Here is a 57,400-nt window from a genome sequence, read left to right as displayed (position 1 = left end):
CGCACCGTCCACGGCGTCGGCTACGCGCTCGAGGCCGGTGCCGCCGCCGACCACGTCGAGGCCCCCGAGGCGTCCGGCGAGGCGGGGTCGTGAACGCCGACCGGCCGCTCGACGGCATCCGCTCGATCAAGGCCAAGCTCGGTCTGCTCGTCGCGGCCAGCATCGTGGCCGCGTCGCTCGTCTCCGTCATCGGCGACCGGGCCGGGGTGCCCGGCTGGCTCACCCTCCCGGTGACCGTCGCGGCCGCTCTCGGGGTCACCCAGTGGCTGGCTCGCGGGATGACCTCACCGCTGCGCGAGATGACGACGGCGGCATCGCGGATGGCGACGGGGGACTACTCGCAGCGCGTCACGGCGACGTCCGCCGACGAGGTGGGAGTGCTCGCCGACGCCTTCAACACCATGGCGGCCGACCTCGCCGGCGCCGACCAGCAGCGACGCCAGCTCGTCGCCACCGTCTCCCACGAGCTGCGCACGCCGCTCGCCGCCCAGCAGGCCCTGCTCGAGAACCTCGTCGACGGTGTCGTGCGCCCCGACGACGCCGTCCTGCGCACCGCGCTGGCCCAGGCCGAGCGACTCGGCACGCTCGTCGGCGACCTGCTCGACCTCAGCCGCGTCGACGGCGGCCGCGCCCCGCTCGCGCTCGCGGACGTCGACGTCCGCGAGCTCGTCGAGGGCGCCGTGGCCGAGGCAGGCGTCTCCCGGCGCGGCACCGTCCACGTCGTCGACGTCCCCGCCGACCTGCGCGTCACCGGGGACGCGGCCCGCCTCGCCCAGCTGCTCGCCAACCTGCTCGACAACGCCGACCGGCACAGCCCGGCCGGTGGCCGTGTCACCGTGAGCGCGGGCCCCGACGGCCCGGACCGCTGGTGGCTCATGGTCGCCGACGAGGGGCCGGGCATCCCGCCCGAGCACGTGCACCGGATCTTCGACCGCTTCGGGTCGGGCGACGACTCCGGGGGAGGCACGGGCATCGGGCTCGCCATCGCGAGCTGGGTGTGCGAGCTGCACGGCGGCTCCATCTCGGCAGTCGCGCCTCCCGAGGGAGAGCGCGGCGCCCGCCTCCGGGCCGTCCTGCCCCGCACCCCCGCCCGCACCGCGCCGTATGCCACCGAGGGCCTCGAGGACGTGCCCTCCCGTCCCGCGAGCCCCACCGTCACCACCGACGCGACCGCGCCCGCCGCGGCGCCCGACACCGAGGAGCCCACCGTGCCCGCACCCGTCCCCGCTGCGGCGGGACCCACCCCGGCCGGAGGGCCCGGCGCCCCGGGCTCCGAGGCCCGCCCGGCGGCATACGCCCGCGTTCCGGTGGGGGAGCCCAAGCCCGTCGTCGACTCGCTCTTCGGCGACCTCTGGCCCGAGGCCGGCCTCGGGCCGCAGGTGCGCCTGCTGCTGCTCTGCCTCGGGGTCGGCGTCCTGTCCGCCGTCGTGCTGCCCTACCGCGACATCGGGGTGGCCCTCTTCGGGGTGCTCCTGCTCGGCGGCGTCGTGCTCTGGCGCACGACGCGCCACCGGGCCAGCCGCTGGACCACGGTCAGCAGCGTGCTCTGCGTCGGCCTCGCGTCCTTCTCGGTGCTGCGAGCCGCCGAGTGGCTCACGGTCCTCTCGATCATGCTCGGGGTCGTCGTGCTGACCACGGCCCTCACCGACGCCAGGGGAGTCCTCTCCGTCGTTGCCGGCCTCGCCTCCTGGCCCCTCGCCGCCGTGCGCGGACTGCCGCTCCTCGGGCGGACCGTCGCCGCGACGAGCCGCATCAACGTCGTCTGGCCGGTCGTGCGCACCGCCGCCATCTCGCTCGTCGCGCTCGTCGTCTTCGGCGGTCTCTTCGCCTCCGGCGACGCGGTCTTCGGGTCGTGGGCGCAGGCGATCGTGCCGAACTTCGCGTGGGACGGGCTGACCTTCCGCTTCTTCGTCGGCTTCGTCATGGGCGGCGCCCTGCTCGCCGCCGGCTACGTCGCCCTCAACCCACCGCGCGTCGACCGCGTCGTCCTGCCGGCGGGACGACCTGTGGCCCGGCTCTGGGAGTGGGTCGTGCCCGTCGGTCTCGTCGTCGCCCTCTTCGCCGCGTTCGTCGTCGCCCAGGCCGCGGCCCTGTTCGGCGGTCACGACTACGTCCAGCGCACGACCGGGCTGACGTACGCCGAGTACGTCCACCAGGGCTTCGGCCAGCTCACGGCCGCCACGGTGCTCACCCTCGCGACCGTGGCGCTCGCGGTCCGCAAGGCGCCCCGCTCCACGTCCCGCGAGCGTCTCGTGCTGCGGGTCTCGCTCGGAGCGCTGTGCGCCCTGACGCTCGTCGTCGTCGGCTCGGCCCTGCACCGGATGGACCTCTACCAGCAGGCCTACGGCTTCACGCTGCTCCGGGTGCTCGTCGACGGGTTCGAGCTCTGGCTCGGCCTCCTCGTCGTGCTGGTCCTCGTCGCAGGGATCCGTCTCTCGGGCTGGTGGCTGCCGCGGGCGGCGCTCGTCTCTGCCGTGGCCATCCTGCTCGTCGGGGGGCTGGCCAACCCCGAGGCGTGGGTCGCACAGCGCAACATCGACCGCTACCAGGCGACGGGCAAGCTCGATGCGGCCTACCTCCGGACGCTGGGGGCCGACGCCACCCCGGCGATCGTCGCCGGCCTCCCGCGCGACGTCTCGGCCTGCATCGTGCTCCCGTCGACGATCTCGGCGCGCGCCTCCCGCGAGGACGCCCTGTCGTGGAACCTCGGCCGCTCCCGGGAGGCCTCGGTCGACGTCGCGCCGATGACCCCCACCGAGGCGGCCCGGTGCCCGGGTCTGATGTCCGGCGGTCTCAACCCCTGAGGCAGGATGTCCGGGTGCGCCGCGACATCGCCGACCTGTTCGAGCTCGACCCGACCCTGACCCACCTCAACCACGGTGCGTTCGGGGCCGTGCCCCGGTCGGTCCGCGAGGCGCAGGACCGCGCCCGGGCCCGCATCGAGGGAGCGCCGATGCGGGCCTTCCGCGACGAGCTCCCGGCGACGCTCGCAGGTGCCCGCGAGGCCGCCGCGACCTTCGTCGGCGTTGCGGCGGGGTCGACCGCCCTCGTGCGCAACGTCACTGAGGCGGTCGGGGTCGTGCTCCAGGGTCTGCGCGTCGGCCCCGGTGACGACGTCGTCGTCGGCAACCACGGCTACCTCACGGCCGGTTGGTCCGCCGAGGCACGCGGTGCGACGTTGCGCACGGCGGTCTTCGACGTCGACAGCGACCCGGACGACGTCGTGGCCGCGTTCGCGGCCGCCGTGACCGACCGCACCCGCCTCGTCGTCATCGACCAGATCACGTCCCCGACGGCCCTCGTCCTCCCGGTCGCCGAGGTGGCAGCCGCCGTCGCACCCGTCCCGGTGCTCGTCGACGCCGCTCACGTGCCCGGTGCCCTGCCGGACCTCGACGTCGAGGCGCTCGGCGTGGCGTTCTGGGCGGGCAACCTGCACAAGTGGGCCTACACGCCGCGCGCCGCGGCCACGCTCTGGGTGGCTCCCGAGCACCGCGACGCGATGCGTCCGCTCGTCACCTCGTGGAGCCACGGGCTGCCCTTCCCCGAGCGGTTCGACCTCCAGGGCACCGTCGACCACTCGTCGTGGGTGGCCGTGCCCGACGGTCTGGCCGCCTGGGAGGCCCTCGGTGGCTGGCAGCAGGTCGACCGCAACGCCGACCTGCTCCTGCGTGGGTCCGAGCTCGTCCGGGACGCCCTGGGCACGGACGGCCCGCACGGCGGCATACCCTCCGCCCCGTGCCTGCGCCTCGTCGCGCTGCCCGTCGGGGTGGCGACGACGACCGAGGACGCGGAGGCCCTGTGGCAGCGGCTGTATGCCGCCGGGATCGTCGTGCCCCCCGTGGCCTTCGGCGGTCGTGGCTACGTGCGGCTCGCCGCCGCGCCGTACAACGACGAGGACGACTACGTCCGCCTCGCGGCCGTGCTCCCGGGCCTGCTGTCCGAGGTCCGTACCGCCTGAACCCGATGCGGCCGAAGTCCGCGGGATGTGGAAAGATCGACCGACCGCCGGAACGCTGCCCACGAGGAGGCCCTGCGCCATGACCGACGCCCAGACAACCCCCTTCCACCGGGTCCTTCTCAAGCTCTCCGGTGAGGTGTTCGGGGGCGGGAGCATCGGCCTCGACCCGGCCGTCGTCTCCGGGATCGCCAAGCAGATCGCCGACGCCGTGCGCGGGGGCGTCGAGGTCGCCGTCGTCATCGGCGGCGGCAACTTCTTCCGTGGCGCCGAGCTCCAGCAGCGCGGCATGGACCGCACGCGTGCCGACTACATGGGCATGCTCGGCACGGTCATGAACTGCCTCGCCCTGCAGGACTTCCTCGAGAAGGAGGGCATCGAGACGCGCGTGCAGTCCGCGATCGCCATGCAGCAGGTCGCCGAGCCGTACATCCCGCGTCGGGCCATCCGCCACCTCGAGAAGCACCGCGTCGTCATCTTCGGCGCCGGCGCCGGCATGCCGTTCTTCTCCACCGACACGGTCAGCGCCCAGCGCGCCCTCGAGATCAAGTGCGACGCCGTGCTCATCGCCAAGAACGGCGTCGACGGTGTCTACGACTCCGACCCGCGCACCAACCCCGACGCCAAGAAGCTCGAGACGGTCACGTTCCAGGACGCCATCGTCGAGGGGCTCAAGGTCGTCGACGCGGCGGCCTTCAGCCTCTGCATGGAGAACAAGCTGCCCATGGTCGTCTTCGGCATGGAGGGCGCGGGTAACATCACGCGCGCCCTGCTCGGTGAGAAGATCGGCACGCTGGTCACCAACGCCTGAGCGCCGCGGCTGCGGCCGCGCGCGAGCCCGACCGCCGCGAAGCACCCGAACCACCTGTCACCCCTGCACCACGCCGCAGCACCCCGCAGCACCCACGAACGAGGGACGAGGAAGCCAGAGCCATGATCGAAGAGACGATGTTCGAGGCCGAGGAGAAGATGGACAAGGCCGTCGAGGTCCTCAAGGAGGACTTCGCGGGCATCCGCACCGGTCGCGCCAACCCGGGCCTGTTCAACAAGCTCACGGTCGAGTACTACGGCGCGCCGACGCCGCTGCAGCAGCTCGCCTCGTTCCAGAACCCCGAGCCCCGCACGATCCTCGTCATCCCGTTCGACAAGGCGGCGATGCACGAGATCGAGCGCGCCATCCGTGACTCCGACCTCGGCGTCAACCCGAGCAGCGACGGCAACCAGATCCGCTGCGTCATGCCGGAGCTGACCGAGGAGCGCCGCCGCGAGTACATCAAGCTCGCCAACCACAAGGCCGAGGAGGCGCGCGTCTCGGTGCGCAACATCCGTCGCAAGGCCAAGACCGACCTCGACAAGCTCGTCAAGGACGGCGAGGTGGGGGAGGACGACGGGTCGCGTGCCGAGAAGGAGCTCGACGGCCTGACCAAGAAGCACACCGACCTCGTCGAGGGACTCGTCAAGGCCAAGGAGGCCGAGCTGCTCGAGGTGTGACCTCGATGCTCGACCGATGATGACGACTGACTCCCCGTCGGACCCCGTGGACCCCGCACCCGCGGCCCAGGCCGGCGACGGCGGGGCCGGGCCGCTCGAGCCCGTCCCCTACAACCCCGCTCTCGACGAGCTCGCCGGCCTCCCCGCCGAGGAGGTCATCGAGCACAAGCAGAGCCGGGCGGGACGCAACCTGCCCGCGGCCATCGGGGTGGGCGTCGGCCTCGGAGTGCTCATCGTCGCGACCCTGCTCATCCGCAAGGAGTCGTTCATCGTCCTCGTCGCGCTCGCCGTGGCCGTGGGCATCTGGGAGCTGCGTGCGGCCCTGCGGCACGCCGCCGTCCGGGCTCCGCTCGTGCCACCCGTCGTCGGCATGGTAGCGATCCTGTGGGCGGCGTTCGTCCACGGTCCTGCCGGTCTCGTCGTCGCCTGGGCGCTGACGTGCCTGGCCGTTGTGCTCTGGCGGGGCACCGGACGCCTCGACGGAGCCGGCCGCGACGTCCTCGGCGGCATCTTCATCGCCACCTACCCGACCTTCCTCGTCGGCTTCGCCATCCTGCTGCTCGCACCCGAGGACGGCGTCGGCCGCGTCTTCGTCTTCCTCATCACGACGGTGTGCAGTGACGTCGGCGGGTATGCCGCGGGCGTCCTCTTCGGCAAGCACCCGATGGCTCCCACCATCAGTCCCAAGAAGTCGTGGGAGGGCTTCGCGGGCTCGGTGCTGCTGTGCATCGTCGGTGGCTCGCTGACCGTCCACTTCCTGCTCGACCACTCGTGGGTCATCGGGATCGCCCTCGGTGTCGGGGTGGCAGTCGCTGCAACGGTCGGTGACCTCATGGAGTCGCTCATCAAGCGCGACCTCGGCATCAAGGACATGTCCAACATCCTCCCCGGGCACGGCGGGGTCATGGATCGGCTCGACTCGCTCGTCGTCGTGGCCCCCATCGTCTGGGCCGTGCTGACGCTCCTCGCCGCCAAGCCGGGCTGACCGGGTGGCCGCGGACCGGGCGTCCGGCTCCGAAGCCGCGCCCTTCGACCAGACCGGCCGGGTCGTGCTCGTGACCGGGGCCGGCAGCGCGAGCGGCATCGGCTTCGCCACCGCACGGATGCTCGGCCGGCTCGGTGCCGCCGTCGTCGTCGCGGCCACGACCGACCGGGTGCACGAACGCGTCACCGAGCTCCGGCGTGACGGCGTGACGGCCAGCGGCCACGTCGGCGACCTGACCCGCGAGCCCGAGGCCGGAGCGCTCGTGGCCGCCTGCATCGCTGAGCACGGTCGTCTCGACGTCGTCGTCAACAACGCCGGGATGACGAGCGCCGCCCACCCCGACCCGCTCGGCGGAGACCTGGGGTCCACCGACCCGTCGCGCTGGCGCGGCTCGCTCGCCCGCAACCTCGACACCGCCTATCTCGTGAGCCGGGCCGCCCTGCCGCACCTTCGGGCGTCCGGGGCAGGCAGGCTCGTGCTCGTCAGCAGCGTCACCGGCGGCGTCATGGCGATGCGTGGCGAGGTCGCCTATGCCACGGCCAAGGCTGCGCTCGTCGGGCTCGCACGGGCCCTCGCGGTCGACGAGGGTCCGCACGGCACCACGGTCAACGCCGTCGCGCCGGGGTGGGTCGCCACCGGCTCGCAGACCGACGAGGAGGCCGGAGAGGGGCGGGCCACTCCGCTCGGCCGCTCCGGCAGCGCCGACGAGGTGGCCGCGGCCATCGCCTTCCTCGCCAGCCGTGAGGCGTCCTACGTCACCGGCCAGGTCCTCGTCGTCGACGGCGGCAACGCGGTCAGCGAGCAGCGCGCGCAGGCGTGACCCTGACGCGGGCACCTGCTGCGGGAGGGCGGCATACGCCCTCGGTGGCGGCCACGGCGCCGGGGCGACCCGTTTTGACTCCACCTGAGAGACTGGACGGGAGATGACCGACACCCCAGCCCCCGCGTCCGAGTCCGCCCCCGAGCCCGCTTCCGTGCCGGCGCCCGTCGTGCTGCCCGAGCCGACGACCGCCCGCCCCGTGCCGGGGCAGCTGACCTTCCAGGCGCCCCGTCGCGGCAAGCCGCCGCGGCACCTCGCCGACTTCACGCCGGCCGAGCGCAAGGAGGCCGTCGAGTCGCTGGGGCACAAGGGTTTCCGCGCCAAGCAGCTCTCGACCCACTACTTCGAGCGGCTCGAGGTCGACCCCGAGCAGATGACCGACCTGCCGAAGGCCGTGCGGTCCGAGCTCGTCGCCGGCCTGCTCCCGACGCTGCTGACGCCGATCGTCCAGCGTGTCGCCGACGACGGCCAGACGATGAAGTACGCGTGGCGGCTGCACGACGGCGCGATCGTCGAGTCCGTGCTCATGCGCTACCCCAAGCGCGTCACGATCTGCATCTCGAGCCAGGCCGGGTGCGGCATGAACTGCCCGTTCTGCGCGACCGGCCAGGCCGGCCTGACCCGCAACATGTCGGCCGGCGAGATCGTCGAGCAGGTCGTCTGGGCGGCCCGGGCGCTGCGGCGCGGCGAGCTCGCCGGCGGCGGCGAGGAGGACCGTGAGACGCCGCTGCGCGTCAGCAACGTCGTCTTCATGGGCATGGGCGAGGCCCTCGCCAACTACAAGGCGTCCATCGGCGCGATCCGCCGGCTCACCGACCCGGCGCCCGACGGTCTCGGCATGTCGGCCCGCGGTATCACGATGTCGACGGTCGGCCTCGTCCCCGGCATCGACAAGCTGACGGCCGAGGGCATTCCGGTGACCCTCGCCCTCTCCCTGCACGCCCCCGACGACGAGCTGCGCAACGAGCTCGTGCCGATCAACACCCGGTGGTCCGTCGACGAGGCGCTCGACGCCGCCTACCGCTACTTCGAGGCGACCGGTCGTCGCGTGTCCATCGAGTACGCCCTCATCCGCGACATCAACGACCAGGGCTGGCGTGCCGACCTGCTCGGCGAGAAGCTCAATCGGCGTGGCCGCGGGTGGGTGCACGTCAACCCGATCCCGCTCAACCCGACGCCCGGCTCGAAGTGGACGGCGAGCCGACCCGGCGTCGAGCAGAACTTCGTCGAGCGCCTGCGCGCCCACGGCATACCGACGACGATCCGCGACACGCGGGGCCAGGACATCGACGGGGCCTGCGGCCAGCTCGCTGCCTCGACCGCCTGACACGCGTACGCTGGCGGGGTCGTGCCCTCGCTCGGGGACTGGTGACGAGTCGCCCGGTCGAGCGCGGGGCGACCCACCAGGAGGTCCTCGCATGGTCCAGCTCAGCCTCGGCGTCATGGCCCGGTCCCTCAAGGAGAACGAGCACCGGCTGCCGCTGCACCCCAAGCACGTCGACCGCATCCCCGAGGAGCTGCGCGGACGGATCTTCCTCGAGACCGGCTACGGCGAGCGCCACGGCGTCTCCGACGACCAGCTCGAGCGCTACGTCGGCGGCTTCCTCAGCCGCGAGGAGCTCGTCGCGCAGTGCGACGTCATCCTCGCGCCGAAGCCTCTCCTCAGCGACATCGCGGCCCTGCGGGTCGGCCAGGTGCTCTGGGGCTGGCCGCACTGCGTGCAGGACGCCGAGCTCACCCAGGTCGCCATCGACCGGGAGCTGACGCTCATCGCCTTCGAGGCGATGAACCACTGGAACAAGGACGGCTCGTTCAGCCTCCACGTCTTCCACAAGAACAACGAGCTCGCCGGCTACTGCTCGGTGCTCCACGCCCTCCAGATCGCCGGGATCACCGGTGACTACGGCCCCCAGCGCCGCGCGGTCGTCATCGGCTTCGGAGCCACCGCCCGCGGCGCCGTCACCGCACTCAACGCGCTGGGTATCGGCGACGTCGACGTGCTGACCCACCGCCAGAAGGCGGCCGTGGCCTCGCCCATCCACTCGGCCCGGATCGTGCACTTCGACACCGACGACACGACGGCGCGCGTCAGCCACGCCGTCACCGAGGACGGCCCGGTGGCCCTCGGGGAGTTCCTCGCCGAGCACGACATCGTCGTCAACTGCGTGCTCCAGGACACCGACGCCCCGATCACCTTCATGACGGACGACGACCTCAAGCGGATGACGCCGGGCAGCATCGTCATCGACGTGTCGTGCGACGAGGGCATGGGTTTCAGCTGGGCCAGGCCGACGACCTTCACCGAGCCGACCTTCGTCGTCGGCGACCACGTGCTCTACTACGCCGTCGACCACAGCCCGTCCTACCTCTGGGACGCTGCCACGTGGGAGATCAGCGAGGCGCTGCTGCCCTTCCTGCCGACCGTCATGGGTGGACCCGACGCGTGGGACGCGGACCCGACGGTCCGGCGGGCGATCGAGATCCGGGACGGCGAGATCCAGAACCCGGCGATCCTGTCGTTCCAGGGCCGCTCGCCGAAGCATCCGCACCTGCCGCTCGCCACGTGACGAGGGGCCGTATGCCGCGTGCTGCGGCCCGGTCGGGCCCGGCCGGCGTGGGCCCAGCCGGCGTGGGCCCTGCCGGCGTGGGCGTGGCCGAGGTCGCCGGCGCGGCTGGCGCGGTCGTTGCCGGGGCCTCCGGCCCGGCCGGCGCGGACGGTCAGGCGGGCTCTGCCCGGTAGGTGCGACGGTAGGCGAGGGGCGAGAGCCCCACGGCGGCCGCGAGGTGCTGGCGCAGCGAGGCGCTCGTGCCGAAGCCGGCCGCGGCGGCCACCCTGTCCACGGGCAGGTCGGTCGTCTCGAGCAGGTGCCGAGCGCGGTCGACGCGAGCCCTCGCGAGCCAGGTCCCCGCCGTCTCGCCCGTCTCCTCGCGGAAGCGCCGGGTGAAGGTGCGCACGCTCGTCCCGGCGTGCCGGGCCAGGTCGGTCAGGCCGATCGGCTCGTCGAGGTGCTCGAGGGCCCACGACCGCGTCGCCCCCGTGCCGCCGTCGGACGCGTCGGGGACGGGCCGCTCGATGAACTGGGCCTGCCCGCCCGCCCGCCACGGCGCGACGACGGCGCCACGGGCGACCCGGTTCGCCGCCTCGGTGCCGAGGTCGGCGCGCAGCACGTGCAACAGCAGGTCGATGCCGGCGGCGTTGCCGGCGGAGGTGAGGACGTCGCCGTGGTCGACGTAGAGCACGTCGGGGTCGAGGTGGACGTCGGGGAAGTGACGGCGGAAGAGGTCCTCGTAGACCCAGTGGGTCGTCGCCTCGCGCCCGTCGAGCTTGCCGAGGCCCGCGAGGACGAAGGCCCCCGTGCAGATCGAGAGCCACCGCGCGTCGGGGCGAGCCGTGCCGGCGAGCGCGACGAGGTCGGCGGGCAGCTCGCCCCGCGTGACGATGGCGGAGTTCGTGATGCCGGGAATGACGACTGTGTCAGCCTGCGCGACAACGGAGTTCGGGTGCGTCGGCAGCGCGGCATAGCCGGCCGACGTCATGACGGGTCCGTCGTCGAGCGTGCACATCGACACCTCGTAGAGCGGGGGAGCGCCGGTGAGTCGACCGGGCCAGCCGGGGTCGAGGGCGCTCGCGCTGAAGAAGCGGTGCGGCAGCCCGAGCTCGAAGGCCACGACGCCGTCGAGGGCGAGGACGGCGACGCGGTGCGGTCGCGCGAGCGCAGCGGTCATGGCCAGATCTTTGCACATCGTGTCCTTCCGGCCACTCGTCGTGGCGGGCTTCGACGCTGCACAGTGGGATCCGTGAGCCTGACCGACCGCCGCCCTGACGTCCCCGACGACGCCACGCCGGACCCCGCGAGCACCCCGAGCCGCTCCCGTCACCGGATCCACCCGGCCTGGTGGGTCGCCGTCGTCACCTTCCTGACGATCATCGGCGCGGCCGGCTTCCGTTCCACGCCCGGCGTGCTCATGACGCCGCTCCACGAGGAGTTCGGCTGGCCGATGGGGGTCATCGGCGGCGCCGTCTCGGTCAACCTCGTCCTCTTCGGGCTCGCTGCACCCTTCTCGGCGGCCCTCATGGAGCGCCTCGGGATCCAAAGGGTCGTCGCCGTCGCCCTCGTCCTCGTCAGCGTCGGCTCCCTGCTGCCCATCTGGATGACGGCCTCGTGGCAGCTCGTCCTGTGCTGGGGCATCGTCGTCGGCCTCGGCACCGGTGCCATGGCGATGAGCCTCGTCGCGACCGTCACGGGGCGGTGGTTCGTCGAGCGGCGCGGCCTCGTCACCGGCGTGCTCACGGCCGCGGGTGCCACGGGCCAGCTCGTCTTCCTGCCCGTCCTCGCGTGGCTCGCCGAGAACCACGGATGGCGCACCGCGGCGATCGCCACCTCGGCCGCTGCCCTGACCGTCGTCCCGCTCGTGCTGTGGAAGCTGCACGACCACCCGAGCGTCCTCGGCATCACGGCCTACGGGGCCCCGGCCGGCACCCCGGTCGGACGCCCGCCCCGCCCGACGGGCCATCCGGCGCACCTGGCCCTGGCGACGCTGCGGGACGCCGCCCGCACCAGGGTGTTCTGGCTGCTCGCCGGCAGCTTCGCCGTGTGCGGCGCCTCGACGAACGGCCTCGTCGGCACGCACTTCATCCCGGCGGCCCACGACCACGGCATGGCGACGACGACCGCCGCCGGGCTCCTGGCCCTCGTCGGCGTCTTCGACATCGTCGGCACCGTCTTCTCCGGCTGGCTCACCGACCGGGTCGACCCGCGGATCCTCCTCGCGGCCTACTACACGCTGCGCGGTGGCTCGCTCTTCCTGTTGCCGGCGCTCTTCAGCGACTCGATGCACGTCAACATGCTTGCGTTCGTGCTCTTCTACGGCCTCGACTGGGTCGCGACGGTGCCCCCGACCATCGCCCTGTGCCGCAGCGCGTACGGCGAGCGCGCGCCGATCGTCTTCGGCTGGGTCTTCGCCTCGCACCAGATCGGGGCCGCCGCCGCGGCCCTCGGCGCGGGGCTCGTCCGCGACCAGCTCGGCACCTACGACCTCGCCTGGTACGTCGCAGGCGCGCTGTGCCTCGTCGCCGCCGTGATGTGCGTCGCGATCACGACCGCTCGTCTGTCAGATGCGTCACCTCGGCGCACCGACTCTGGCGCGGAGGCTCCACCGGCGGCACAGTGAGCCCATGAGCGACGGCGCTTCGACGGCATACGAACGCATCCACGGCGAGAGCCTGCGCGACCCCGAGGGGTTCTGGCGCGCGGCCGCCGAGGGCATCGACTGGGTGACGCCGCCGACGCGCATCCTCGACAACTCGCGCCCGCCGTTCTACCGGTGGTATCCCGACGCCGAGCTCAACGTCTGCTTCAACGCCGTCGACCGCCACGTGGCCGCCGGTCGCGGTGAGCAGCCCGCGATCCACTACGACTCGCCGGTGACGGGCACGAAGAGCACGCTGACGTATGCCGTCCTGCTCGAGCGGGTGCGCGCGGTGGCCGGTGGGCTCCGTGGGCTCGGCGTCGGCAAGGGCGACCGGGTCGTCATCTACATGCCGATGGTCCCCGAGGCCGCCATCGCAATGCTCGCGTGCGCCCGCATCGGTGCCATCCACTCCGTCGTCTTCGGCGGCTTCGCCCCGCAGGAGCTCGCCGCGCGCATCGACGACGCCGCACCGAAGGTCGTGCTGTCGGCGTCGTGCGGCGTCGAGCCGACCCGTGTCGTGCCCTACAAGCCCTTCCTCGACGAGGCCATCCGGCGCTCAGCGCACCAGCCCGAGCACTGCGTCGTGCTCCAGCGCGAGCAGCTCGTCGCCGAGCTCGGAGAGCGGGACATCGACTGGACCGACTTCGAGTCCGGCGACGCGGCCCGCGAGGGGAGCGAGTGCGTCACGGTCGCGGCCACCGACCCGCTCTACATCCTCTACACGTCCGGGACGACCGGGAAGCCGAAGGGCATCTACCGCGACAGCGGTGGCTACGCCGTGGCGCTCCGGTGGTCGATGGCCAACATCTACGACGTCGCCCCGGGCGAGACGATGTTCACGGCGAGCGACGTGGGCTGGGTCGTCGGGCACTCCTACATCGTCTACGCGCCCCTGCTGACGGGCGCGACGACGGTGCTCTACGAGGGCAAGCCGGTCGGCACCCCGGACGCCGGTGCGTTCTGGCGGGTCATCGCCGAGTACGGCGCCGTCTGCATGTTCACCGCGCCGACCGCCTTCCGGGCCATCAAGAAGGACGACTCGACGGCGTCCAAGGTCGCCGAGCACGACCTCTCCCGCTTCCGCGCGCTCTTCCTCGCGGGCGAACGGCTCGACCCCGACACGTACGAGTGGGCGTCCGCCGCGCTCGGCAAACCGGTCATCGACAACTGGTGGCAGACCGAGACGGGGTGGCCGATCGCCAGCAACCCCGTGGGGATCGGGCTGCTGCCGACGAAGGCCGGCTCGCCGACCGTCGCCGTGCCGGGCTACGACGTGCGGGTGCTCGACGCCATGGGCGAGCAGGTCGAGCCGGGCACGGAGGGGGCGATCTGCATCAAGCTGCCGATGCCGCCCGGCACGCTGCCGACGCTGTGGGGCGACGACGACCGCTACGTCAGCTCCTACCTGTCGGCCTATCCCGGCTACTACCTCACCGGCGACGGGGGCTACCTCGACGAGGACGGCTACCTCTACGTCATGGGTCGCACCGACGACGTCCTCAACGTCGCCGGCCACCGCCTCTCGACGGGTTCGCTCGAGGCCGCCCTCGCGGGCCACGAGGCGGTCGCCGAGTGCGCGGTCATCGGGGTCCACGACGACCTCAAGGGGCAGGTGCCGCGCGCGCTCGTCGTCCTGAAGTCAGGAGTCGACGCCGAGGCCGACGGCGACCGGATCAAGCGCGAGCTCGTCGCCCGCGTGCGGGCCGAGGTCGGGGCCGTGGCAGCCCTGCACCAGGTCGACATCGTGGCCGGCCTGCCCAAGACGCGGTCGGGCAAGATCCTGCGCAAGACGATGCGTGAGCTCGCCGACGGCAAGGCGCCGGCCGTGCCCGCGACGATCGAGGACGCATCGGTCCTCGAGACCCTGACCCCGGTGCTTCGGGGCCCGTCCTCCTAGCGCCCCGCCGCACCGAACGCCGCGCTCGGTGTCGAACTCACGGTTCTGCCGGTGCTTTCGACGCCGAACGCGGTGTTCGGTCAGGGGATCGGGGGGAGCAGGGGGAGGACCTCGTCGATCGAGTCGACGAGGTGGACGGCCTCCTCCATCGGGCGACCGGCGGCGATGGCGCGCAGTGCCGGCCAGACCGGCACGCGCTCGGTCCAGTGCTCGCGTCCGACGAGGACGAGCGGTGGCAGCGGCGCCCCCTCGGGCGCGTAGTAGAGCGGCGTCACGGCCTGGAAGATCTCCTGCACCGTGCCGGCCGCACCGTCGAGCACGACGATGCCGCCGTTCGACCGGGCGAGCAGGCCCTCCTCGCGGATCGCGTTGGAGAAGTACTTCGCGATGACGTCGCAGAAGACGTTGGGCGGCTCGTGGCCGTAGAACCACGTCGGGATGCCGAGCGACCGGGCTGACGGGCCCAGCGTCTCGGACGGCGCCTGGGGCTCGTCCCCGACGACGACGTGCCGTGCGGCGAGGGCCGTCGTGGCCCAGGCCGTCACGTCGGGTCGGAAGCCGGGCACGTGCGCGATGCGACCGACGGTCTCCTCGACGGCGGCTGCGCTCCGGCACAGCGCGCCGAGGTTGGCCGCCTCCATCGCCCCCGGCCCGCCGCCGGTCGCGACGAGGTGTCCCTCCTCGGCGAGCGCGTGCCCCAATCCTGCCGCACCGGCGTACGCCGCCGAGTCCCGTTGCAGCGCATGGCCGCCCATGATCCCGACGACCGATCGGCCCTGGACGAACTCGTCGAGCTCGTCCGTCACCGAGTCGTCGTGGATCGCGCGGACGAGGGTGGCGTACGCGTCGGTGCGCAGCCGCGCGTCGACGAACCACGCGTAGGCCCTCGCGTCGGGCGTCGCCGCGTAGCCGTGCTCGAGACCGGCGTAGAGGTCGGCCGCGAAGTAGAGGCCGCGCCACGGGTCGACCGGGGCGTCGGCGACGCCCGGGAAGAGGATGGCGCCCCGGGTCAGCAGCACCTCGGCCACCGGGACCGGCACCGTGCCCCCGAGCACGACCAGGCCGGTCAGGTCGCCGTGGGCCGCGAGGCGGTCGCCGTAGCCGGTGAGGTCGAGGTCCTGGAGCCGCAGGCCGCGCAGCGGTCCGTCGGAGGCGAGGTGGTCGTCCAGCTCGTCGAGCGTCTCGATCTCCATGCGCCCCATCCTGCCCCGGCCGGGTGGCCGAGGAACGGACCCGGGCGACGTCGCGTGGTCCGTGGCTGACAGGATCGGCGGCATGGTCGGCGTGCTCGAGGGATTCGCGACGATCGCGATCATCGTCGCGGTCGGCTGGCTCCTGGCCGACCGCCGCGTGCTCGACGACTCCGCCCAGGTCAACCTCTCGCGCCTCGCCTTCCACGTCGCCTCGCCGGCGCTGCTCCTCACCGTCATGCAGCGCACCTCGCTCGACGCCGTCCTGTCGGCCAACCTCGTCACGTCGCTCATCAGCTTTGCGATCGTGGTCGGCCTCTACCTGCTCATCGCCCGGTTCCGTTGGGCGGGAGGCACGCTCGGGTCTCGGCTCATCGGCAGCCTCTCGGCGGCATACGTCAATGCGGGCAACCTCGGCATCCCGATCGCGCTCTACGTCCTCGGCGACGTCGCGTGGGTCGCGCCGACGCTGCTCATGCAGCTGCTCATCATCACGCCGGTCTACATGGCGCTTTTCGACAGCGACGCCCGTGGCGAGCCGCCGACGCTCGGCCGCAGCCTGCGCCGGATGTTCAGCAACCCGATCACCCTCGGGGCGGTGGCCGGCCTGCTCATCGCCGTCTTCGACATCCACCTCCCACGCGTCATCGCGGCGCCCATCGACCTGCTCGGCGCCATGGCCGTGCCGTCGATGCTCGTCGCGTTCGGCATCTCGCTGCGGCGCGGACCGCGCCCGGCGACGGACCGGACCGCCGAGCACGTGTGGACGATCGTCGTCCTCAAGACCCTGCTCATGCCGGCCATCGCGCTCGGCGTCGGCCTGGCGCTCGGGCTGCGGGGCGAGGCGCTCTTCGCCGTGGTCGTGACCGCGGCCCTGCCGACGGCGCAGAACATCTTCACGTATGCCGTCCGCTACCGGCGCGAGGTGAACCTCGCCCGCGACGTCATCTTCGTCAGCACCTTCGCGTCGGTCCCTGTGATCCTCGGGATCGCCGCCCTCTTCCACTGGCTCGTCGGCGTCTGACGCCCGGCGGCCCACTCGAGTGATCGCCCCGTCCCAGTCGAGTGAGCGCCCCGTCACACGCTGGCGGGTCTCGTGCTCCTTGATTGGGAGCACGCGCTCACTCGAGTGGGAGCACGCGCTCACTCGAGTGGGAGTACGCGCTCACTCGAGTGGGAGTACGCGCTCACTCGAGTGGGAGTACGCGCTCACTCGAGTGGGAGTACGCGCTCACTCGAGTGTGCTTGGGCGCTCACTCGAGTGTGGTTACGCGCTCACTCGAGTGGGTGGGGGTCAGGCCCAGTTGGCGGCTTGCGTGAGACAGAAGGGGTGACCGCTCGGGTCGAGCAGCACCCGCCACGTCTCGCCGGGCTGCTCGTCGGGCAGCGTCGCGCCGGCCGTCACGCACTCCGCGGCCGCCGCGTCGAGGTCGTCGACCGCGAGGTCGAGATGGAACTGCTTGGTGCCGCGATCGTTCGGCCACGCCGGCGGCTCGTGGTCCTCGACGAGGCCGAGGCCCAGGGCCAGGCCACCGGGGCCGGCGAGCATCGCGTACTCGTCCTGCGCGTGCGCGACCTCCCAGCCGAGCACGGCCGACCAGAACGCGGCGTCGCGGCGCGCGTCCGAGCTGTCGAGGGTGAGCATCTTGAGGGCGGCGATGGCCATCGTGGTCCCTTTCGTCGGTGACGGTGAGCGGCCAGCATCGCTCGTGCCGACCGCCCCCGTCTTGGACGAAACCGACACCGGCGGAGGGCCGGTGCGCAGCTGCTCGGGGCGACCGGTTCCGTGGCCACGAACGCGTCGTGGACCACGGGAACCGAATGCCGCGTGGCGATCCCGGCTACGGAGTGGTCAGAAACCCCCGAAGTCCCCACCGCCGCCGAAGTCGCCACCCCCGAAGTCGCCCCCGCCACCGAAGTCGCCGAAGTCCGAGCCCCCTGCGTCGCCACCGGCATCGCCCGTGTCGCCACCGTCGCCCGCATCGCCACCGGCATCGCCCGTGTCACCGGCGTCGGCGTTCGCGTCGCCGGCCTCCTGGGCCTCGGGTGAGGAGTCGTAGCCCCCGAGCATCATGTCGGCGAGCGCCGATCCGACGACGACGCCGGCGATCGTGCCGAGCATCGAGCCCGCGATCATGCCACCCATGCCCATGCCGCCGCCCATGCCGCCTCGACCCCCGCCGAAGGCGCCCTGGAGGTAGCCGGGACGGCTCATCTCGGCGCGGGTCGCACTGCGGGCGAGGTCAGCCGGCTGGTCGCTGCGCGGGCGCTCACCCTCGGGGAGGTCCTCGTTGAGGCGCTGGAGGACCATCTGGCGCTGCTCGGGGGAGAGCTTCGCGAAGGCCTCGGTGTGCACCTTCTCGATGTCCTCCGGCGGCGCGGTGCGCAGGAGGTACTTGTAGCGGGCGATGGCCCGCTCGTCCTCGGACGACGCGCCTCCGCGCGGCGGCGGGACGGCATACGGCGCCCCCGTGGGCGGCTGCTGGGCCCGCTGCTGCTGCTGGAGGGGCTCACGGCCCAGGAGCTTGTCGAGGAATCCCATGTCTTCTCCTTCGTCGGCGGTGCGTCGGCGTCGCACTCGTCGGATACCTACCCCAACGAACGGCACTGGCCAGCGTTCCGGCCCGTGGGAGCCCACCGACGCACGAAGCCACCCGCGAACGGGTGGCTTCGTGGCCGGCGACACCCCCACGGCATACGCACGGAGTGGTGAAGGCTGGGGTCAGAGGTGGTTCTCGGCCTCCGTCAGCACCGAGCGCAGCCGCGACTCGATGTCGTCGAACTGCTCCGGGCCCATGATGAGCGGCGGCGCGAGCTGGATGACGGGGTCGCCACGGTCGTCGGCACGGCAGTAGAGGCCGGCGTCGAAGAGCGCCTTGGAGAGGAAGCCGCGCAGCAGCCGCTCGGACTCGGCGTCGTTGAACGTCTCGCGGGTGGCCTTGTCCTTGACGAGCTCGATGCCGTAGAAGTAGCCGGCGCCGCGGACGTCACCGACGAGGGGCAGGTCGAGCAGCTTGTCGAGCGTCGCCTTGAAGATCGGGGCGTTCTGCTTGACCCGGTCGTTGAGGCCCTCGCGCTCGAAGATGTCGAGGTTGGCCATCGCCACCGCGGCCGAGACGGGGTGGCCACCGAAGGTGTAGCCGTGCGGGAAGTACGTCGTGCCGTGCTTGAACGGCTCGAAGAGGCGGTCGCTCGCGATCATCGCGCCGATGGGGGAGTAGCCGCTCGTCATGCCCTTGGCGCAGGTGATGATGTCGGGCACGTAGCCGAAGTCGTCGCACGCGAACATCGAGCCGATGCGGCCGAAAGAGCAGATGACCTCGTCGGACACGAGCAGCACGTCGTACTCGTCGCAGATCTCGCGGACCCGCTCGAAGTAGCCGGCGGGCGGCGGGAAGCAGCCACCGGAGTTCTGGACCGGCTCGAGGAAGACGGCGGCCACGGTGTCGGGACCCTCGAACTCGATGGCCTCGGCGATGCGGTCGGCGGCCCAGCGGCCGAAGGCCTTCTCGTCGTCGCGCAGGTGCTCGGGGGCGCGGTAGAGGTTGGTGTTCGGGACCTTGTGCGCACCGGGCACGAGCGGCTCGAACATCTCCTTGGCCGCCGGGATGCCGGTGATCGACAGGGCGCCCTGGGGTGTGCCGTGGTAGGCGACGGCGCGCGAGATGACCTTGTGCTTCGTCGGCTTGCCGGTCAGCTTGAAGTACTGCTTCGCGAGCTTCCACGCGGTCTCGACGGCCTCGCCACCACCCGTCGTGAAGAAGACCCGGTTGAGGTCGCCGGGTGCGTGGCTCGCGAGGCGCTCGGCGAGCTCGATGGCCTTGGGGTGCGCGTAGCTCCACAGCGGGAAGAACGCGAGCTCCTTGGCCTGCTTGGCGGCCGCCTCGGCGAGCTCCTCACGGCCGTGGCCGGCCTGGACGACGAAGAGGCCGGCGAGTCCGTCGATGTACTCGTTGCCGCGGTCGTCCCAGATCTTCCAGCCCTGGCCCTTGGTGATGATCGGCACGGTGTGGCCGAGACCGCCCTCGGTGCGGTCCTCGAACACCGAGTGGCGCGTGAAGTGCATCCACAGGTGGTCGCGGGCGGCCTCGGAGTGGAGGGTGCCCATGGGCGTGCGGTGGTCCGAGGTGGGTTCCCAGACCTCGTTCGGGTTGATGCTCATCGTGTACCCCAGTTGTAGAGCTGTTTGTTGAGTTTCAGGTAGACGAACGTCTCGGTGGCCGTGACGCCCGGGAGCGGGCGGATGCGGGTCGTGAGCAGCTCGAGCAGGTGGGTGTCGTTCTCGCAGACGACCTCGGCGAGGACGTCGAAGCTCCCCGCCGTCGTCACGACGTAGGAGACCTCTTCCATGTCGGTGAGCGCGTCGGCGACCGACGTCATGTCTCCCGACACCCGCAGGCCGACCATCGCCTGGCGCTGGAAGCCGACCTGCAGCGGGTCCGTCACGGCCACGATCTGCATGACGTCGGCGTCGAGGAGTCGCTGCACGCGTTGGCGCACCGCGGCCTCGGAGAGCCCGACCTCCTGGGCGATGGATGCGTAGGACTTGCGGCCGTCGTGCTGGAGGAGCTCGATGATGGTCTTGCTCACGTCGTCGAGATTGACCGAGGGTTTCTTGGCCCCGTTTCCCCCGGTGTTGGCCACACCTCGGATCGTCGTCATGGGGCGATACTGACCTGTGGAACACGCTGTTGGCAAGTCCCTGCACAACTGATTCCGAAGATTTATCTCGACAAGTCTTCACGATTGCGAAGGTATGTGTTTAGCATTCCGGCATGACTTCGCAGCCGCGCCAGCTCCGCAACTTCATCGGTGGCCAGTACGTCGACCCCGAGGGCGACGCGACGACCGACGTCGTCGACCCGTCCACCGCACAGGTGGTGGCCACGGCCCCCGTCAGCTCCCAGGCTGACGTCGACCGGGCGTATGCCGCCGCGGCCACCGCGTTCGAGACGTGGGGCGACACGACCCCCGCCGAGCGGCAGGCCGCCCTTCTGAAGTTCGCCGACGCCATCGAGGCCCGCGCCGACGACTTCATCCGCCTCGAGGGCGAGAACACCGGCAAGCCGCACGCGCTGACGCAGAGCGAGGAGATCCCTCCGATGCTCGACCAGCTGCGCTTCTTCGCCGGCGCCGCCCGGGTCCTCGAGGGCAAGTCGGCGGGGGAGTACATGAAGGGCCACACGTCCTTCGTCCGGCGCGAGCCGATCGGCGTCGTCGGCCAGGTGACGCCGTGGAACTACCCGATGATGATGGCGATGTGGAAGATCGCCCCGGCGCTCGCCGCGGGCAACACCATCGTCCTCAAGCCCTCCGACACGACCCCCGAGACGACCCTGCTCCTCGCCGAGCTCGCCTCGGAGTTCCTGCCCGAGGGCACCTTCAACGTCATCACCGGTGACCGCGAGACCGGCCGCATGCTCGTCGAGCACCGCACGCCCGCCCTCGTCGCCATCACCGGCTCGGTGCGCGCGGGCATGCAGGTCGCCGAGAGCGCGTCGCACGACCTCAAGCGCGTCCACCTCGAGCTCGGCGGCAAGGCGCCGGTCATCGTCTTCGACGACGCCGACATCCAGGCGGCCGTCGAGGGCATCGCCATCGGTGGCTACTTCAACGCCGGGCAGGACTGCACCGCCGCGACGCGTGTCCTCGCCGGCCCGCGCATCCACGACGACTTCGTCGCCGCACTCGCCGAGTACGCCAAGGGCTCGGCCAAGGTCGGCATGCCCGACGACCCCGACGCCCTCTTCGGCCCGGTCAACAACCCGAACCAGGTCGCGCACGTCGGCGGCATGATCGACCGCCTGCCCGACCACGCGCGCATCGAGGCCGGCGGTCGCCGTGCCGAGGGCCTCGGCGAGGGCTACTTCTTCGAGCCCACCGTGCTCGCCGGCCTGCGCCAGGACGACGAGCAGATCCAGAACGAGATCTTCGGACCCGTCATCACGGTGCAGCAGTTCAGCGACGAGGCCGAGGCGCTCGCGTGGGCCAACGGCGTGCAGTACGGCCTCGCGTCGTCGGTGTGGACGCGTGACTTCGGCAAGGCCATGCGCATGAGCAAGCGGCTCGACTTCGGGTGCGTCTGGATCAACACCCACATCCCGGTCGTCGCCGAGATGCCGCACGGGGGTTTCAAGCACAGCGGCTACGGCAAGGACCTGTCCATGTACGGGCTGGAGGACTACACCCGCATCAAGCACGTCATGGCCAACATCGACTCATGAGCACCCGCGCCGTCCGCACCAGACGGCGCGAACTCGTCTGTCGCACATGGCATCCAACAGCAGCACTGTCGCGGGTCAGCGTTGATCCCCTCCACCACCCGACCCCCACGAAACCCCTGGAGATGAACCCCATGAACGAGAGCTCCTTCGACAAGGACAACCCGATCCTGCGTGCCGCCCTCATGCGCGGTCTCGTCAGCCGGCGATCGGCCATGATGGGGGCGGCCGGCGTCAGCGCGGCGGCCTTCCTCGCAGCCTGCGGCTCGGCGGGGAAGAACCCGTCATCGGGTGCTGCCGGGACGGGCGCGGCGAAGAAGACCGCGGCGGCCGCGACCGACCTGTCCGACAGCGAGAAGATCATCAACTGGTCGAACTGGACCGAGTACATCGACGTCAACGACAAGACCAAGTCACGGCCGACCCTCGAGGCGTTCACGAAGCAGACCGGCATCAAGGTCAACTACTCCGAGGACTACCTCGACAACGACGAGTTCTACGCCAAGGTCCGTCCGCTCCTCGACGGCGGCAAGGACACCGGCCGCGACGTGTGGTGCAGCACCGACTGGATGGTCGCGCGTCTCATCCGCCAGGGCTACGTCCAGAAGCTCGACCTCGCCAACATCCCGAACGCCAAGAACCTCGATCCCTCCCTCCAGGAGGTCGAGTTCGACCCCGGTCGGCAGTACTCGCTGCCCTGGCAGAGCGGCTTCGCCGGGATCGGCTACAACCTCAAGGCGACCGGCGGCAAGAAGATCGAGACGATCACGCAGCTGCTCACCGACCCGGAGCTCAAGGGCAAGGTGACCCTGCTGACCGAGATGCGCGACACCGTCGGCCTCGTGATGATGGAGCAGGGCAAGGACATCTCGAAGTTCACCGATGCCGACTTCCAGGCCGCGATCGACGTGATCCAGCAGGCCAAGGACGCGGGTCAGATCAAGGGGTTCACCGGCAACGAGTACACCGACGGCCTCGCCAAGGGCGACATCGCGGCCTGCGTGGCCTGGACCGGCGACGTCGTCCAGCTCCAGTTCGCCGACCCCAACATCCAGTACACGCTGCCCCAGAAGGGCTTCACGCTCTGGTCCGACAACTTCGTCATCCCGGCGCTGGCCAAGCACAAGAAGAACGCCGAGAAGCTCATCGACTACTACTACGACCCGGCCGTCATGGCCCAGGTCGAGGCCTACGTCAACTACATCGCGCCGGTCGCGGGGACGAAGGAGGAGCTGGTGAAGATCGACAAGTCGCTCGCCTCCAACCCGCTCATCGTCCCGCCCGCCGACGTGCTGGCCCGGGCCCAGGTGTTCCGTGGCCTCAGCCCGGCCGAGGAGACGAAGTACTCCAAGATGTACGCGTCGATCACCGCCGGCTGATGGTGGACACGGGCAAGGGCGACCTCTCGCTGGTCGCGCTGACGAAGTCGTACGGGTCGTTCACGGCGGTGCAGCCGCTCGACCTCACCATCGAGGCCGGCTCGTTCTTCGCGCTGCTCGGGCCGTCGGGCTGCGGCAAGACGACGACGCTGCGGATGATCGCCGGTCTCGACGCCCCGACGAGCGGCCGGATCCGGATCGGCGAGAAGGACATCACCGACACCAAGGCCTACCAGCGCAACGTCAACACCGTCTTCCAGTCCTACGCGCTCTTCCCGCACATGACGGTCCTGGACAACGTCATGTTCGGCCTGAAGCGTCGGGGCGACAAGGACGCCAAGCGCAAGGCGCAGGAGACGCTCGAGCTGGTGCAGCTGGCCCAGGTCGGCGACAAGCGCCCGACGCAGCTCTCCGGTGGCATGCAGCAGCGCGTCGCGCTCGCCCGTGCCCTCGTCAACCGTCCGGACGTGCTCCTGCTCGACGAGCCGCTCGGAGCCCTCGATCTCAAGCTGCGACGCCAGATGCAGATCGAGCTCAAGCGGATCCAGCAGGAGGTCGGGCTGACGTTCATCCACGTCACGCACGACCAGGAGGAGGCCATGACGATGGCCGACCGGATCGCCGTGATGAACGCCGGGAGGCTCGAGCAGCTCGGCGACCCCGCGACGCTCTACGAGATGCCGCGGTCGACCTTCGTCGCGAACTTCCTCGGCCAGTCCAACCTGCTGAGGGCCCAGGTGCTCGGTGGGCCGTCCGACGACGGCGTGGTCCGCGTGCGCAGCCACGACACCGACCTCGAGGTGTCCCGTGAGCACCTGCCCGACGGCGTGACCGACGTGTGGCTCGGCGTGCGCCCGGAGAAGCTGCGTCTCGGCGAGGCCGGTGGTCCCAACCGGCTGCGCGGCATCGTGCGGGACGTCTCCTTCACCGGCGTGGCCACGCAGTACATCGTCGAGATGCCGTGGCGCCAGGAGCTGACGGTCGTCCAGCAGAACGACGGCACGGCGCGGGCCACGCTCGGGGAGACCGTCACCGTCTCGTGGGCCGCGACGCACGGGTTCGCCCTCGACGCGTCGCAGGACGCCGAGGCCGGTGCGGAGCTGGTGGACGAGCATGGCTGAGTCCGGGGTCCTTCCGGCCCCGCCCACGAGCGCGCCACCGGCGGCCAGACCCCTGGCCGAGCCGCGGAAGCGGCGCAACTGGGTGCCCTACGCCCTGCTCCTGCCCGGGATGCTGTGGCTCGTCGTGTTCTTCGTCCTGCCGATGATCACGCTCGGGTCGCAGTCCCTGCAGGAGGGGAACGTCGACGACGGCTACGTGTTCACGGGCAACGTCGGCATCTACGTCGACGCCTTCCAGCAGTACTGGCCGCAGATGGTCCGGTCGCTGCTCTACGCGGGGACCGCGACGGTCCTCGCGCTGCTGCTCGGCTACCCGTTGGCGTACTTCATCGCGCAGAAGGCCGGACGCTGGAAGAACGTCGTCCTCGTGCTCGTCGTCGCCCCGTTCTTCACGAGCTTCCTCATCCGCACGCTGGCCTGGCGCACCATCCTGTCCGACGACTGGTTCATCACCCAGTGGGCGCGCAAGCTGCACATCACCGACCTGCTGCAGGCCGTGGGCCTGACGAGCAACGACTCGCTGCTGTTCTCGCAGTTCGCGGTGATCATGGGACTGACGTACAACTTCCTGCCGTTCATGATCCTGCCGCTCTACACCTCGCTCGAGCGCCTCGACCCACGGCTGCTCGAGGCGGCCGGCGACCTCTACGCGTCGCCGTGGCAGACGTTCCGCAAGGTCACCTGGCCGCTGTCCCTTCCCGGCGTCGTCGCCGGCACGCTGCTGACCTTCATCCCGGCGGCCGGTGACTTCATCAACGCTCGCCTGCTCGGCAACACGCAGACGACGATGCTCGGGTCGGTCATCGACGCCCAGTTCCTCCGGGTGCTCGACTACCCGCTGGCCGCGGCCCTGTCGTTCATCATGCTCCTGACCATCGTGACGATGGTGACCATCTACGTCCGCAAGGCCGGAACGGAGGAACTGCTCTGATGGCCTGGATCAAGAGGCACCTCATCGCCTTCGCCGCGCTCGCGGTCCTCGTCTACATGCTCGTGCCCAACATCGTCGTGGCGGTCTTCTCCTTCAACGAGCCGAAGGGCAAGTTCAACTACAGCTTCAACGAGTTCTCGACCGCGGCGTGGACCAACCCGTGTGGCACGCAGGGCATCTGCGAGTCGCTCGGGCTGAGCCTGCAGATCGGGCTCATCGCGTCGATCACGGCGGCGATCCTCGGCTCCATGATCGCGTTCGCGCTCGGGCGCTACCGGTTCCGGGGCCGCTCGGCGACCAACCTGCTCATCTTCATGCCGATGGCCACGCCCGAGGTCGTCATGGGCTCGAGCCTGCTGACGCTCTTCCTCGCCCTGGGAGTGCCCTCCGGCGAGGGCGCGATCCTCATCGCGCACATCATGTTCTGCGTGTCGTTCGTCGTCGTGGCCGTCAAGGCCCGCGTCGCCACGCTCGACCCGAAGCTCGAGGAGGCGGCGGCCGACCTCGGTGCCAACCCGACCCAGACGTTCCTCCGCGTCACCCTGCCGCTCGCGGCCCCGGGCATCGCCGCAGGCACGCTGCTGGCGTTCTCGCTCAGCTTCGACGACTACATCATCACCAACTTCAACGCGAGCCCGAGCTCGATCACGTTCCCGATGTTCGTCTGGGGCGCGACGGCTCGCGGCGTCCCCGTGCAGGTGTACGTCATCGGCACCGTCATGTTCCTCCTCGCCCTGCTGTTCGTCGTGACCGGCCAGGTCATCGGCAAGCGGCGCAACCGTCAGGTGGCCTGAACGCCCATGCGTGTCCTCATGATCGGCTCCGGCGGGGTCGGTGACGCCGCCGCGCGCATCGCCGCCGAGCGTGGCTTCTTCGAGCGCTGGGTCGTCGCCGACTACGACGTGACGCGTGCCGAGCGCACCGTGGCGGCCGTGGCCGGGCAGCACCCGGGCGAGTCGCGCTTCGTCGCCGCCCAGGTCGACGCCTCGTCGGCCGAGGCCGTGACGGCGCTGGCCCGGGAGCACGCGGCGACGCACGTCTTCAACGCCGTCGACCCGAAGTTCAACATGCCGATCTTCCACGGCGCCAAGGCCGCCGGGGCCGACTACCTCGACATGGCGATGAGCCTGTCGCAGCGTCACCCCGAGCAGCCCTACGAGAAGGTCGGCGTCATGCTCGGCGACGAGCAGTTCGCCGTGGCGGGGGAGTGGGAGGCCGACGGCCGCCTCGCGCTCGTCGGGATCGGCGTCGAGCCAGGGCTCTCCGACGTCTTCGCGCGGTGTGCGGCCGACCACCTCTTCGACGAGATCGACGAGCTCGGCACGCGCGACGGTGCCAACCTCGTCGTGCACGACGACGACGGCCACGAGATCTTCGCACCGAGCTTCTCGATGTGGACGACGATCGAGGAGTGCCTCAACCCTCCCGTCGTGTGGGAGAAGGACCGCGGCTGGTTCACCACCGCGCCCTTCAGCGAACCCGAGGTCTTCGACTTCCCGGAGGGCATCGGGCCGGTCGAGTGCGTCAACGTCGAGCACGAGGAGGTGCTCCTCATGCCGCGCTGGGTCGACGCCAAGCGGGTCACCTTCAAGTACGGCCTCGGCGACGAGTTCATCGGCATCCTCAAGGTGCTCCACACGCTCGGCCTCGACCGGACCGAACCGATCACCGTCAAGGGCGTGCAGGTCTCGCCCCGTGACGTCGTCGCGGCGGCGCTGCCGGACCCCGCCACGATCGGACCCCGGATGACGGGCAAGACGTGTGCCGGCCTCTTTGTGACCGGCACCGGCAAGGACGGTCAGCCCAGGCGCACGTACCTCTACCACGTCGTCGACAACGCCGAGACGATGGCGGCCTACGGCGCGCAGTGCGTCGTCTGGCAGACGGCGGTCAACCCCGTCGTCGCCCTCGAGCTGCTGGCTCGGGGCACCTGGAAGGGGGCGGGCGTGCTCGGTCCCGAGGCGTTCGACGCCGTCCCGTTCCTCGACCTGCTCGCGGCACCCAAGCCCGAGGGCTACGGATCCCCGTGGGGTCTCGACGACCGCTGACGGCTGGACCCGGGGCGGGCGCCCGACACATGACGAATCACCAACGAGGACTAGGGTTCAGGCATGGCAGCGGTGACGCAGAAGTCAGTGATCGACGCGGTGCCCAAGGGCCTGCTCATCGGCGGGCAGTGGCGCGACGGCAGCGACGGCCAGACCATCGCGGTCGACGACCCGTCGAGCGGCCGGGTGCTGACCCACGTCGCGGCGGCCTCGGTCGCCGACGGCCGGGCCGCCCTCGACGCCGCCGTGGCGGCGCAGGCCGACTGGGCCCGCACGGCGCCGCGCGACCGCGGCGAGCTGCTGCGGGCGGCATACGAGAAAATCACCGAGCGCGCGGAGGAGTTCGCGATGCTCATGACCCTCGAGATGGGCAAGACGCTCGCCGAGAGCCGTGGTGAGGTCGCCTACGGCGCCGAGTTCTTCCGCTGGTTCTCCGAGGAGGCCGTGCGCATCTCGGGTCGCTGGTCGACGGCCCCCAACGGCGCGACCCGGCTCATGACGATGAAGCAGCCCGTCGGCCCGACCCTGATGATCACGCCGTGGAACTTCCCGCTGGCGATGGGCACCCGCAAGATCGGCCCGGCCATCGCGGCCGGCTGCACCATGGTCGTCAAGCCGGCCAGCCAGACACCGCTGACGATGCTCGCCCTGGCCGAGCTGCTCCGCGAGTGCGGGCTGCCCGACGGCGTCCTCAACGTCGTCATGACGACGCACGCGACGACGGGCGACGTCATGGAGCCGCTCATCCGCGACCCGCGCCTGCGCAAGCTGACCTTCACGGGCTCGACGCCCGTGGGGCGTTCGCTCATGGAGCAGGCGTCGCAAGGCATCCTGCGGGTCTCGATGGAGCTCGGCGGCAACGCCCCGTTCCTCGTCTTCGAGGACGCCGACCTCGACCGAGCCGTCGACGGCGCGATGCTCGCCAAGATGCGCAACATGGGCGAGGCGTGCACCGCGGCCAACCGCTTCTACGTCCACGAGTCGCTCGCCGACGAGTTCAGCGCCAGGCTGGCCCGCCGGATGGGCGCGCTGACGCTCGGCAAGGGCACGAAGAAGGGCGTCGACGTCGGCCCCCTCGTCGACGAGAAGGCCCGCGACAAGGTGTCGGCGCTCGTCGACGACGCCGTCGCCAAGGGCGCGAAGGTCCTCGTGGGCGGCTCGGCACCGAAGGGCGCCGGCTGGTTCTACAGCCCGACCGTCCTCGCCGACGTGCCGACCGACGCCGACATGGCCCGCGAGGAGATCTTCGGACCGGTCGCGCCGGTCACGACCTTCCGCACCGACGCCGAGGCCATCCGCCTCGCCAACGACACCGAGTACGGCCTCGTCGCCTACCTCTTCACCCAGGACCTCTCGCGAGCCATCACGATGAGCGAGGCGCTCGAGTACGGCATGGTCGGCGTCAACCAGGGCATCGTCTCCAACCCGGCGGCCCCCTTCGGCGGCGTCAAGGCGTCCGGCGTCGGGCGTGAGGGCGGCTTCGAGGGCATCGACGAGTACCTCGAGACGAAGTACGTCGGCATCGCCCTCTGACAGACCGCTCGGCCAGCGGCCCTCGCGCCCCGGGACATTCACCGAACCGGCCCGGCGCGCGGTCGCCCTGTGGTGCAATCTGCGCATGGTGACACCAGCCGGCCCCCGCGACGCGGGATCCCTGCGCCCGCTCGGCGCCCTGCTCAGCGAGACCGACGACGTCCTGCGACGCGGGTCGCCGGCCGGTGCGCGCGTCTGGGCCACCGGCTTCCCGGCGCTCGACGCCGTCCTGACCGGTGGCCTGCGCTCCGGTGAGCTCGTCCTGCTCGGGGGCCCGGCCGGCCACGGCAAGACGACGATCGGCCTCCAGCTGGCCCGCAACGTCGTCGCCGCCGGAGCCAGCGCTCTCGTCCTGTCCTACGAGCACGAGAGCCACACGCTGCTCGAACGGCTCATCTCGATGGAGGCCGCCGAGGGCGACCCGGGCGAGGTGGCCGGGGTCATCGACGTGCGGCGCGCGCTCGAGACGGCCGACCACGGCGGCTCGCTCGACACCGTCCTCGGCAGCCTGCCCGGCGGCCACCGGGCCCTCGCGGCGCTCGGCAGCTACGGTGACCGTCTCCAGATCCACGAGTCGTCCGGCGCGACGACGACGCTGGCCGCCGTCGGCGAGACGGTCGACCGCGTCACGGAGGCCACCGGCCAGGCGCCCTTCGTGCTGCTCGACTACATCCAGAAGGTGCCTGCCGACCGCGCCGACGAGGACGAGCGCATCACCGCGGTGGCCGAGGGGCTCAAGGACCTCGCCTTGTCCGCGAGGGTGCCGGTCGTCGCCATCTCGGCGGCCGACAAGGCGGCGCTCGCCTCCGGCCACCGGATGCGCACCCACGACCTGCGTGGGTCGTCGGCGCTGGCCTTCGAGGCCGACGTCGTCCTCATCGTCAACGACAAGGTCGACGTCGTCTCGCGCGAGCACCTCGTCTACAACCTCGGCAACATCCAGCGCTTCCGTGGCTGGTCGGTCGTCAGCGTCGAGAAGAACCGCCACGGCAAGGCCCACGTCGAGCTCGAGTTCGCCAAGGACTTCGAGCACGGCCGCTTCCACACGGAGGGCCAGGAGGTCACCGAGCGGCTCATCGACGACCGGGTCTTCGTCTCCTGAGCCGTCCCACACGATGGCGTATGCCGTCCCGTGGCGTCCGCGCGCCCGCGCCGTCGCGCGCGGGGTGGCGTGCCGGCATACGGGAGCCCGGCCGGCCCGTCGGCTAGCGGGTGATGACGGTGACGTGGAGGTCGTCGCGCTCGTCGGCGACCTGCTCGAGGATCTCGACGACGGTGTCGTAGGCCCCGCGGTCACGCTCGCGGAGGGTGGCCGCGTGGTCCCAGACGAGCTCGATCGGCACGCCGCGGACGCCGTCGAGGTCGCGCAGCGCGTCGAGGAGGGCGTCCCAGTTGTGCCCGAACCAGTCGGGCAGCTCGAGCCCCGACGCGAAGGCGTCGAGCACGCCGGCCCTGTCGTCCCCGCCCGAGACGACGCGCACGTCGTGCCCGAGCCAGACGAGCTGCGCGATGTGGTCGTCGGCCTCGCAGTGCCGACCCAGGAACGTCGTCACGTGCCCTCCCTGATCCGGCTGAACGACGCGTAGTGGTCGTCGGTCCAGTATCGCTCGCCACTGCTCCCGGTGATGATGCGCCGGGCCCCGCGGTCGGCGGATCCCGGTGTCATGACCGTGAATTCGCGGTAGTAGCCGCTCGCCCGCGGCGGCAGGATCCGCTCGCGGTTGGAGAAGGTCCTGTTGTCGCTGCGGGGGTAGGGGAAGGGGCCGCCGGCGCGGATCAGGGCGAGGATCTCGCGGGCCTGCTGGGGCAGGGCGGACTCGTCGACCCAGGGCAGCCCCGACACGGGGTCGGTGTCGCCGGCCGTCTCGCTGCCGCTCACCGAGGGCCCGCTCGCCGTCGTGTCCCTCGCCGAGGGTCCGGCGGGTGTGGCGGGCCCCTGTGCGGCGCGCACGACGACCCACGCCAGCACGACGAGGGCCACGGCGAGCACGCCGAGGAGGACCTGGCGCGAGCCGAGCGTCTTCACGTCGCCATCATGCCCGAGGAGGCAAAGGCACCAATCCTCTGACGGCGCCGCGCCGCTGCGGGAGACTGCCGCTCGTGAGCCTTCTGCGCGGCCTCTTCGGTGAGCGGGGCGGTCGCCGTGACGAGCCGCCACCGGCGGTGGTCGCGCGCGACGTCGGCCACCGGGTCTTCATCGAGCGCCCGCCCGAGCAGGTCTGGCCGCATCTCGTCGCACCCGGGCCGGGGGCCGAGCTCGGCGTCGACTGCGTGCGGGTCGTCGCCCTCCGCGCCCCGGGCCCGGCCGGGCTGCCCGAGTTCGCCGGGGTGTGGAGGCGGTCCAACGGCCGGCTCTGGGTCGGGCTCAGCACGGTCGTCGCCGTCGAGCACGGGGTCCAGGTCGTGTCCCGGTCGGCCGACGGCGCGACGGCGCTCACCCTGACGACGACGGTCGAGCCGCTCGACAGCGGCTGCGTCGTCGCCCAGCGGCTCGACGGGCTCGCGCCCACCGACCCCGTGGCGGAGTTCGCCCGGGCCTGGATGGCGCGGGCGCTGCTCGGGCTCAAGGCGGACGTCGACGGGACGCCGCGTGGCCGGACGGCGGACCCGACGTCCGACGGGCCGGTGGAGGAGGCGATGGCGAGCGGCTTCGTCGGACACGGCGTCGCCACGGCCGGCGGTCCGGGGGTCATGCCCGTGCACGAGACGGCCTCGATCGAGATCGCCGTCGCCCCGGACCGACTTCGCGAGCTGCTCGAGCAGCCGTCGTCCGAGCAGCTGCTCAAGCCCTCGCTCGAGCAGCTCGTTCGCCTCGAGCTCGCCGACGAGCCCGGACGCGAGCACGTGCTCGCGGTCCACCGCCACGACGACGGGCGTCGGGCCGGCTCGGTCTCGCTCGTCGTCGGTTCGTCGGAGCCCGGCCGGACCGTCGAGCGGGACCTCACCTCCTCCCACGAGGCCGATGTCGTCACGACGGTCGAGCCGTGCCAGCTCGGCGCCCGTCTCACCGAGACCTTCACGGGCTGGCTCCCCGCCGGGCCCGGTCGCGTCGTCGACGGCTCCGGGATCGCCGCGCTCATGGCCACCCGTCTCGCCGTCGTCAAGAACCTCGCCGAGGCCGGCGTCGTCCCGCAGCGTGACCCGAGCACCGGCTTCCTGCCGCCGGGACAGGCGCCGGACCTACCGCCTCCGTCGGGCGCGCCGACGGGGCACGCGCCGCCGCCCGTGAACCCCGGGGCGTCGGCACCGGGCGCCGTGGCGGGCGCCTCGCCCGCCGTGGCCGCCCGCACGTCGGTGCCGTCGAGCGTCCTGCTCCCGCCGCCCCACGTCGCGGCGCCCGCCGCCGGCTACGACGTCGGGCCGTGGCGGATGTGGACCGACGACGGCTTCTACGCCGCGAGCGAGGCCACGTGGTGGTGAGGTCGAGCTCCCGGACAGCAAGGACGGTCAGGTCCGTCGTCGGTGCTCGGCGCTAGCGTCGGAGGATGCTCGAGACACCTGAGGAGACAGCCGCGCTCCAGGGCCTGCTCGACGCCTCGCACGCCGGGGCGACGGGTCACCTGCGCAGCATCATCAACGACGACCGCACCCTCACCGCCGAGCAGCTCGTCGCGCTGCTGACCGGCATGAAGGTGCTCTCCGTGGCCACCGTCACGGCGGCGGGGGAGCCGCGCATCAGCGCCCTCGACGGCCATTTCCTCCACGGCACGTGGACCTTCAGCACCGCCGGCTCGTCGGCCAAGGCGAAACACCTCGAGACGCGCCCGGCGGTCAGCGTCGCCCATGTGGACGGGGAGGACCTCGCCCTCTTCAGCCACGGCTACGCCGACCTCATGGCCCCCGGACCGGAGCGCGACGAGGTCGAGGCCCACTGGACCTCGCACTACGGCAGCAGCCCGTGGTCGTGGGGCGACGACATCCGGATGTACCGCCTGCGCATGACGTGGGCCGTCGCCTACGCCTTCAAGCGCGACGAGCTGCTCCGGGCCAGGGGGGTGACCGACTGACGCGCCACACCGGGGCCTGCGCGAGAATGCCGGGGTGACTGACACGCCCTCGCGTCCCCGCCGCATCGTCCTGCTCGGCTCGACCGGCTCGATCGGCACGCAGGCCATCGACCTCGTCCGGCGCAACCGCGACCGCTTCGAGGTCGTCGGTCTCTCCGCGGGCTCCAACCTCGACCTGCTCGCCGAGCAGGCCGTTGGGCTCCGGGTGCCCGTCGTGGCCGTGGCGAGCGGGACGCAGGACGAGCTCGCCACAGCACTCGCGCGCGCGTGCGACGCGGCCGGCGTGACGGCATACGACCCCGAGCTGCTCGTCGGCCCTGAGGCGAGCACAGCCCTCGCCGCGCGCGAGGCCGACGTCGTCGTCAACGGCATCACCGGGGCCATCGGCCTCGAGCCCACCCTCGCCGCGTTGCGCGCCGGCACGACGCTCGCGCTCGCCAACAAGGAGTCGCTCATCATCGGCGGCCCCCTCGTCAAGGCGCTCGCGGCCCCGGGGCAGATCGTGCCCGTCGACAGCGAGCACTCGGCGATCGCCCAGTGCCTGCGCGGCGGCGGCGCCGACGAGGTGCGTCGGCTCGTCGTCACCGCCAGCGGTGGCCCGTTCCGCGGCCGCTCGCGCGCCGAGCTCGCGGACGTCACGCCGGAGCAGGCCCTCGCGCACCCGAACTTCTCGATGGGTCGCGTCATCACGACGAACTCCGCCACGCTCGTCAACAAGGGGCTCGAGGTCATCGAGGCCCACCTGCTCTTCGACATCCCCTTCGAGCGCATCGACGTCGTCGTCCACCCGCAGCAGATGATCCACTCGATGGTCGAGTTCGTCGACGGCTCGACGATCGCGCAGGCCGGTCCGCCGCGGATGCTCGTGCCGATCGCCCTCGGGATGTCCTGGCCCGAGCGCATCGCCGACGCCGACGTCCCCGTCGACTGGACGCAGGCACAGTCGTGGGAGTTCGAGCCGCTCGACGACGAGGCCTTCCCGGCCGTCGCCCTCGCCCGCCGCGTGGGGGAGGCCGGGGGCACGTGGCCGGCCGTCTACAACGCCGCCAACGAGATCGCCGTCGACGCCTTCCACGAGGGCCGCATCGGCTTCGTCGACATCGTCGACACCGTCGCGCACGTCGTGGACGAGTATGCCGCCGAGCCGGCCTCCGGGGTCACCGACCTCACGCTCGACGACGTCCTCGGCGCCGACACCTGGGCACGCGCCGCCGCCCGCCGCTCCATCACCGGGTAGGCCAAGGGTCCCGCGGTGTCCCGGTCACCGGTGACCGGTGAACCCGTCGACGCATGAATCACAGGGAGTCGATGTGACAATGGATGGGTGCTGTTCTTCCTAGGGGTCCTGGTCGTCGTCGTCGGCGTGGCGCTCAGCATCGCGCTGCACGAGATCGGCCACCTCGTGCCGGCCAAGAAGTTCGGGGTCAAGGTGACCCAGTACATGGTCGGTTTCGGCCCGACGGTCTGGTCACGCAAGCGCGGCGAGACCGAGTACGGCATCAAGGCCATCCCGCTCGGCGGCTACGTCCGGATGATCGGCATGCTCCCGCCCCGCCCCGGCGACAAGCCCGGTGAGCTGCGCACCCTCTCGACCGGCCGGTTCAGCCAGATGGTCGACCAGGCCCGGGCCGACTCGATGGAGGAGGTCAAGCCCGGCGACGAGGATCGCGTCTTCTACAAGCTGAGCCCCGGCAAGAAGATCGTCATCATGCTCGGCGGGCCGGTCATGAACCTCATCATCGCGTTCGTCCTCATCACCGGCGTCATCACGCTCTACGGCCTGCCGCAGGTGGCCCCCAAGGTCGGGCTGCTCTCGGCGTGCGTGCCGACCACGGCCCCGACGCTGCAGGTGCCGCAGCCGGCGTGCAAGCCGGGCGACCCCGTCGCGCCGGCCAAGGCCGCGGGCCTGCAGGAGCGCGACCGCATCCTCTCCGTCGACGGCAAGCAGGTCAGCACGTGGGACCAGGTCACCGCTGCCATCCGCGACAGCAAGGGCGCCACGATGGCGTGGGTCGTCGAGCGCGGCGGTCAGCAGGTCACGATCGCGATCACGCCCGCCGTCCTCGAGCGCGCCACCTACGACGACCAGGGCAACCCCGTCGCCAAGGACGGCAAGCCCGTCCTCGCCTCGATGGGCTTCGCGGGCATCACGCCCGGCCAGGAGCTCGTCCGCACCCCGATCGCCCAGGCGCCGGGCTTCGTCTGGGACCGCCTCGTCGACACCGCCTCGATCATCGTCAAGATCCCCGAGAAGATGACGGGTGTCGTCCAGGCCGCCTTCGGCACCCAGGAGCGCGATCCCAACGGACCCATCTCGGTCGTCGGCGTTGGGCGCATCGGCGGCGAGGTCGCGGCGCTCGACATCCCGGCCGACGAGGGCGGCAACTGGGTCAAGCTGGCCCAGCTGATCCTGCTCATCGCCTCGCTCAACCTCGCGCTCTTCGTCTTCAACCTCGTGCCGCTGCTGCCGCTTGACGGAGGTCACGTCGCCGGGGCCGTCTGGGAGGCGATCAAGCGGGGTTGGGCGCGACTGCGCCACCGTCCCGACCCCGGCTTCGTCGACGTCGCCAAGGGGCTGCCCATCGCCTACGGCATGAGCCTCGTGCTCATCACCATGTCGGTGCTGCTCATCTACGCCGACATCGTCAAGCCGATCAAGCTCTTCGGCTGAGCCGGCCGCGGATGCCGGGCCCGTGCGAGTGCGCCGGACGCCATACGGGACGGTCTGCTCGGGCCCCGCGCGCCCGGTCGCGTCACCTCCCCGGCTCCCGCCTCGGCGTGGCGCGACATAATGGCGCCATGAGCGTCTCCCTCGGTATGCCGCCCCTGCCCCCGCCGGTCCTCGCCCCGCGGCGACAGACCCGCCAGATCCAGGTCGGCAAGGTCGGTGTCGGGAGCGACTTCCCGGTCTCGGTGCAGTCGATGACGACGACGCCGACGACCGACATCAACGCGACCCTCCAGCAGATCGCCGAGCTCACCGCCTCGGGCTGCGACATCGTGCGGGTGGCCTGCCCGAGCCAGGACGACGCCGACGCACTGCCGGCCATCGCGCGCAAGAGCCAGATCCCGGTCATCGCCGACATCCACTTCCAGCCGAAGTACGTCTACGCAGCCATCGACGCCGGCTGTGCGGCCGTGCGCGTCAACCCCGGCAACATCCGCCAGTTCGACGACCAGGTCAAGGAGATCGCCAGGGCGGCCAAGGACGCCGGCGTCTCCATCCGCATCGGCGTCAACGCGGGCAGCCTCGACAAGCGGATCATGGAGAAGTACGGCAAGGCGACGCCCGAGGCGCTCGTCGAGTCGGCGGTCTGGGAGGCGAGCCTGTTCGAGGAGCACGACTTCCACGACTTCAAGATCTCGGTCAAGCACAACGACCCGGTCATCATGGTGCGCGCCTACGAGCTGCTCGCCGAGCGCGGCGACTGGCCCCTCCACCTCGGCGTCACCGAGGCCGGCCCCGCGTTCCAGGGCACGATCAAGTCGGCGACGGCCTTCGGCGCCCTCCTCTCGCGGGGCATCGGCGACACGATCCGCGTCTCGCTCTCGGCCCCGCCGGTCGAGGAGGTCAAGGTCGGCATCCAGATCCTCCAGAGCCTCAACCTGCGCCCGCGCAAGCTCGAGATCGTCTCGTGCCCGTCGTGCGGCCGCGCCCAGGTCGACGTCTACACGCTCGCCGACCAGGTCACCGCCGGCCTCGAGGGCATGACGGTCCCGTTGCGCGTCGCCGTCATGGGCTGCGTCGTCAACGGCCCGGGGGAGGCCCGCGAGGCCGACCTCGGGGTCGCCTCCGGCAACGGCAAGGGCCAGATCTTCGTCAAGGGCGAGGTCATCAAGACCGTCCCCGAGGCGCAGATCGTCGAGACGCTCATCGAGGAGGCCATGCGCCTCGCCGAGGAGATGGGCGAGCCGGTCGACGAGGAGTCGGCCGGGGCCCCGAGCGTCACCGTCAGCTGAGGTGCGCGGGCCCGTCCGCTCGACCGAGCGGTATGCCGTCCTGCGCGACCTCGCCGAGCGTGTCGTCGCGCTGCGCCCCGGTGAGCGCGTCGCCGTGGCGGTCGACGGTTTCGACGGTGCCGGCAAGACGGTCCTCGCCGACCAGCTCGCTGAGGTGATCGGCGGACTCGACGCCGCGCGCGACGTGCTGCGCGTCTCCATCGACGGATTCCACCGCCCCCGGGCCGAGCGCATCGCGCGGGGTCGCGGGCCGGAGACCTTCTACGAGGACTCATACGACTACGACGCGTTCCGGCGCGCCGTCGTCGAGCCCTTCCGTGGCGGCGAACCGGTGACCCCGGCCGTCAACGACGTCGAGGCCGACGAGCCGGTGCGGCCCGCCCCCGTCGCAGTCAGGCCCGCCACGGTGCTGCTCGTCGACGGGATCTTCCTCCAGCGGCCGGAGCTCGCCGACGTCTGGGACGCCGCGGTGTGGGTCGAGGTGCCCTTCGCCGTCTCGGTGCCCCGCGGCAACGCCCGCTTCGGGGACGGACACGACCCCGACCCGGAGGCGGCGTCGAACCGCCGCTACGTCGAGGGCCAGCGCCTCTACCTCGCGGCTGCCGACCCCCGGGCCCGTGCGACGTGGGTGCTGGACAACACCGACCTCGAGCGGCCCGTCCTCGTCTCGCCACGCTGAGACCTCGCCCTGAGCGGCTGAGGGGCTGCCGGGAGCCGCCCGTCACGGTGGTCGTGACGCGTTCGTGAGGCGCGCCGGGGTGACACCCGGGCCGCAGACGGGCACTCTTGGGTGGTGCTCCGCCAACGCCTCCCTGTGCGACCGCTGTCGGTGGCCGACCACGACGCCGCGCTCGAGGTGTGCGCGCGTGACCGGGTGGCCAACGCCTTCGTCGCCGCCCGCATCGTCGAGGGATCGCTGCGCACGTCCCCGGGCGCGCTCCTCGGGCACTGGGGTGACGGTGAGCTGCGCGGCCTCGCCTGGGTCAGCGCCAACGTCGTGCCGGTGGAGCTCGACGACGACGGCGTCGCGGCCGTCGCGTCGCGGATCAGCAGGATGCGTCGTCAGTGCGCCTCGATCTTCGGCCCGAGCGGGCAGGTCGTCGGCCTGTGGGACCGGCTCGGCCCCACGTGGGGACCCGTTCGCGCGATCCGCACCCACCAGCCGTTGCTGACGACGCGCACGCGTCCCTCGACGCTCGGCCTGAGCCTCGATCCGGGAGTGCGCCCGGCCCGGATGGACGAGGTCGACCTCGTCCTGCCCGCCGCGGCGCACATGTTCACCGAGGAGATCGGCTACCCGCCCTACTTCGGCTCCGACCGCGGCTACCGGGCGAGCATCGCCGCGTTGGTCCGCGCCGGCCACACCTTCGTCAAGATCGAGGACGGCGAGGTCGTCTTCAAGGCCGACGTCGGTTCGCTCGCCCTCGGCTGCGCCCAGGTCCAGGGGGTCTGGCTCCACCCTCGACTGCGCGGACAGGGTCTCTCGGTGCCCGCCATGGCGAGCGTCGTCGAGCAGGTGCTGTCGGGCCTGGCCGACGAGGTGTCGCTCTACGTCAACGACTTCAACGTCGCGGCCCGAGCGACGTACGAACGCTGCGGTTTCCGCGAGGTCGGGTCGTTCACGACGGTGCTGCTCTAGCGTCCTCGAGAGCCCGGCCTAGGGTGGGGCTCATGAAGACCGCGACGAACGCCCCGCTCGGCAAGGACGCCATCGCCCTCGCCGGTCTCTTCCTCACCTCGGGCACGATGCACTTCGTCAAGCCCGAGCCCTTCGAGGCGATGGTGCCGAGGCAGCTTCCGTCACGCCGCGCACTCGTGTATGCCTCGGGCGCGCTCGAGATCGCTTGTGCCGTGGGGCTGTTCATCCCTCGCACGCGTCGCGCGGCCGGTCTCGCGTCAGCGGCCCTTCTCGTCGCGGTCTTCCCGGCGAACGTCACGATGACGGGCCAGGCCAAGCGTCGCCTCGACCGGAAGCCGGACGACGCGAAGCGGCAGGGCTACCTCGCCGCGACCGTCGCGCGGCTTCCGCTCCAGTGGCCGATGATCCGCACGGCGCTGCGCGCCGGGGGAGTGATGCGCTGAGGCGTCAGACCCGCGCGCCGAACGCGATGCTGATGCTGTCACCGACGCGGCGATACCCCATCGCCGTGTAGATGGCGTTCGACGTCGGGTTGGCGAGGTCGGTGTAGAGCATGCAGCTCTCGCCCGCGTCGAGGCGATCGGCGCTGAGCGCCGCGACGACTCCACTCGCGTAGCCGCGCCCGCGCAGGTCCGGCGGGGTCCACACCCCCGAGATCCGGGTGACTCCGCCGTTGGCCGTGGAGGCGTACGCCATCGACACCGCGCGCCCGGCGTCCTCCCAGAGCCCGACCCGTCCGGAGGCGACGTGCCGGTCGAGCGACGGGACGACCCGTGCCACGCCGTCGATCGCCTCGACGAACCGCTGGTGCCAGTCGTCGACGAGGGCGGTGTCGGCCTCCGTCGCGAGCCGGAAGGAGCCGCTCACCTGGAAGGGCACGTGCGGCCGGGTCGGCAGGTCGAAGCGGCCCACCTCCATGGCGACCCGCGACGTCGCTCCCGTGCGCGCGACCCACTCCGTGGCGAAGGCCTCGGCCGGGCCACGCTGGCCGCCGACGCCGGGCAGCACGTCGCGCTGGGCCACGAGCAGGGCTGCGAGGTCGCGGGCCTCGTCGGCGCTGGCGAGCGCGATGTGCAGCGGATGGGGAGGCGTGTGCATGAACGCTCCGACGACCTCACCCGACCCGTCGGTGGTCGCCCACCAGCGGGGCCCGCGGTAGCGGTTCCGGTCGACGACGAGACCCTCCGTCACACTCGCGACGACGCTGAGCGCCTCGGGCTCGCGCGACACGAGGTCGGCGAACCACGCCTGTGCCTCGGCGGGGTCGGTGACGAGCGTGAACGTCCTGGTGGGGCGCGGCATACGGCAACTCTCGCGCAGGAGACGGCCCGTCGCGAGCCCGTTTCCGTGCCGCGTGCGGGGCCGTCAGACGTGGGCGATGACCTCGGCGTGGGTCATCGCGAACCACGCGTCGGGGTGGGTCGACCAGGCCTGCCAGGCGGCGCTGATCCTCGCGAGCTCGTCGTCCGTCGTGAGCCCGCGCCCCAGCGCCTGGGTCGCGAACGTCGACTCGAGGGTGCGACGCGCCCACGTGCCGCCCCACCACGCGCACTGCTCCGGCGTCGCGTACGTCCACAGCGACGCCGACGGGGTGAGCCGGGTGAGGCCGGCGGCGTGCGCCCAGGCGACGAGGTGGCGGCCGGCGTCCGGCTCGGCGTGGTTGAGTCGTGCGAGGTGGCGGTAGAGGTCGAGCCAGCGGGTCATTCCCGGCGATGCCGGGTGCCACACCATCGAGGCGTAGTCGACGTCGCGCACCGCGACGATGCCCCCGGGGCGTGCGACCCGAGCCATCTCGCGCAGCGCTCCCACGGGATCGGTGAGGTGCTGGAGCACCTGGTGCGCGTGGACGACGTCGAAGGACGCGGCGGCATACGGAAGGGCCATGACGTCGGCGCGCTCGAAGCGGGTGCGCTCGTCGCCACGCGCTGCCGCGTGGCGGCGGGCCTGCTCGAGGGGACCGTCGACGTTCTCGATCCCGACGACCACGCCCGACGGGCCGACGGCCCCGGCGAGGTCGAGGGTGATCGTGCCGGGCCCGCAGCCGACGTCGAGGACCTGCAGGCCGTCGTGCAGGTGGGGGAGCAGGTAGGCCGCCGAGTCGGCGGCGGTGCGCGCGCCGTGCGACGCGAGGACGCTCGCGTGGTGACCGTGGAGGTAGACGTCCGCCATGGCGCGACGCTACGCCTCGTCCCCGGCGCGAGGTGGGGTCGTCCACGCACGACGAAGGCCCGCCCCTGGAAAGGGGCGGGCCTCCACCGAGTGCGGTGACCGGGTGGTCTCAGCTCACTTGGTGAGCGGGGCCAGCGTCGGGTCGTTCGCGTAGGCCTCGGCTGCGTTCTCCTTGGTCACGATGACCGGGGGGAGCAGGTTGGCCGGGACGACCTTGACACCGTTGTTGTAGGACTTGGTGTCGTTGACCGTCGGGGCCTGGCCCTTCTGGAGGGCGGAGACCATGGCGATGGTCTCCTTGACGAGGTTGCGGGTGTCCTTGTTGATCGTGGAGTACTGCTCACCCGCCATGATCGACTTGACCGACTCGACCTCGGAGTCCTGGCCGGTCACGATCGGCACGGGCTTGCCGGCCGCCTTGACCGACGTGATGATCGCGCGGGCCAGCGTGTCGTTGGGCGACAGGACGCCGTCGAGCGCAGCGCTCGTGTAGTTGGCCGCGAGGAGCGTGTCCATGCGCTTCTGGGCGTTCTCGGCCTTCCAGCCCTGGGTGACGACCTGGTTGAAGTCCTTCTGGCCGGACGTGACCTTGAGCGTGCCGTCGTCGATCTTCGGCTTGAGCACCTTCATGGCGCCGTCGAAGAAGACCTGGGCGTTCGCGTCGTCGGGCGATCCGGCGAAGAGCTCGATGTTGTACGGGCCGTTCGGCTTCTTCTTGGCCATGCCGTCGAGCAGGGCCTGGCCCTGCAGCTCGCCGACCTTGAAGTTGTCGTAGGCCACGTAGTAGTCGACCGCGGGCGTGTTCTTCACGAGACGGTCGTACGCGATGACCATGGCGCCGGCGTCCTTGGCGGCCTTGAGCTGGGTGCCCAGCTGCGAGCCGTCGATGGCGCCGACGACGATGACCTTGGCGCCCTTGGTGACCATGGCCGAGATCTGGTTCTGCTGCTCCGACACGCCGCCGTTGGCGAACTGGACGTCGCCCTGGAAGCCGGCGGCGGACAGGCCGTCCTTGAACAGCTGCTCGGCGAGCACCCAGTTCTCGGAGGTCTTCTGCGGCAGGGCGACGCCGATGACGGCGTTGGCGGGGAAGCCCGCCGCAGCGGATCCGCCGTTCGATGCGCCCGGCGTCGTGCCGGTGTCGCTGCTCCGACCGCAACCGGTCAGAACAAGGGCGGCCACAGCCGTGACGCCCAGCACCTTGGTGAAGGTACGCATGTGCTCTCTTTCCTCTCATCGCGTCCGGGCGGAGCGCGGATCCCTCTCGGTCGCGGGCGGGCGCCCTGACCGGGTCTTTGGTGTTGCTTGGGTGGGTCTTGGGGTGTTCGTCGGGCCGAGCCGGGGCTCAGCTGGACTGGCGGATGGTCTCGGAGACGGGAGTCGTCTCGGTGGCCGCGGAGGGCGGCGGCGGCGCCGCGGAGTCGTCGTCGGTGCCGCCCCGCCGGAAGCCACGGGTCAGCATGCCGAGGAGTGAGACCCGGCCCTGCGACTTGTTGTAGACGTCGAAGGCGACGGCGACGAGCAGGACGAGGCCCTTGATCATCTGGGTCGCGTCGGCGCCGATGCCCTGCAGCTGCAGGCCGTTGTTGAGCACGGCCATGACGAGGCCTCCGACGATGGAGCCGACGACGGTGCCGACTCCGCCGGTGACGGCGGCGCCACCGATGAAGACGGCCGCGATCGCGTCGAGCTCCCAGCCGACACCGTCGGACGGGCCGGAGGCGGTCGAGCGCGCCACGAAGATCATGCCGGCGAGGGCCGCCAGGATCGACATGTTCATCATGACGAGGAAGTTGACCTTCTTGCTCTTCACACCGGAGAGCTCGGCTGCGTGCCGGTTGCCGCCGACGGCGTAGATGTGGCGGCCGATGACCGTGCGGTTGGAGATGAAGCCGTAGACCAGGACGAGGACGGCGAGGATGATGCCGGCGATCGGGAACGACGTGCCGGGCCGGCCGGAGCCGAAGAGCAGGGTCGCCCCGATGATGGCGGCGCAGATGAGGCCGAGGCGCACCCACATGACCCACGCCTCCTCGACCTCGGCGCCGAGCTTGACGAGGGCGCGGCGGCTGCGGAGGCTGCCGACGACGATCCCGATGGCCAGCAGCAGGCCGATGAGGACGGTGAGGTTGTTGTAGCCGGTGTTGGGACCGACCTCGGGGAGGTATCCGCCGCCGATGACCTGGAAGTCCTCGGAGACGGGCACCGAGTTGGACTTGCCGACGTACTGGTTCGCGCCGCGGAAGAGGAGCATGCCCGAGAGTGTCACGATGAACGCCGGGATGCCGACGTAGGCGGTCCACATCCCGTGCCACGCGCCGACGAGGGCGCCGATCGCGAGGCCGAGGAGGATGCCCATCCACCAGCTGAGGTTCCAGTCACGCATCGCGATGGCCACGCAGATGCCGACGAACGCCGCGACGGAGCCGACGGAGAGGTCGATGTGGCCGGCGATGATGACGAGCACCATGCCGATGGCGAGCACGAGGATGTAGGAGTTCTGCTGGAAGATGTTGATGACGTTGTCCGGTGTGAGCGTCAGCCCGCCGGTCCAGATCTGGAAGAAGATGATCAACGCCACGAGGGCGAAGATCATGCCGAGCTGACGGGTGTCGCCACCGAAGATCTTCTTGACCTTGTCCATGGGTGCAGTCCTGGCTGTGTCGGGTGTGGATGGGGGAGGTGTCGGGTCCGGCGTCTCGGCGCCGGTCAGGCGCTCTCGCGCGTGGTCGCCTGGGAGCCCCCGTGGGTGCGCCGGGTCATGAGTCGCATCAGGGACTCCTGGTCGGCCTCCTCACGGGACAGCACGCCGGTGACCGCGCCCTCGGCGATCGTGTAGATGCGGTCGGACAGGCCGATCAGCTCGGGGAGCTCGGACGAGACGAGGATGACGCCCTTGCCCTCGGAGGCCATCCTCTGGATGATCCCGTAGATCTCGAACTTGGCGCCGACGTCGATGCCGCGCGTGGGCTCGTCGAGGATGAGCAGGTCCGGCTCGGTGAAGAGCCACTTCGCGAGGACGACCTTCTGCTGGTTGCCGCCCGAGAGCTTCGCGACCCCTTCGTCCACGTTGGGAGCCTTGGTGCGCAAGGACTTGCGGTAGGACTCGGCGTAGTTGTACTCCTCGCGCTCGTCGACGACGAAGCCGTGGGTGATGCGCGAGAGCCGTGCCGAGACCGTGGTGCGCTTGATGTCGTCGAGGAGGTTGAGACCGAGCGTCTTGCGGTCCTCCGTGACGTAGGCGAGGCCGGCGTCGATGGCGTCGGAGACCGACCGCAGCCGCACCTCCTTGCCGTCCTTGAGGATGGTGCCGTCGACGTACGTGCCGTAGGAGCGACCGAAGAGGCTGCGCATGAGCTCGGTGCGTCCGGCGCCCATGAGGCCGGCGAAACCGACGATCTCGCCGCGGCGGACGAAGAAGTCGCTGTGCTTGGCGACGAGGCGGTCGGCGACGCTCGGGTGGCGCACCGTCCAGTTCCGGACCTCGAAGAAGACCTCGCCGATGTCGGGGGTGTGGTCGGGGAAGCGCGACTCGAGGTCGCGGCCGACCATGCCGCGGATGATGCGGTTCTCGTCGACGCCGTCCTCCTTGACGCGGAGGGTCTCGATCGACTTGCCGTCGCGGATGATGGTGATGGAGTCGGCGATCTGCTCGATCTCGTTGAGCTTGTGGCTGATCATGATGCAGGTGACGCCCTTGGAGCGCAGGCCCGCGATGAGGTCGAGCAGGTGCTGCGAGTCGCCCTCGTTGAGGGCGGCGGTCGGCTCGTCGAGGATGAGCAGCTTGACGTCCTTGGACAGCGCCTTGGCGATCTCGACGAGCTGCTGCTTGCCGACGCCGATGTCGCGGATCTTGGTGTCGGGCTCCTCCTCGAGGCCGACGCGGGCGAGCAGCTCGCGCGCCTTGACGCGGGTCGAGAGCCAGTTGATGACGCCGCTCTTGGCCGTCTCGTTGCCGAGGAAGATGTTCTCGGCGATCGACATCTCCGGGATGAGCGCGAGCTCCTGGTGGATGATGACGATGCCGGCGTGCTCGCTGTCGCGGATGTTGTTGAACTCGCAGAGCTGACCCTCGAAGTGGATCTCGCCGTCGTAGGTGCCGGCGGGGTGCACCCCGGAGAGCACCTTCATGAGGGTCGACTTGCCGGCGCCGTTCTCCCCGCAGATCGCGTGGACCTCTCCGCGGCGGACGGCCATGGAGACGTTCGAGAGCGCCTTGACGCCGGGGAACTCCTTGGTGATGTCCCGCATCTCGAGGATGACGCTGCCGGGCGGGTTCGCGGCGGTGGTGGCCGCGGCGCCGGTGCGGTCCGCACCCGATGATCCAGGAGCCGGGATGGAGGGGTCGCTCATCTGGTCGTCAACACTCCTTTGTGGTGTTTCGTGAGGCGCGAACGCCCTCCCCGATTGTTGCTCACCGTTCACCCGTGCGTGGCCGAACACCCCGTCGTGTTGTCACAAGGACGTCACGATGTCTGGACGAGTTCGACCGCACCTGCCGATCCGGCAGGCTCACTGAACACGCGGGGCTACTCGCCGGTCAAGCCCGTGACCGGTTCCTGTCCGGTCAGGACGGGAAGTGGACAAGACACGGGCCAACGGGACATCACGGGCGGCCGATATCCTGCCGGGGTTCCGCACCCCGCGCGCCGGTCCCGCCGCGCCGTGCACCCTGCACCACTCGAGGAGTCCCGGTGGCCCTGCACATGTCGTCCCTGTTCCTGCGAACCCTTCGTGAGGACCCGGCGGACGCAGAGGTCCCGAGCCACCGGCTGCTCGTCCGCGCCGGCTACGTGCGCCGGGTCAGCCCCGGCGTCTACACGTGGCTGCCCCTCGGCCTGCGCGTGCTCCGCAACGTCGAGAAGATCGTCCGCGAGGAGATGGACGCCATCGGCGCCCAGGAGCTGCTCTTCCCGGCCCTGCTGCCCAAGGAGCCCTTCGAGGCCACCGGTCGCTGGACCGAGTACGGCGACAACATCTTCCGCCTCCAGGACCGCAAGGGCGCCGACCACCTCCTCGGCCCGACCCACGAGGAGATGTTCACCCTCACGGTCAAGGACCTCTACAGCTCCTACAAGGACCTGCCGCTCTCGATCTACCAGATCCAGACGAAGTACCGCGACGAGGCCCGTCCGCGCGCCGGCGTCCTGCGGGGCCGCGAGTTCGTCATGAAGGACAGCTACTCCTTCGACGTCGACGCCGCAGGTCTCGAGAAGAGCTACCAGCTGCACCGTGAGGCCTACGTCCGCATCTTCGACCGCCTCGGCTTCCACTACGTCATCGTCGAGGCGATGGCGGGCGCCATGGGTGGCAGCAAGAGTGAGGAGTTCCTCGCGACGGCCGAGGTCGGCGAGGACACCTACGTGCGGTGCACGAGCTGCGGCTACGCCGCCAACGTCGAGGCCGTACGCGTGCCCACCCCCGACCCGGTCGGCTGGGACGGCGTGCCCGCCGCGCACGCCGAGGACACCCCCGACACCCCGACCATCGACACGCTCGTCGCGCACCTCAACGAGCGCTTCCCGCGCGAGGACCGCCCGTGGGCCGCGGGCGACACGTTGAAGAACGTCGTCGTGACGCTCGTCCAGCCCGACGGGACCCGCGAGCCGCTCGCCATCGGCGTCCCCGGTGACCGCGAGGTCGACGAGAAGCGCCTCGGCGCGCAGGTCGAGCCGGCGGAGGTGGAGGCCTTCACCGAGGCCGACTTCGCCGCCAACCCGGCGCTCGTCAAGGGCTACATCGGCCCGGGTGCGCTCGGGCTCGAGGGCACGACCGGCATCCGCTACCTCCTCGACCCCCGGATCGCCGAGGGCAGCCGCTGGGTCACTGGTGCCAACGTCGCCGGCCAGCACGTCATCGACCTCGTCGCCGGCCGCGACTTCACGGCCGACGGCATCATCGAGGCCGCCGAGGTCCGCGCCGGTGACGCCTGCCCGAACTGCGACCACACGCTGTCGACGGCCCGCGGCATCGAGATGGGCCACGTCTTCCAGCTCGGCACGAAGTACGCCGAGGCGCTCGACCTCAAGGTGCTCGACCAGAACGGCAAGCTCGTCACGGTCGTCATGGGCTCCTACGGGGTCGGCGTCTCACGGGCCGTCGCCTGCGTCGTCGAGGGCAACCACGACGAGTCCGGCATCATCTGGCCGCGCGAGCTCGCGCCCGCCGACGTCCACATCGTCGTCGCCGGCAAGGACGAGGTTCTCTTCGTCAAGGCCGAGGAGCTCGCCCGCGAGCTCGAGATCCAGGGCCTCACGGTCCTCGTCGACGACCGCAAGGGCGTCAGCCCCGGCGTGAAGTTCAAGGACTCCGAGCTCGTCGGCATCCCGACGATCCTCGTCATCGGTCGCGGCCTCGCCGACGGCACGGTCGAGATCAAGGACCGGCGCACGGGCGAGCGCCGGGAGGTCGCCGTCGACGACGCCGTCGCCGCCCTGACCGCCGAGGTCACCGCGGAGGTCGAGCGCTCGTGACGGCCGTCCCGCCCGTGCGGGCCGTCCTCTTCGACTGGGGCGGCACCATCACGCCCTGGCACGAGGTGGACTTCCACGCCACGTGGGGGGCGTATGCCGCCGGGCTCGGTCACACGGGCGACGCGCACGCCGCGTTCGTCGCGGCCATCTGCGCCGCCGAGGACGCCGCGTGGCGCCGCGGGCGCGGCGGGTGTGGCAGCGCACGTCTGCACGAGCTGCTCGAGTCGGTCGGCGTCACGGACGACCACCCGGGCGCCGAGGAGGCGCTCACGGCATACCGCGCCCTGTGGGAGCCACACACCATCACGGCACCGGAGATCCGCCCTCTGTGGGAAGGCTTGCGCGAGAAGGGGATCCGTGTCGGCGTGCTGTCCAACACGCTGTGGGACCGCGACTACCACCGGTCGATCTTCGAGCGGGACGGCGTGCTCGACCTCGTCGACGTCGACGTCTATTCCAGCGAGACCCCGTGGGTGAAGCCGCAGCCCGAGATCTTCGCCCACGCCGCCCGTGCGGCCGGTGTCGAGCCCGCTGAGTGCGCCTACGTCGGCGACCGGTCCTACGAGGACGTGCACGGTCCCCAGCAGGTCGGCATGCGCGCCATCTGGGTGCCGCACTCGAGCATCCCGCTCGACCAGCAGGTCTCGCACGACGCGACGCCCGACGCCGTGGCGCACGAGCTCGGCGACGTGCTCACCATCGTCGAGTCGTGGAACGCCCGCGTCCACGGTGCGGACGCGTGAGCGACCCGACCCTCACGACCCTCGCCTTCCTCGGGGCCGCGGCGTTCGTCGCGGGCTGGATCGACGCCGTCGTGGGCGGGGGTGGCCTCGTGCAGCTGCCGGCACTGCTCATCGGCCTCCCCGGCGCGTCCCCGGCGCAGCTGCTCGCGACGAACAAGTTCGGCTCGATCTTCGGCACGGCGACGAGCTCGGTCACCTTCTACCGGCGCGTGCGCCCCGACCTGCGCACGGCGCTGCCGATGGCGGCCGTCGCCTACGTCGGGTCGATCGGCGGAGCGCTCATCGGGCTGCACATCCCCAAGTCGGCCTTCAACCCGATCATCCTCGTGCTCCTGGTCCTCGTCGGCGCCTACACGCTCTTCAAGCCGGACCTCGGCACGCAGTCGATCCGCCGCTTCCACGGCGCCAAGCACACCGTGCTCGCGATGCTGACCGGCTTCAGCATCGGGGTCTACGACGGAGCGCTGGGTCCGGGCACGGGCAGCTTCCTCGTCTTCGCCCTCGTGGGCCTGCTCGGCTACAACTTCCTCGAGGCGAGCGCCAAGGCCAAGATCGCGAACTTCGCGACGAACCTCGGGGCGCTGACGGTTTTCCTGCCGATGGGTCTCGTGATCTTCAAGGTCGGGTTCGTCATCGCCGGGGCCAACCTGCTCGGCGGCTACGTCGGGGCCCGCACGGCGGTGGCCAAGGGGAGCGGCTTCGTGCGCGTCGTCTTCGTCCTCGTCGTCAGCGCCTTCATCGTCAAGATCGGCGGGAGCCTGCTCGGCTGGTGGCCCTGACGCGTCGGGCCGGTCGGGTCGGGTCTCAGGCCCGGGCCACGACGAGGCGGCGGTAGGTCGGGATGAGCACCCGGCGAGCGGGCTCACGGTCGACGACGGTCCACGGGCCCGCGTCGACGAGCGCGGTGAGCACGGCCCGCAGCTCGGCACGCGCCACCGGAGCGCCGAGGCAGAGGTGTCGTCCCGCCCCGAACCACAGGTGCCGGTTGTCGGGCAGGTAGGGCCGGTCGAGGTCGAAGGCCCCGAGGGCGGTGTTGGCGACGTAGGTCAGGGCCAGGACGCGGTCTCCGGCCCGGAGCCGTCGACCGCCCACGGTGACGTCCTTCGCCACGTGCCGCCCGATCACCGGGGCCGGTGTCGTGACCCGCAGTCCTTCGCGGACGGCGACGTCGACGAGGGCGTGCCGCTCGGTGCCCGTCGCCGCACACATCCGTGCCGCCTGCCGCGTGTCGGCGAGCAGGGCCGTGGTGCGGGCGATCGCGCTCGCCGCCGTCTCCGTCCCGGCGACGAGCAGCAGCGAGGCCAGGCCCGTCGCCTCCTGCTCGGTGACGCCGAGCTCGCGGCAGCGACCGAGGACCGTCGTGCCGGGGGAGGAGCGGTATGCCGCGGCGACCCCCGCCGTGAGCCCGCCGAGGAGGTGCGTGGCGCGGCGCACGGTGTCGGCGGACAGCGTCGTGTCGGACTGCGTGCCGAGGGCCAGCGCGGCGAGCTCCTCCCCGCGGGCGAAGACGAGGCGGTAGGGGCCCCAGCCGTCGTCGTCGAGGCCGGAGGCGGCAGACTCGACGGCGAAGGTCGCGACGTCGATGCCGAGCATGGCCACGACGAGCCGGCCGACGAGGACCCGCGCGAGGTCGGTGACGTCGACGGCTCCTCCCTCGCGCAGGCGTCGCCCGAGCAGCTCGGTCACGGGGCCGGCAGCCTCCGCGACGAGGTCGTGGGCCGCCGCCTCGGTGAAGAGGTCGCGGGCCCGTGTGCGCAGGGAGTGGTGGCCGCGGCCGTCGAAGAGGTCCTCGACCCAGTCGCCGAGCACCTGCGACCAGAGGTGGCCGACGCCGCCCTCGCCGAGCAGCGACATCGACCGGTGGTCGACGAGCAGCTCCCTGATGAGGACGGGGTCGCGTACCAGCCAGCCGAGTCGCGGCACCCGGAGGATCGGGGGCCCGAGCCGCGCTGCGGTGACGAGCAGTCCCAGACGCGGGTCGGCCGACCAGATGACGCGTCGCTCGTGGCCGGCGGCCGCCCGCTCGACCGCCCGCGCGAGCGCGCGCTCGACCGCCCGCTCGGTGCCGACGCCGCGGGCCTGAGTACGTCGGCTCAGCGCGGGTGGCATGGGCTCACCGTAAACTGCCCGCACGGCTCCGGAGGGGCCACGACGCCGAGTCAGGGAGGGCCGCGTTCGCATGTCCAGTCGCCCGTCCAGCCGGATCACCGGGGTCAGCGCGCACGTCGCCGAGCACGTCCTCACCGTCGAGGAGGTCGAGGCCCGCGTCGTCGGCGCGAGTGACGGGTTCGTGCCTCCGACCGGGGTCCTCGGACGCCTCACCGGGGTGCGGCGCATCCACCACGCCGGTCACGACACGCAGGCGTCCGACCTGGCCGCACAGGCGGCGTCCGCGTCGCTGGCGTTGCTCGGCCTCGACGTCGCCGACGTCGACCTCCTCGTCTTCGCCTCGGCGTCGCAGGACCTCGTCGAGCCCGCCACCTCGCACATCGTGGCCGACCTGCTCGGTGCGCGGTGCCCCGTCATGGACGTCAAGAACGCGTGCAACTCCTGGCTCAACGGCGTCCAAGTCGCCGAGGCCCTCGTCGCCATGGGTCAGTACGAACGCGTGCTCGTCGTCACCGGTGAGATGCCGTCGCGTGCCGCGCGCTGGAGCGTGCGGGACGCCCGCCAGTTCGTCGAGTCGGTGCCCGGCTACACGATGAGTGATGCCGGGGCCGCAGCGCTCGTCGAGCGAGCCGCTCCGGGCGCACGCGGCGAGATCCTGCACCGTTGGTTCACCGCGGAGTCGCGGCACTGGTCCGTCGGCCAGCTCCCCGCCGGCGGCACCCGCCATCCCCGCGACGTCGACAAGGGCTACTTCGTCATGGACGGCGCGCGCCTGCGCCGGGCCTTCGACAGCGTCGACGTCGAGGAGATCCACCGAGCCCTCAAGGCCGACGGGCTCGGGTTCGAGGACTTCGCGGCCGTCGCCGTCCACCAGGTCGCCATGCCCTACCTCGACGTCTTCGCCGCACGCCTCGGCCTCCGTCGCGACCTCGTCGTCGAGACGCTGCCCGACCACGGCAACTGCGCCTCGGCCACGCTGCCCCTCCAGTGGCAGCAGATCGAGCGGCTCGACCTGGCCCGACCGGGCCAGCCCGTCCTGCTCGTGGGCCTGGCCGGTGGCATCAGCGTGGGCACGATGGCGGTGCGCTGGTGACCTCTCCCGCGGCCTCGGGCGCCGGGGGAGTCCGCCTCTGGGTCGTCGTGCCGGCCTTCAACGAACAGGCGGGCATCGGGCGGACCGTCGCAGCGATCGCAGCCCAGCGTGACCGAGACTTCCGGCTCGTCGTCGTCGACAACGCCAGCACGGACGGGACCGCGGACGAGGTCGAAAGAGCCTGTGCGGCATACGATCTCGACGTCACGGTCGTCGCCGAGCCGCGCAAGGGGACCGGCGCGGCCTCCGACACGGGTGTGCGCCACGCCATCGCGCACGGAGCGACGCACGTGCTGCGCACGGACGCCGACACGCTGCCGGTCCGCGAGTGGACCGCCGTCGGTCGGCGTGCCTTCGCCGGTGGCGCCGACCTCGTGACCGGGCCGATGCGCGCCCGCACCGACGAGGTGCGCCTGCAGCCGTGGGAGCGGGTCGTGCTTCCCGGGGTCATCGGGCTGTGCCAGACGTTCGGCCGCTTCCGTCCGAGCAACCGGTCTCCCGAGCTGCACGGGCCCTACCGGATGAGCCCCGGCTGCAACATCGGCGTCAGCGCCGCGGCCTACGAGGCGAGCGGTGGCTTCCCCCGCACCGCCATCGAGGAGCTCCACGAGGACCGCGAGCTCGTCAACCGGGTGCGGCGGGTCAGCTCCCGCATCGAGTACCACCGTGGCCTCGTCGTGCACGCGTCGGTGCGACGCCTCCGGGCCTACGGCCTGCGCAACACCCTGCGGTGGTACCTCGACCACGGCCACCGCCCCGACGTCGTCGACGTCCGGGGCGTCGCGTGAGGGCGCTCGCACCGACCGACCCCGGGAGCCGCTGGGAGTCCCGGCTGATCCGCTCGGCACACCCCGTCGTCGCCCGCGTCGTCGACGCGGCGGTGTCGCGGCGCGGTGTCGTACGCGTCCCCGGCGTCGGCGTGCTCGTCGCCGATCCGCGGTCGGCTCGGGCGGTGCTCACCGACACGGAGACGTTCGCCAAGAACGGCCCGGGGTCGTCCGGGGCGCTCTGGACCTCGGTGCTCGGCGACCGGGTGCTGCTCAACATGGAGGGCGACGACCACCGCCGCCTGCGGCACTCCCTCGCCGACCTCTTCTCGCCCCGTGTCGTGCGCGAGGTCTGTGACTCTGCGGCCCGTCCCATCGTCGCGGAAACCGGAGCGCGGCTGCGGCAGGGGGAGGAGGTCGACGTCGTGCGGCTCGCACGTGAGGTGTCCGCCGCCGTGATCGGGGCAGTCGTCGGGCTCGACCCCGAGACGCCGCCGGCGGTGCTCCTCGAGGCGAGCGACGCCATCGAGTCGATGGTCACGTGGCGCACGCGCAGCTTCGACGCGGGTGCGACCCACCGGGCGCGCGCGGCCCTCACCGTCGTGCAGGACGCCGCCGAGTCCGCCCATGCTGCAGCCTCGTCCGACACGGTCATGGGTCGGCTGGCGCAGCAGGGCGCCCCGATCGACGACGCCCGGTCCCTGGCCGCCGCGCTCTTCCTCACCGGCACGGGCACGGTCAGCAGCGCCGTGCCGCGGATCGTGGGCCAGCTGGCCGACGCGGGCCTCCTCGAGCCGCGCGCGGCGCAGGTGTGCCGACTCGACGACGTCGTCGCCGAGGGCCTGCGCATGACGACGCCGAGTCTCGCGACCCTGCGTCGGGTCGTTCGCCCGACCGAGATCGACGGGGTCCGGTTGCGTGCCGACGAGCGCGTCGTCGTGCTGCTGTGGTGGGCGACCCGACGCGACGGGGGCTTCGACCCGGGACGACCCGCCGCGGGCGACCTGCGCCACCTGTGGTTCGGGGCCGGCCCGCACTTCTGCTTCGGTGCGCCACTCGCTCTGGCCGAGCTGCGGGCCATGACCGGCATGCTCCTGGAGGTCGCAGCAGATCAGGGCCTCGTCGTGACGGGCCGACGTGCCGCCCGACGCGTTCTCGTGCCGAGATACGCCGAGCTGACGGTCCGCAGCCCGGACACCCACCGTGCGAAGGCGAAGGCGAAGGTGACTGCGAGCGCGGGGGCGGGCGCGGCGGCGCGCGCGAGCGCCAGCGGCGCCGGGAGCGCGGGCCGCACCGCATGACCGGCGGGGCTGACCTCGTCACGGCGCTCCTGACCCGGGCGGCGGGCGAGCCGGACCGGGTGGCGATCCGGGACCACCGGTCCCGGGCGGTCACCTACGGCGAGCTCGGCCGCGACGTCCGTGCCGTGGCGGCCCACCTCACCGCCCACGGCATCGGCCCGGGGGACGGGGTGCTGCTCGCGGTCCGGCCCTCGCCGCGGGCCGTCGCAGCCGCGCTCGGTGTCGTCCTGGCCGGGGGCGTGGTCGTCGTGGCCGACCCCGGGGCGGGGCAGGCGCTGCTCGACGTCCGGCGTCGCGTCGTGCCCGTGCGCGCGGCGGTCGCGGACACCCTCGTCCACGCCGCCGGTCGCCGACCTCTGTCGTCACTGCTCGCGCGGCTGCCTGCCACGTCGGGCCTGCAGCTGCCCGACCTGTCGACGGCGGGGCTCGTCCACGTCGTCACCGGCCCACGACTTCCCGGGGTGCCGCGCTCTGCGACCCGGTGGGAGCACCTGGCAGCGGTGCAGTCGGCGCCCGTCGTGGATGATCCCGGGTGCGACGCGCTCGTCGTCTTCACGTCGGGCTCGACCGCAGCGCCGCGTGCGGTCGTGCACACCCTCGCGTCGCTCTCGGCAGGGGTCCGCGCCGCCGTCTCGGGACTCGACCTCGACACCGACGTCATCATGCACACGGACCAGCTGATGATCGGCCTGCCGACCCTCGTGGCCGGGGCCGTCTGGTCGCTCCCGCCGGTCACGGCGTCACCGGAGGCGTGGCTGCGCCAGGCGGCTCGCGAGGCAGCGACCCACGTGTATGCCGTGCCGGCCAAGGTGCTCGCGGCGGCCACCCGGGGGCTGCCACCGACCGTGCGGCACGTCGCCATGGGCGGGGCGCCCGTGCTGCCGGCCATGGTGGGACGTCTCGAGTCCCTCGCCCCGGGTTTGGACGTGCGCGCGGTCTACGGGCTCACCGAAGCGCTGCCGGTCTCCGTCGCCACCGGGGCCGACGTCCTGGCGTCACCCTCCGGGCGCACGAGCCTCGGACGGCCGCTTCCCGGTGTCTCGGTGCGCGTCGACGAGCCGGGCCCCGACGGGGTGGGCGAGCTCGTCGTGCGGGCGGCGCAGGCGCGACACCGTCTGGCGGGGGAGCCGCCGAGCCGGGAGGTGCACACCGGAGACCTCGGCGAGCTGGCCGCCGACGGCACGCTCCTGCTCGCCGGTCGGGCCAAGAACATGATCATCCGCGGACAGGCCAACATCTACCCGGAGCTCGTCGAGCCGCTCCTCCTCGACGGGCTCGCAGACGTCGTCAGCGACTGCGCCCTCGTCGGGCTGCCCGACGCGGTCACGGGCGACGAGCAGGTGGTCCTCGCCGTCGTCCCGGTAGGCGAGCTCGGCAGGGCCCACGCATCGACGGCGTCACGGGTGAGCCGTCTCGTGCACGCCGCGTGGGCGGCGCTCGCCGACGAGGCCTGGCGACCCGACGACGTCGTCCTCGTCGACGCGGTGCCGCGGCGGGGCCGGTCCGGGGCGGTCGACCTCGATGCCCTGCGGACCGTCGTCTCGCACGACCGGTCGGGAGTGGTCCGATGAGGGTCGCCGTGTCCGGCGCCAGCGGCTTCGTGGGCGCCGCCGTCGTCGACCGGCTGCTCGACCGCGGACACGAGGTGCTCGCCCTGTCCCGGCGACCGGTTCAGGCGCGTCCCGGGCTCGTGCACCGTGCGTGGGACCTCACGACCGGCGTGCTGCCCGACCCGTCGCCGGTCGACGTCGTCGTCCATGCCGCCGCCCACGTCGACGAGTGGGCACCCAGGGAGGTCCACGACGCCGTCACCGTGGGTGGCACGCGTGCGGTCCTCGCGACGTGGCCGCGCGCCCGGGTCGTGCTCGTCTCGTCGTGCAGCGTCTACCCCCTTCGTGCCCCGGCCGGCTCGGGGCACGTCTTCACCGAGGACGTGCCGGTGACGACGCGCCACCTGTCCTCCTACTCGCGCGCCAAGGCCGAGCAGGAGCGGCTCGTCCTCGGGCGCGCGGGCAGCGTCGTGCTGCGACCCCATGCCGTCCACGGTCCCGGCGACCCGACGCTGCTCCCGCGGCTCGAGCGCGCCCGTCGTCACGGCCGGCTGCTGTGCCCGGGCGGCGCCGACACGCTCGTCCACCTCACCGACGTCCGGCTGGTCGCTGAGGCCGCCGTCGCCTCCAGCGAATTCGAATGCGACACAACGGTTCTCAACATCGCTGATGCCCATGCTCTGCCGCTCTCCGTGGTCGCGGCCGGTGTCGCCGCGGCCAACGGATGGCCCGAGCGGCCACTCTTCACCGGAGCGGGGATCGCCTGGGCCGCGGCGCTGGCCCTGGAGGCCACCGCCCGGCTGACGCGGGCGTCCACCCCGCCGCTGCTCACGGCATACGCCGTCTCGCATCTCGCGGTCAGTCGGGTCTTCGACACGACCAGGCTGCGGCAGCGGCTCGGCGTCGAGCCGGGCCCGACCGACCTGTCCCGATGGCGCCACGAGGGCACGGGCCACGGGGACGGCGACTCATACGACTGACACCCCGTCGACACAGCGCGCGCACAGGGTCCGTCACAAATGTGTGTGACATGACCTCACTCGCCCTCCCCGAGAGCCGCGACCTCTCGGTGCCGGCCGCGTCACGACGCCAGGCCCACGCCCCCACGCCCCGCTGGTGGCGCGACGCCTCGGGCGTGTTCGCCTGGGCGGTCACGCTGTTCGTCGTGGCCCTCTGGGTCGCCGGGGGAGGTCTGACCGCCTTCGGCTCCCTCGGTGAGAGCCTCACCAACGTCGGCCGCCTCGCCGGGCTCGTCGCCTCGGTGCTGATGCTCCTGCAGGTGCTGCTCATGGCGCGTATCCCGCTCGTCGAGCAGGCCTGGGGCCAGGACGAGCTCGCCCGTGTGCACCGGCTCGTCGGCTTCACCTCGTTCAACCTCATGCTCGCCCACATCGTCCTCGTCACCGTCGGCTACAGCGCCGGCACCGCCCTCGGCGTCGTCGCCACCTTCGTCGACCTCGTCCTGCACTCACCGGGCATGCTGCTCGCCCTCGCCGGCACGATCGCGCTCGTCATGGTCGTCGTCACCTCCGTGAAGAAGGCCCGGGCCAAGCTGCGCTACGAGTCGTGGCACCTGCTGCACCTCTACGCCTACCTCGGGGCCGGTCTCGCGCTGCCGCACCAGCTCTGGACCGGGGCGGACTTCAACGCGAACGTCACCGCGACGGTGTTCTGGTGGGGTCTGTACGCCTTCGCCCTGGTCGCCGTCCTCGTCTACCGGGTGGGGCTGCCACTCGTCCGTTCGCGCCGCCACCGTCTGGTCGTCTCCGCGGTCGTCGCCGAGTCCCCGACCGTGACCTCCGTCGTCATGACGGGCCGCCGCCTCGACCGCCTGCCCGTCCGCGCCGGCCAGTTCTTCCAGTGGCGCTTCCTCGACGGGGCGGGCTGGACGCGAGGCAACCCGTACTCGCTGTCCGCCGCGCCCGACGGTCGCTCGCTCCGGATCACGGCGGAGGCCGTCGGTGGCTCCAGCGCGCGCCTCGCGACCCTCCGCCCGGGCACCAAGGTCCTCGTCGAGGGCCCGTACGGCCGCCTGCACGCCGGGGTCCGCACGAGCGAGAAGGCCGTCCTCATCGGAGCCGGCATCGGCATCACGCCGCTGCGCGCCATCCTCGAGGAGCTGCCTGCGTCTCCGGACGGCGTCGTCGTCATCTACCGCGTCGGCAGCCAGTCCGACATCGTCCTCGGCGACGAGCTGCTCGACCTCGCCCGCGCCAAGGGCGGCCGCGTCGTCGCCGTCGTCGGCCACCGCAACCGTGAGCGCGAGAGCTGGCTGCCTGTCGACTCGCGACACCTCAGCGACGTCGAGGCCCTGACCCGGATCGTCCCCGACATCGCCGAGCGCGACGTCTACGTGTGCGGCAACCCCGCCTGGATGGACGCCGTCATCACCGCCGCCCACGAGGCCGGCGTGCCCTCCAGCGCCGTGCACCACGAGCGATTCGCCTACTGAGACCTCGCAGCCGTCGCGTCCGCCTCCGCGACCTGCACCGACCCGTACCGAACCGAATCGAGCCCCCCAATGCGTCGCATCGTCCTCTGGGCCATGAGCACCCTGACCGTGCTCGTCCTCCTCTTCAGCTACAGCACGTCCCGCAGCTCGTCCGCCATCGTGGCCGCGGAGACCCGTCAGGTGACGACGAGCAGCAAGACCTCCGAGAGCACCGGCTCCGCGTCCGGGTCGTCGTCCGCGTCCTCGACCGACTCGTCCGGCCAGGAGCCGGCCGACGACACCACCGCTGACGACTCGACCACCTCGGGCACGTCCTCGTCCGGCTCGTCCTCGTCCGGCTCGTCGTCGGGTTCGTCCGGTTCATCCGGTTCAT

At 71.7% G+C, this 57,400-nt stretch carries 52 protein-coding genes (2 of these 52 running past the window's edge); 38 read left to right on the top strand and 14 right to left on the bottom strand.

Annotated elements, in window-relative coordinates:
- The 9 genes from H283_RS0106680 to H283_RS0106640 all read left to right on the top strand — a co-directional run.
- Positions 1-93, top strand: the 3' end of a protein-coding gene (locus H283_RS0106680) for a response regulator transcription factor (protein ID WP_051103554.1). 675 nt of this gene lie to the left of the window's left edge; the window shows 93 of its 768 coding nt (coding positions 676-768); the start codon falls outside the window, past its left edge; its stop codon occupies positions 91-93.
- Positions 90-2,804 carry a DUF4153 domain-containing protein gene (locus H283_RS0106675; RefSeq protein WP_020142741.1) on the top strand — a complete coding sequence of 905 codons (2,715 nt, stop codon included), beginning with the start codon at positions 90-92 and terminating at the stop codon, positions 2,802-2,804. The genes H283_RS0106680 and H283_RS0106675 overlap by 4 nt, the downstream gene beginning before the upstream one ends.
- Before the next feature lie 14 nt (positions 2,805-2,818).
- A complete protein-coding gene (locus H283_RS0106670) occupies positions 2,819-3,958 on the top strand; it encodes an aminotransferase class V-fold PLP-dependent enzyme (protein ID WP_020142740.1) in 1,140 nt (379 codons plus the stop codon).
- A 79-nt stretch (positions 3,959-4,037) separates the two neighbouring features.
- Positions 4,038-4,766: a UMP kinase gene (pyrH, locus tag H283_RS0106665; RefSeq protein ID WP_020142739.1), complete on the top strand. Its 729-nt coding sequence runs from the start codon at positions 4,038-4,040 to the stop codon at positions 4,764-4,766.
- Positions 4,767-4,888: 122 nt separating this feature from the next.
- Positions 4,889-5,446 carry a ribosome recycling factor gene (frr, locus tag H283_RS0106660; RefSeq protein WP_020142738.1) on the top strand — a complete coding sequence of 186 codons (558 nt, stop codon included), beginning with the start codon at positions 4,889-4,891 and terminating at the stop codon, positions 5,444-5,446.
- 16 nt (positions 5,447-5,462) lie between these two features.
- Positions 5,463-6,431, top strand: a complete 969-nt coding sequence (locus H283_RS0106655) for a phosphatidate cytidylyltransferase (protein WP_020142737.1) — start codon at positions 5,463-5,465, stop codon at positions 6,429-6,431.
- A gap of 4 nt (positions 6,432-6,435) precedes the next feature.
- Positions 6,436-7,251, top strand: coding sequence for an SDR family NAD(P)-dependent oxidoreductase (locus H283_RS0106650; RefSeq protein WP_020142736.1), 816 nt, complete (start codon positions 6,436-6,438; stop codon positions 7,249-7,251).
- Positions 7,252-7,354: 103 nt separating this feature from the next.
- Entirely contained in the window at positions 7,355-8,578 is a 1,224-nt protein-coding gene (gene rlmN / locus H283_RS0106645; protein ID WP_020142735.1) for a 23S rRNA (adenine(2503)-C(2))-methyltransferase RlmN, read from the top strand.
- A 91-nt stretch (positions 8,579-8,669) separates the two neighbouring features.
- On the top strand, positions 8,670-9,818 hold the full coding sequence (locus tag H283_RS0106640; RefSeq protein ID WP_020142734.1) for a N(5)-(carboxyethyl)ornithine synthase: 1,149 nt from the start codon (positions 8,670-8,672) through the stop codon (positions 9,816-9,818).
- Positions 9,819-9,969: 151 nt separating this feature from the next.
- On the opposite strand, the gene H283_RS0106635 is transcribed toward H283_RS0106640, so the two are convergent.
- On the bottom strand, positions 9,970-10,977 hold the full coding sequence (locus H283_RS0106635; RefSeq protein ID WP_020142733.1) for a GlxA family transcriptional regulator: 1,008 nt from the start codon (positions 10,975-10,977) through the stop codon (positions 9,970-9,972).
- 72 nt (positions 10,978-11,049) lie between these two features.
- Here H283_RS0106635 and H283_RS0106630 point away from each other — a divergent pair, with 72 nt between their 5' ends.
- Both H283_RS0106630 and H283_RS0106625 read left to right on the top strand, forming a co-directional pair.
- The gene (locus H283_RS0106630) at positions 11,050-12,423 is read left to right on the top strand and encodes an MFS transporter (protein WP_020142732.1); all 1,374 of its coding nucleotides are present in this window, start codon (positions 11,050-11,052) and stop codon (positions 12,421-12,423) included.
- Between the two features lie 4 nt (positions 12,424-12,427).
- On the top strand, positions 12,428-14,341 hold the full coding sequence (locus H283_RS0106625; protein ID WP_020142731.1) for a propionyl-CoA synthetase: 1,914 nt from the start codon (positions 12,428-12,430) through the stop codon (positions 14,339-14,341).
- A gap of 80 nt (positions 14,342-14,421) precedes the next feature.
- On the opposite strand, the gene H283_RS0106620 is transcribed toward H283_RS0106625, so the two are convergent.
- On the bottom strand, positions 14,422-15,534 hold the full coding sequence (locus tag H283_RS0106620) for an LOG family protein (RefSeq protein WP_020142730.1): 1,113 nt from the start codon (positions 15,532-15,534) through the stop codon (positions 14,422-14,424).
- A 61-nt stretch (positions 15,535-15,595) separates the two neighbouring features.
- On the opposite strand from H283_RS0106620, the gene H283_RS0106610 reads away from it, so the two are divergent.
- Positions 15,596-16,555: an AEC family transporter gene (locus tag H283_RS0106610; protein ID WP_231372235.1), complete on the top strand. Its 960-nt coding sequence runs from the start codon at positions 15,596-15,598 to the stop codon at positions 16,553-16,555.
- Between the two features lie 270 nt (positions 16,556-16,825).
- Here the strand turns inward: H283_RS0106610 and H283_RS0106605 are convergent, their stop codons facing one another.
- The 4 genes from H283_RS0106605 to H283_RS0106590 form a co-directional block, all read right to left on the bottom strand.
- Positions 16,826-17,197 (bottom strand): VOC family protein, encoded by a 372-nt coding sequence (locus tag H283_RS0106605; RefSeq protein ID WP_020142728.1) that lies wholly within the window; start codon positions 17,195-17,197, stop codon positions 16,826-16,828.
- Between the two features lie 186 nt (positions 17,198-17,383).
- Positions 17,384-18,073, bottom strand: coding sequence for a hypothetical protein (locus H283_RS0106600; RefSeq protein WP_020142727.1), 690 nt, complete (start codon positions 18,071-18,073; stop codon positions 17,384-17,386).
- 180 nt (positions 18,074-18,253) lie between these two features.
- Entirely contained in the window at positions 18,254-19,693 is a 1,440-nt protein-coding gene (locus H283_RS0106595) for an aspartate aminotransferase family protein (RefSeq protein WP_020142726.1), read from the bottom strand.
- On the bottom strand, positions 19,690-20,193 hold the full coding sequence (locus H283_RS0106590) for an Lrp/AsnC family transcriptional regulator (protein ID WP_020142725.1): 504 nt from the start codon (positions 20,191-20,193) through the stop codon (positions 19,690-19,692). Before H283_RS0106590 ends, H283_RS0106595 begins: the two co-directional genes overlap by 4 nt.
- Before the next feature lie 113 nt (positions 20,194-20,306).
- On the opposite strand from H283_RS0106590, the gene H283_RS0106585 reads away from it, so the two are divergent.
- The 8 genes from H283_RS0106585 (at position 20,307) to H283_RS0106550 (ending at position 29,866) form a co-directional block, all read left to right on the top strand.
- Positions 20,307-21,755 carry a gamma-aminobutyraldehyde dehydrogenase gene (locus tag H283_RS0106585; RefSeq protein WP_020142724.1) on the top strand — a complete coding sequence of 483 codons (1,449 nt, stop codon included), beginning with the start codon at positions 20,307-20,309 and terminating at the stop codon, positions 21,753-21,755.
- A 131-nt stretch (positions 21,756-21,886) separates the two neighbouring features.
- Positions 21,887-23,131 carry a spermidine/putrescine ABC transporter substrate-binding protein gene (locus H283_RS0106580; protein WP_020142723.1) on the top strand — a complete coding sequence of 415 codons (1,245 nt, stop codon included), beginning with the start codon at positions 21,887-21,889 and terminating at the stop codon, positions 23,129-23,131.
- Complete coding sequence (locus tag H283_RS0106575) at positions 23,131-24,252, top strand: ABC transporter ATP-binding protein (RefSeq protein ID WP_020142722.1); 1,122 nt, start codon at positions 23,131-23,133, stop codon at positions 24,250-24,252. Before H283_RS0106580 ends, H283_RS0106575 begins: the two co-directional genes overlap by 1 nt.
- Positions 24,245-25,183, top strand: coding sequence for an ABC transporter permease (locus H283_RS0106570; protein ID WP_020142721.1), 939 nt, complete (start codon positions 24,245-24,247; stop codon positions 25,181-25,183). Before H283_RS0106575 ends, H283_RS0106570 begins: the two co-directional genes overlap by 8 nt.
- Positions 25,183-25,977, top strand: a complete 795-nt coding sequence (locus tag H283_RS0106565) for an ABC transporter permease (protein WP_020142720.1) — start codon at positions 25,183-25,185, stop codon at positions 25,975-25,977. The genes H283_RS0106570 and H283_RS0106565 overlap by 1 nt, the downstream gene beginning before the upstream one ends.
- Before the next feature lie 6 nt (positions 25,978-25,983).
- Entirely contained in the window at positions 25,984-27,231 is a 1,248-nt protein-coding gene (locus H283_RS0106560) for a saccharopine dehydrogenase family protein (RefSeq protein ID WP_020142719.1), read from the top strand.
- Positions 27,232-27,294: 63 nt separating this feature from the next.
- On the top strand, positions 27,295-28,764 hold the full coding sequence (locus tag H283_RS0106555) for an NAD-dependent succinate-semialdehyde dehydrogenase (protein ID WP_020142718.1): 1,470 nt from the start codon (positions 27,295-27,297) through the stop codon (positions 28,762-28,764).
- An 85-nt stretch (positions 28,765-28,849) separates the two neighbouring features.
- Positions 28,850-29,866 carry a DnaB-like helicase C-terminal domain-containing protein gene (locus H283_RS0106550; protein ID WP_020142717.1) on the top strand — a complete coding sequence of 339 codons (1,017 nt, stop codon included), beginning with the start codon at positions 28,850-28,852 and terminating at the stop codon, positions 29,864-29,866.
- Positions 29,867-29,969: 103 nt separating this feature from the next.
- Here H283_RS0106550 and H283_RS24255 read toward each other — a convergent pair whose 3' ends face one another.
- Together H283_RS24255 and H283_RS0106540 are read right to left on the bottom strand one after the other, a co-directional pair.
- Positions 29,970-30,317, bottom strand: a complete 348-nt coding sequence (locus H283_RS24255) for a barstar family protein (protein ID WP_020142716.1) — start codon at positions 30,315-30,317, stop codon at positions 29,970-29,972.
- Complete coding sequence (locus tag H283_RS0106540) at positions 30,314-30,790, bottom strand: ribonuclease domain-containing protein (RefSeq protein ID WP_020142715.1); 477 nt, start codon at positions 30,788-30,790, stop codon at positions 30,314-30,316. The genes H283_RS24255 and H283_RS0106540 overlap by 4 nt, the downstream gene beginning before the upstream one ends.
- A gap of 74 nt (positions 30,791-30,864) precedes the next feature.
- Here H283_RS0106540 and H283_RS0106530 point away from each other — a divergent pair, with 74 nt between their 5' ends.
- The 8 genes from H283_RS0106530 (at position 30,865) to H283_RS0106495 (ending at position 38,813) form a co-directional block, all read left to right on the top strand.
- A complete protein-coding gene (locus tag H283_RS0106530; RefSeq protein WP_156023029.1) occupies positions 30,865-32,184 on the top strand; it encodes a hypothetical protein in 1,320 nt (439 codons plus the stop codon).
- 65 nt (positions 32,185-32,249) lie between these two features.
- Positions 32,250-32,771, top strand: a complete 522-nt coding sequence (locus H283_RS0106525) for a pyridoxamine 5'-phosphate oxidase family protein (protein WP_020142713.1) — start codon at positions 32,250-32,252, stop codon at positions 32,769-32,771.
- A gap of 34 nt (positions 32,772-32,805) precedes the next feature.
- Positions 32,806-34,008, top strand: coding sequence for a 1-deoxy-D-xylulose-5-phosphate reductoisomerase (gene dxr / locus H283_RS0106520; RefSeq protein ID WP_020142712.1), 1,203 nt, complete (start codon positions 32,806-32,808; stop codon positions 34,006-34,008).
- Between the two features lie 87 nt (positions 34,009-34,095).
- Entirely contained in the window at positions 34,096-35,442 is a 1,347-nt protein-coding gene (locus tag H283_RS0106515; protein ID WP_020142711.1) for an RIP metalloprotease, read from the top strand.
- Positions 35,443-35,570: 128 nt separating this feature from the next.
- The gene (gene ispG / locus H283_RS0106510) at positions 35,571-36,731 is read left to right on the top strand and encodes a flavodoxin-dependent (E)-4-hydroxy-3-methylbut-2-enyl-diphosphate synthase (RefSeq protein ID WP_026863740.1); all 1,161 of its coding nucleotides are present in this window, start codon (positions 35,571-35,573) and stop codon (positions 36,729-36,731) included.
- 1 nt (position 36,732) lies between these two features.
- Entirely contained in the window at positions 36,733-37,410 is a 678-nt protein-coding gene (locus H283_RS0106505) for a hypothetical protein (protein WP_020142709.1), read from the top strand.
- Between the two features lie 114 nt (positions 37,411-37,524).
- Complete coding sequence (locus H283_RS0106500) at positions 37,525-38,370, top strand: GNAT family N-acetyltransferase (RefSeq protein ID WP_028785377.1); 846 nt, start codon at positions 37,525-37,527, stop codon at positions 38,368-38,370.
- Between the two features lie 32 nt (positions 38,371-38,402).
- Entirely contained in the window at positions 38,403-38,813 is a 411-nt protein-coding gene (locus H283_RS0106495) for a MauE/DoxX family redox-associated membrane protein (protein ID WP_020142707.1), read from the top strand.
- A gap of 4 nt (positions 38,814-38,817) precedes the next feature.
- On the opposite strand, the gene H283_RS0106490 is transcribed toward H283_RS0106495, so the two are convergent.
- The 5 genes from H283_RS0106490 to mmsA all read right to left on the bottom strand — a co-directional run bounded on the left by H283_RS0106490 (position 38,818) and on the right by mmsA (position 44,790).
- The gene (locus H283_RS0106490) at positions 38,818-39,672 is read right to left on the bottom strand and encodes a GNAT family N-acetyltransferase (RefSeq protein ID WP_020142706.1); all 855 of its coding nucleotides are present in this window, start codon (positions 39,670-39,672) and stop codon (positions 38,818-38,820) included.
- 63 nt (positions 39,673-39,735) lie between these two features.
- The gene (locus tag H283_RS0106485; protein WP_020142705.1) at positions 39,736-40,539 is read right to left on the bottom strand and encodes a methyltransferase domain-containing protein; all 804 of its coding nucleotides are present in this window, start codon (positions 40,537-40,539) and stop codon (positions 39,736-39,738) included.
- 114 nt (positions 40,540-40,653) lie between these two features.
- Positions 40,654-41,757, bottom strand: coding sequence for a sugar-binding protein (locus tag H283_RS0106480; RefSeq protein WP_020142704.1), 1,104 nt, complete (start codon positions 41,755-41,757; stop codon positions 40,654-40,656).
- A gap of 127 nt (positions 41,758-41,884) precedes the next feature.
- Positions 41,885-43,183, bottom strand: coding sequence for a multiple monosaccharide ABC transporter permease (gene mmsB, locus H283_RS0106475; protein ID WP_020142703.1), 1,299 nt, complete (start codon positions 43,181-43,183; stop codon positions 41,885-41,887).
- Between the two features lie 65 nt (positions 43,184-43,248).
- On the bottom strand, positions 43,249-44,790 hold the full coding sequence (gene mmsA / locus H283_RS0106470; RefSeq protein ID WP_043648711.1) for a multiple monosaccharide ABC transporter ATP-binding protein: 1,542 nt from the start codon (positions 44,788-44,790) through the stop codon (positions 43,249-43,251).
- 443 nt (positions 44,791-45,233) lie between these two features.
- Here mmsA and H283_RS0106465 point away from each other — a divergent pair, with 443 nt between their 5' ends.
- Genes H283_RS0106465 through H283_RS0106455 form a run of 3 tightly spaced genes read left to right on the top strand, consistent with a single transcriptional unit; the run spans position 45,234 to position 48,534 of the window.
- Positions 45,234-47,012, top strand: a complete 1,779-nt coding sequence (locus tag H283_RS0106465; protein ID WP_020142701.1) for a proline--tRNA ligase — start codon at positions 45,234-45,236, stop codon at positions 47,010-47,012.
- Positions 47,009-47,755, top strand: a complete 747-nt coding sequence (locus tag H283_RS0106460) for an HAD family hydrolase (protein ID WP_020142700.1) — start codon at positions 47,009-47,011, stop codon at positions 47,753-47,755. Before H283_RS0106465 ends, H283_RS0106460 begins: the two co-directional genes overlap by 4 nt.
- On the top strand, positions 47,752-48,534 hold the full coding sequence (locus H283_RS0106455; RefSeq protein WP_020142699.1) for a TSUP family transporter: 783 nt from the start codon (positions 47,752-47,754) through the stop codon (positions 48,532-48,534). Before H283_RS0106460 ends, H283_RS0106455 begins: the two co-directional genes overlap by 4 nt.
- A 25-nt stretch (positions 48,535-48,559) precedes the next feature.
- On the opposite strand, the gene H283_RS0106450 is transcribed toward H283_RS0106455, so the two are convergent.
- Positions 48,560-49,864 (bottom strand): cytochrome P450, encoded by a 1,305-nt coding sequence (locus tag H283_RS0106450; protein WP_020142698.1) that lies wholly within the window; start codon positions 49,862-49,864, stop codon positions 48,560-48,562.
- 70 nt (positions 49,865-49,934) lie between these two features.
- On the opposite strand from H283_RS0106450, the gene H283_RS0106445 reads away from it, so the two are divergent.
- From H283_RS0106445 to H283_RS0106415, 7 genes are all read left to right on the top strand, one after another.
- Positions 49,935-50,957 (top strand): 3-oxoacyl-ACP synthase III family protein, encoded by a 1,023-nt coding sequence (locus H283_RS0106445; protein ID WP_020142697.1) that lies wholly within the window; start codon positions 49,935-49,937, stop codon positions 50,955-50,957.
- Positions 50,954-51,745, top strand: a complete 792-nt coding sequence (locus H283_RS0106440; protein WP_020142696.1) for a glycosyltransferase — start codon at positions 50,954-50,956, stop codon at positions 51,743-51,745. The genes H283_RS0106445 and H283_RS0106440 overlap by 4 nt, the downstream gene beginning before the upstream one ends.
- Entirely contained in the window at positions 51,742-53,025 is a 1,284-nt protein-coding gene (locus tag H283_RS24250) for a cytochrome P450 (protein WP_020142695.1), read from the top strand. The genes H283_RS0106440 and H283_RS24250 overlap by 4 nt, the downstream gene beginning before the upstream one ends.
- Positions 53,022-54,596, top strand: coding sequence for a class I adenylate-forming enzyme family protein (locus H283_RS0106430; protein ID WP_020142694.1), 1,575 nt, complete (start codon positions 53,022-53,024; stop codon positions 54,594-54,596). The genes H283_RS24250 and H283_RS0106430 overlap by 4 nt, the downstream gene beginning before the upstream one ends.
- Positions 54,593-55,555 carry an NAD(P)-dependent oxidoreductase gene (locus tag H283_RS24245; RefSeq protein ID WP_020142693.1) on the top strand — a complete coding sequence of 321 codons (963 nt, stop codon included), beginning with the start codon at positions 54,593-54,595 and terminating at the stop codon, positions 55,553-55,555. Before H283_RS0106430 ends, H283_RS24245 begins: the two co-directional genes overlap by 4 nt.
- A gap of 50 nt (positions 55,556-55,605) precedes the next feature.
- The gene (locus tag H283_RS0106420; protein WP_020142692.1) at positions 55,606-57,027 is read left to right on the top strand and encodes a ferric reductase-like transmembrane domain-containing protein; all 1,422 of its coding nucleotides are present in this window, start codon (positions 55,606-55,608) and stop codon (positions 57,025-57,027) included.
- 93 nt (positions 57,028-57,120) lie between these two features.
- Positions 57,121-57,400 carry the 5' portion of an FMN-binding protein gene (locus H283_RS0106415; RefSeq protein ID WP_231372234.1) on the top strand. It continues 302 nt past the right edge of the window, so 280 of the gene's 582 nt are visible here — the first part of the coding sequence; its start codon is at positions 57,121-57,123; its stop codon lies off the right edge, out of view.

Source organism: Terracoccus sp. 273MFTsu3.1 (assembly GCF_000383675.1).
In the GTDB taxonomy this organism is placed as follows: Bacteria; Actinomycetota; Actinomycetes; order Actinomycetales; family Dermatophilaceae; genus Terrabacter.
The sequence above is the reverse complement of the archived record's forward strand: the minus strand, read 5'-3'. Positions and strand labels throughout refer to the sequence as shown.

Excerpts from the sequence above, each read along its gene's own strand:
- H283_RS0106580 (WP_020142723.1), top strand. The coding sequence starts at position 21,887 with ATGAACGAGAGCTCCTTCGACAAGGACAACCCGATCCTGCGTGCCGCC.
- H283_RS0106560 (WP_020142719.1), top strand. The coding sequence starts at position 25,984 with ATGCGTGTCCTCATGATCGGCTCCGGCGGGGTCGGTGACGCCGCCGCG.
- H283_RS0106490 (WP_020142706.1), bottom strand. The coding sequence starts at position 39,672 with ATGCCGCGCCCCACCAGGACGTTCACGCTCGTCACCGACCCCGCCGAG.
- pyrH (WP_020142739.1), top strand. The coding sequence starts at position 4,038 with ATGACCGACGCCCAGACAACCCCCTTCCACCGGGTCCTTCTCAAGCTC.
- H283_RS0106605 (WP_020142728.1), bottom strand. The coding sequence starts at position 17,197 with ATGGCCATCGCCGCCCTCAAGATGCTCACCCTCGACAGCTCGGACGCG.
- H283_RS0106655 (WP_020142737.1), top strand. The coding sequence starts at position 5,463 with ATGATGACGACTGACTCCCCGTCGGACCCCGTGGACCCCGCACCCGCG.
- mmsA (WP_043648711.1), bottom strand. The coding sequence starts at position 44,790 with ATGCGGGACATCACCAAGGAGTTCCCCGGCGTCAAGGCGCTCTCGAAC.
- H283_RS0106575 (WP_020142722.1), top strand. The coding sequence starts at position 23,131 with ATGGTGGACACGGGCAAGGGCGACCTCTCGCTGGTCGCGCTGACGAAG.
- H283_RS0106620 (WP_020142730.1), bottom strand. The coding sequence starts at position 15,534 with ATGGAGATCGAGACGCTCGACGAGCTGGACGACCACCTCGCCTCCGAC.
- mmsB (WP_020142703.1), bottom strand. The coding sequence starts at position 43,183 with ATGGACAAGGTCAAGAAGATCTTCGGTGGCGACACCCGTCAGCTCGGC.
- H283_RS0106445 (WP_020142697.1), top strand. The coding sequence starts at position 49,935 with ATGTCCAGTCGCCCGTCCAGCCGGATCACCGGGGTCAGCGCGCACGTC.
- ispG (WP_026863740.1), top strand. The coding sequence starts at position 35,571 with ATGAGCGTCTCCCTCGGTATGCCGCCCCTGCCCCCGCCGGTCCTCGCC.
- H283_RS0106635 (WP_020142733.1), bottom strand. The coding sequence starts at position 10,977 with ATGACCGCTGCGCTCGCGCGACCGCACCGCGTCGCCGTCCTCGCCCTC.
- H283_RS0106450 (WP_020142698.1), bottom strand. The coding sequence starts at position 49,864 with ATGCCACCCGCGCTGAGCCGACGTACTCAGGCCCGCGGCGTCGGCACC.
- H283_RS0106420 (WP_020142692.1), top strand. The coding sequence starts at position 55,606 with ATGACCTCACTCGCCCTCCCCGAGAGCCGCGACCTCTCGGTGCCGGCC.
- H283_RS0106585 (WP_020142724.1), top strand. The coding sequence starts at position 20,307 with ATGACTTCGCAGCCGCGCCAGCTCCGCAACTTCATCGGTGGCCAGTAC.
- H283_RS0106555 (WP_020142718.1), top strand. The coding sequence starts at position 27,295 with ATGGCAGCGGTGACGCAGAAGTCAGTGATCGACGCGGTGCCCAAGGGC.
- H283_RS0106430 (WP_020142694.1), top strand. The coding sequence starts at position 53,022 with ATGACCGGCGGGGCTGACCTCGTCACGGCGCTCCTGACCCGGGCGGCG.
- H283_RS0106485 (WP_020142705.1), bottom strand. The coding sequence starts at position 40,539 with ATGGCGGACGTCTACCTCCACGGTCACCACGCGAGCGTCCTCGCGTCG.
- H283_RS0106640 (WP_020142734.1), top strand. The coding sequence starts at position 8,670 with ATGGTCCAGCTCAGCCTCGGCGTCATGGCCCGGTCCCTCAAGGAGAAC.
- H283_RS0106550 (WP_020142717.1), top strand. The coding sequence starts at position 28,850 with ATGGTGACACCAGCCGGCCCCCGCGACGCGGGATCCCTGCGCCCGCTC.
- H283_RS0106600 (WP_020142727.1), bottom strand. The coding sequence starts at position 18,073 with ATGGGATTCCTCGACAAGCTCCTGGGCCGTGAGCCCCTCCAGCAGCAG.
- H283_RS0106525 (WP_020142713.1), top strand. The coding sequence starts at position 32,250 with ATGCTCGAGACACCTGAGGAGACAGCCGCGCTCCAGGGCCTGCTCGAC.
- H283_RS0106595 (WP_020142726.1), bottom strand. The coding sequence starts at position 19,693 with ATGAGCATCAACCCGAACGAGGTCTGGGAACCCACCTCGGACCACCGC.
- frr (WP_020142738.1), top strand. The coding sequence starts at position 4,889 with ATGATCGAAGAGACGATGTTCGAGGCCGAGGAGAAGATGGACAAGGCC.
- H283_RS0106625 (WP_020142731.1), top strand. The coding sequence starts at position 12,428 with ATGAGCGACGGCGCTTCGACGGCATACGAACGCATCCACGGCGAGAGC.
- H283_RS24245 (WP_020142693.1), top strand. The coding sequence starts at position 54,593 with ATGAGGGTCGCCGTGTCCGGCGCCAGCGGCTTCGTGGGCGCCGCCGTC.
- H283_RS0106565 (WP_020142720.1), top strand. The coding sequence starts at position 25,183 with ATGGCCTGGATCAAGAGGCACCTCATCGCCTTCGCCGCGCTCGCGGTC.
- rlmN (WP_020142735.1), top strand. The coding sequence starts at position 7,355 with ATGACCGACACCCCAGCCCCCGCGTCCGAGTCCGCCCCCGAGCCCGCT.
- H283_RS0106590 (WP_020142725.1), bottom strand. The coding sequence starts at position 20,193 with ATGACGACGATCCGAGGTGTGGCCAACACCGGGGGAAACGGGGCCAAG.
- H283_RS0106495 (WP_020142707.1), top strand. The coding sequence starts at position 38,403 with ATGAAGACCGCGACGAACGCCCCGCTCGGCAAGGACGCCATCGCCCTC.
- H283_RS0106480 (WP_020142704.1), bottom strand. The coding sequence starts at position 41,757 with ATGCGTACCTTCACCAAGGTGCTGGGCGTCACGGCTGTGGCCGCCCTT.
- H283_RS0106570 (WP_020142721.1), top strand. The coding sequence starts at position 24,245 with ATGGCTGAGTCCGGGGTCCTTCCGGCCCCGCCCACGAGCGCGCCACCG.